Genomic DNA, 56,898 nt, shown 5'->3' with positions numbered 1-56,898 from the left:
GAATTCACCTACAGCATTCAAACGATCGACCAGTCCCGCGAGACGTATCAAAAGCTGAATAACCTGAGCGCTAATGCCACTGTCGCCATTGTCGGCGCGGGCTTGAGCGGTGTTGAGCTTGCAAGTGAATTGAGAGAAAGCCGTGATGACCTGAACATTATTCTGTTTGACCGCGGCAATCTTATTTTATCAAGCTTTCCCGAGCGTTTGAGCAAATATGTGCAAAAATGGTTCGAAGAGCACGGTGTCCGCATTATTAATAGGGCAAATATCACCAAAGTAGAAGAAGGTGTTGTGTATAACCACGAGGATCCGATTTCTGCGGACGCTATCGTATGGACCGCCGGCATTCAGCCGAACAAAGTCGTCAGGGATTTAGATGTGGAGAAAGACGCACAAGGGCGTATCGTATTAACGCCGCATCACAATCTTCCCGATGATGAGCATCTGTATGTTGTCGGCGATTGCGCCAGCCTCCCGCATGCACCAAGCGCCCAGCTGGCCGAGGCTCAAGCAGAGCAGATTGTCCAAATCTTGCAAAAACGCTGGAATGGAGAAGCCCTTCCAGAATCAATGCCGCAGTTCAAGCTGAAAGGCGTTCTTGGCTCACTCGGAAAAAAAGCCGGCTTCGGCCTTGTTGCTGACCGCCCGCTGATCGGCCGTGTTCCGCGCATGCTGAAATCCGGATTGCTGTGGATGTACAAGCACCATAACGGTTAATGATAGAGAAGAACCGCTGATCTTGTCAGCGGTTTTCTGTATACCCATACTTCTCCATTTCCTCATAAACGTCTTTTAATCTCGAATTGCCTTCACCGACAATTTTGTCTCCTACGAGCACAAGCGGATAAAAATACTCATCATTTTTGATTTTTTCAGCAAGCTCTTTCTCATGTTCATTGTCAGGCGGCTCATAAATATCAATATATTGCATCACAAAAGGCTGATTTGGATATTTTCTTTTCAGCGCAGCCTCAAGCCACTCGTATGTATCTTTGGCTGTCGGCATATTGACACAGCTTGCGCAAATGGTTTCTGCGCCGTATACGCTAAGCATGACTGGTTTTGTCACTAGTATCGCCCCCTTCTGCCTGTAAGCTCTTTCTTTTCAGTATACAGAGCGAAGAGATGTTTTGATAGAAAAAAACCGTTTTTGTGTTCAAATCTGAATGTGCTATAATAGGGAAAGCAACTTTTCAAACCAAACAATAGATTTTTATTGTTACACTGAATATAATGGTTTTATGATGACGAAAGGAGCGAATGTCATGACTGAAGTTGAAATGAAAGAACAGGTGCAGGAAGTACTGGACAAACTTCGTCCGTTTTTACTTCGTGACGGCGGTGACTGTGAGCTTGTAGACATAGATGAAGGCATCGTTAAGCTTCGCCTTCTAGGCGCATGCGGCAGCTGCCCAAGTTCAACAATTACGCTGAAAGCCGGAATTGAACGCGCTCTTCTTGAAGAAGTGCCGGGTGTCGTTGAAGTAGAACAAGTCTTTTAATAAAGCAGCCAGACTGATATTTGATCAGCCTGGCTTTTTTATTAGAGATATTGATCAAACCATGAGCTGATATAATTCAGGCGCTTGATCCGCTGTCCCGGGTGTCCGCTGCGTGACAAATTGTGCGATGCTTTCGGAAAACGGACGAGCATGGTGTCCTTGTCCATTTTTTTCAAAGCGATAAATAGCTGCTCCGCCTGCTCGATCGGACACCGGTCATCTCGCTCGCCATGCAGAATCAAAAGCGGTGTTTCCACGTTTGCTGCGTACTTTAAAGGAGACCGGTCCCAAAGCTTTTCCGTGTCTGCAAACATGTCATGCTCTAGCTGCCAGTCTGTGAAGAAATAGCCGATATCACTGACGCCGTGAAAGCTGATCCAATTTGAAATCGAGCGCTGGGTGACGGCGGCTTTAAAGCGATTCGTCTGCCCCACGATCCAGTTGGTCATAAAACCTCCATAGCTCCCGCCCGTGACACCGAGCCGTTTAGGATCAATCTGCGGATCTCTTTTGATAGCTTCATCCACAGCCTGCATCACATCCTCATAATCCTTTCCGCCATAATCTCCTCTGACGGCATTCACAAATGCCTGCCCGTAGCCGTAGCTTCCTCTCGGATTAACATAAACGACCGCGTAACCTTTCGCCGCCAGCACTTGAAATTCATGAAAATATGTATGCCCGTACATCATGTGCGGACCGCCGTGTATGTTAAGAATAAGTGGATATGATGTCTCCTCTTCCGTCTGTGCAGGCTTCATCAGCCAGCCATTCACCGTCACACCGTCCTCTGTGACATATTGAATATCTTCAGGTACCGAAATCGCATGCTCCTCGACAAACTTGTCATTCGCGCCAGTCAGCCGTGTCTCTTCCTGCCCAAGCGGGATGCTGTAAAGCTCGCTCGGTCTGTCCGGCTTCGTCACACTGGCAATGAAGTGTTGTTCGTCAGGTGAAAGGGAAATACCATTGATGTACTCTTTTTCGAGACGAACCGGATACACAAGGCCTTCAATGGAAATATAGTAGATTCCCGTGCTGCCCTGGTCTGTGCCGATGACATAAAACCCTTGGCTGTCCTTCATCCAAATGGGGCGCTGCTCGCCTCCCCCAATCAGTGAATCTCCAATGAGCGCATCCGCTAAGTGAATGTCAAGCATTTCAGTCAGGCATGTGAGGCGGTCTTGTTCTAAATCATAGAGCCACGCTTTTTCCAGCGTTGCATTCTGATATTCCTGTTCATGTCCAAGCAAAGCGAGATACCTTCCGTCCGGTGAAAATGAACTTGGCCCAAATGAGCCGCGTTGGGATGTAACCTCCTTAAGCTCTCCAGTCTCCAGCGACAACATGCAGACATCGTGCGGCTTGCTGGCATCATCCGTTTCCGTCATATCCGCTGAGAAAACAAGCCATTTGCCATCAGGAGAAAAAGCAGGATCACCATGATCAGCTTTGCGATTTGTCAGCTGCTTTACCTCGCCAGTCCTTACGTCGACAAGCACAAGCTGGGCATACGCACCTCTTGTCAGCCCTTTTCCGTCCCGTTTATATGCCAAGCCTTGCACTTCAACAGGTTCAAAGCTATCCGGCTCTTTTTTCTCTTGATCATCAATCCTTTCTCCCTCTCCCAAACTGACAGTGACAAGAACCGACTCGCCATCCGGGGACCATACTGGCTTTGACACGCCATACGGGATATCTGTCAGTTTTTTTGCTTCCCCGCCTTCAGAGCCCATGAGATACAGCTGTGCAGTTTCGTCTTTTCGATCAGATATGAAGGCAAGCGTACGCCCGTCCGGAGACCATCTTGGGTCCGTACTCCGCTTTTCTCCGTACGTCCAAGGAACAGATCGGCCGCTTTTTGTATCATAGATCCATATATTTGATGTATACGAATCTTTCTCTTGATTCACTTGCGACTGCACGTATGCGGCACGGCTGCCGTCTGGAGCATATTGCGGATCGGTCACAGAGACAATCGCTGTGATGCCTTCTGCGGTTATCGGCTTTTTCATATTTATCTCCTCCTTTGTACATCTATTTCGTTTTTCTAAATAAAAACTCCTTTATCTCCAGCAGAAAAAAGCGCCCTCCGCTGAGGCAGAGGAACGCTTGACATCATCTATACACTTTTCACTTGATATAAAGGATTTCGCTCTATGATACTTCCCTCTTTCGGTACGGTCAAAGCGTCAACTTCACAATGAGGGAAGTGAAGCGCAAGCTGCTTTTTCAGCTCTTCTCCCTTGCCTTTTTCAGTCATCACGAGAATCGTCGGGCCTGCACCGCTGAGAGCTGTTCCATATGCCCCCTTCATCTCGGCGACGTGTTCTACTTTTGACAGCTCAGGGACAAGCATTGCCCGGTACGGCTGATGGAACATATCCTTCTTCATGATTTTCCCGACAAGCGGCCAATCCTTGGACATGATCGCCGCAATAAGGATATTGCTGACTGCACTTGCTTTTACAGCGTCCGCATATGGAAACTCCTGCGGAAGCACGTCTCTTGCGTCTCTTGTCAGCACCTCGTAAAAAGGAATGACAACGACAACGTCAATGTCGGCATCCGGAACACGGATCATTTGTGTCTCATCATCTTCATGCAGGCCGATGACAAGCCCGCCAACGAGTGAAGCGCCAGCATTATCCGGGTGTCCTTCTTCAAGGCTCGCTATATGCAGCTTGTCCGCTTCAGACAGCTTTAAACCGCATAATTCATCAGCCAATTCAATGGCCGCTACAATCGCTGCGGCGCTGCTGCCAAGGCCGCGTGCGAGCGGGATGTCGCTCCACACCTTCACATGGACTGGCGGCATTTCTTTGCCGTACAAATCTGCTGTCCGTTTTGCCACTTGATAGATCAGATTATCTGTACCCGCCGGAATTCCGGCGACTGTTTCTGTTTCAGCTTCAAAAGACCATTTGCCGCTTTCAAAGACGGTAAGCTTTAAATACCTGCTGAGTGCCATCCCAACTGAATCAAAGCCGGGGCCTAGGTTAGCCGTGCTTCCGGGAACAGTGACAGTGAACAGCATGTCGGCTTCGTTCATACACGCGCCGCTCCTTTTACATATTCAAGAATGCTGTCTTCATCAGTCGGCAATGCGACCGGCTTGATGTCTGAAATATCGACCGCTGTGTTCGGATCTTTCAGTCCGTTTCCTGTTAACACAGCGACAACCTTGCTGCCTTTCGGAATCTCTCCGGACTTCACCTGTTTCAGCACTCCTGCGATCGACGCGCAAGAACCGGGTTCTGCAAACACACCTTCTTCACGGGCGATGAGCTGATACGCGTGAAGGATTTCATCATCAGTGACTTCGTCAATTTTTCCGTTGGATTCCTCAGCTGCCTTTACAGCTTTGTCCCAGCTTGCAGGGTTTCCGATACGAATGGCTGTCGCTATTGTTTCCGGATTTTTAATCACTTCATTGCGCACGATTGCCGCCGCGCCTTCCGCTTCAAATCCGCGCATTTTCGGAAGGCCAGTGCCGTTTTTCTCATGATACTCCTTGAAGCCCTTCCAGTACGCTGTAATGTTTCCAGCGTTTCCGACCGGGATCGCCAACACATCCGGTGCTTCTCCCAACTGTTCACACACTTCGAAGGCAGCTGTTTTTTGGCCTTCAATGCGGTAAGGGTTGACTGAGTTGACAAGGGCAATCGGTGATTTCTCACAGATAGAACGGACAATTTTAAGCGCATCATCAAAGTTTCCGTCAATCGCAATAATTTCGGCTCCGTACATGACAGCCTGAGCGAGTTTCCCAAACGCGATTTTGCCGTTCGGGATAATGACGATGCATTTCATGTTGGCGCGGGCTGCATATGCAGCCGCAGCAGCGGAAGTGTTTCCTGTAGACGCGCACATAATCGTGTCGTTGCCTTCCTCTTTTGCTTTCGCCACCGCCATGACCATTCCGCGGTCTTTAAATGATCCCGTAGGATTGACGCCTTCCGTTTTGACATGAAGCTCAATTCCGAGCTGCTCTGACAGCTTGGGAAGGTGAATGAGAGGCGTGTTTCCTTCATGTAAAGTAAGCGCCGGTGTTTGATCTGTTACAGGCAAAAATTCTTTATATTGATGGATAAGTCCTTTCCACATTAGCTCCAACCGTTCCCTTCTACACGATATGTGCTTTTGACTTCTTGAACGACTTCCAAATCATTTAGGTTTTGCAGGATATCACTGAAATCTGCTTCTGATGTATGGTGCGTGACAATTACGATTTCCGCCAGCTCATCATGGCCTTTAATCGGCAGCTGAAGGATCTTTTCAAAGCTCACGCCCCGCTCTGAGAATACAGACGTAATTTTTGAGAATGAGCCGACCTGATCTTTGACGTGAATTCTTAAAAATTGCTGTGCGTAAATATCAGACGGCGACTTCATGTTTTTCTCGTATTGCGGCGCAACAAAGCTGTTGCCGGTTACGCCGAGGCGCATGTTTTTCATGACAGCGACAAGGTCAGAAACAACGGATGTCGCGGTTGGCATGCTTCCGGCTCCCGGACCGTAAAACATCGTCTCACCAACAGCCTCGCCGTAAACATAAACGGCGTTATACTCATTATGCACGGCAGAAAGCGGATGATGGTCAGGAAGCAGTGTCGGCTGTACGCTGACTTCAATTTTGCTGCCGTCACGCTGTGCAATCCCGATCAGCTTCATCGTATAGCCAAGGCGTTTACTGAAGCTGATGTCCTCATCTGTAATTTGCGAGATTCCTTTTACCTTTACGTCTTCCAGATCAACATTCATCGAGAAGCCGAGGCGCGCCAATATCGCCATTTTTCGTGCAGCGTCAAGCCCTTCCACGTCTGAAGTCGGATCAGCTTCTGCAAATCCGAGATCCTGCGCTTCTTTCAGCACTTCCTCGTAAGGGCTTTTTTCTTTGATCATTTTAGTTAAGATAAAGTTCGTTGTACCGTTCACGATTCCCATCATTTTTGTAATTCGGTCTGATGAGAGTCCCTCCTCTAGCGTGCGCAAAATCGGGATTCCGCCGGCAACACTAGCTTCAAAGTAGATGTCACAGCCATTTTCCTTCGCTTCCGCAAGCAGCTCGGAGCCGTACACAGCCATTAAATCCTTGTTTGCTGTGACAACATGCTTTTTCGATCTGAGCGCGTCGACCAAATATTGTTTTGTCTGCTCTACTCCGCCAATTACCTCGATAACGACATCAACATCTGGATCATTAATGACATCATACACTTCTGTCGTGAGCACTTCCTTCGGCAAATCTACTTCTCTCTTTTTCTCTACATCTTTTACGAGCACTTTTTTTATCGTAACCGGACAGCCGACTTGATGCATCAGCTTATCCTGATGGTCTTGAATAATTTTAACAACACCGCTTCCGACGGTGCCTAAACCTAAAAGCCCTACACGAATCGCTTTCAAAACAACTCCACCTTTCATTTAATTGTCCTCTCTAAAAAGACAATTGTTAACTCAACACAGACATATAAGTTACAAACATTATATAAGCCCGCTCCTGTTTTGACAAGATAGCAATCGGCTGAATTTTACGAATGTAAACGCTTAACGTACTGATATGACAAGATTCTTTATTTTCTAATTATTTTTGTCAGATTTTCTCCTCATCTCAGGTTTCCTTTGCCGAGCCAGCTCACGCGGGGAACAAATGGCTTCTGCGCCCGCATGTTCATGAATTCCTGTGCTGTATTGAGAAATTGCTCATAACGTCCGCAATCGTTCAGAATGAAGTCAAGCTGTTCTTCATAATAATGCTTTTCTGATTCTGATGACATGTAGTAACTCTCTACGATTTCAAAATAATGAAGCGGAAAGAGCAAACGGCTGTACAGGAGACGTTTTGAAAACGAAGACAGCGGCGTGACTTTCTCATATTCCTGTAAAAAGAGAAAACCCTGCTGATGAAAATCTTGTCTGTGATGCAAAAACGTATGCCTCATATACTCAGCCAAATCGCGTGAGGCATGGTCAAATACCCAATCAGCCGGAATCCTGATTAAAGATTCGGATGACCACGTATGCCTTTCCAGCCGCTGATGGCATATCGTTCCTGAGTCAGCGGCTTGGGGTTTGTCATCCAGCTCAGTATCCACTAAATATTGGATCGCGTTTTCTGACAGCCCTAGATAATATGGAAATGATTCGATCATTTTTTTATCAAATGGCTCGTGCGGAGGGGTCTGAACCTTTCGTTGCCAAAACACTTCCAGCTGATCAATGCGTTTTCCCCACAGATCTTTCCACTGGCCGATTCTTCCGGCTGCCTTTACTTCATACGGGTACCCTCTGCCTTTTCGGTGGAATTCCGCAAGTTCCGCTCCAATGGAAAGCGCCCGATTTGAATAAGGCGGCGCCGCCTTCAGCAGAGCGTACGTTTTTCCCTCATATTCAAACGTCAGCTCACCTTCTTTTGTAAAGATAAAAATCGAAACGTATGGGTCAGTTTGTTCTTGTAAATACTGACTCATGTAATAAAGCTCCGTCAGCTCTGTCTCTGAGAATTGGGAAACGGGGACGATCAAAAAGAATGAATTCGGTGTCTGAAAGCATTGATAGGTGCGCTGGTACGTGGAAAGCTGTCTGATGTGAATACCGTATTTTTCTTTTATTGTGCCTTTCACCATGATCACCTGCCTGTTGAATTAGGGCTCATCACATCGTAGTCATACACGTCCGGAATTATGAATACATATTTTCATCCGACGAAGGCGCAAGAAAAAGTCGTAAACATCTTAACTATTTTGTATAAACTAGTAAAAAAGATTGGGTGAAGCTGATGTCAGAAAACGAACAAATCAGTCAGATGGAAGCAAAAGCAAGAGCACGGATGAAGGAGCGCGGTGTTGAGGTGTCAGACATTGCCGAGCTTGTTTTTTTCCTGCAAAAAAATATCATCCGGATTTAGACATTGACGAATGCACGTTGAACGTCAATCGCGTTCTCGCAAAACGCGAGGTGCAAAACGCCATTTTAACGGGCATTGAATTGGATGTGCTTGCTGAGCAGAAAAAACTGTCTGAACCGCTGCAAACGATGCTGGAAACAGATGAAAGCTTATATGGAGTAGATGAAATTCTGGCTTTTTCCATCGTGAATATTTACGGGTCGATCGGATTTACGAACTACGGTTACATCGATAAAGAAAAACCCGGAATCCTCAAACATTTGAATGATAAATCAACCGGCGAATGCCATACCTTTCTAGATGACATCGTCGGCGCGATTTCCGCCGCAGCCTCAAGCAGGCTCGCACACCGCGCGCGGCATACAGAATAAGGGCACCCTTTTGGGGCGCCCTTTTTTAAATGTATGGAATCCATTCAGTCAGAGAGTCGATGGCGTGAGTCGGTTTTTCCATATCATCTGTCATGTGCTCTCTTTTCGTTACGCCTGTGTGCACAAGCAGTGTATCCATACCAGCGTTCATGCCGGCCATAATATCCGTCGCGTAGTTGTCGCCGACCATGAGTGTGTCGGACACATCCGTGCCGAGAACGCGCATCGCCTGCTCCATGATGATTGATTCAGGCTTGCCGATAAATATCGGCTGTACGCCTGTGGAGACGGTTAGTACCGATGTCAGTGAACCGTTTCCAGGCAGGAGGCCTCTTTCAGTCGGAATTGCAATATCTCCGTTTGTGGAAATAAAGCGGGCGCCATTTCTGATAGCCAGGCAGCCGACAGCAAATTTTTCGTATGTAATGGAACGGTCAATCCCGACAACGACAAAATCCGCGTTTTCTTCGCCAAATGTCAGGCCGTTTTCTTCAATCGCCTGCCGGATGCCTTCTTCCCCGATCACATACACAGACGCGCCTTTTTTCTGCTGGGCGATATGCTGGGCAGTCGCCATGCTGGTTGTGAAGACCTGCTCTTCCGTTGCCGGAATATCAAAAGACACGAGCTTGTCCGCCACCTGCTTCGGTGTGCGCGAAGAATTGTTTGTCACGAAAAGATAGGGAACTCCGCGATCTTTCAACGTTCTGACAAATTCACATGCTTCCTCGATTTTTTCCGTGCCGTTGTACATCGTTCCGTCTAAATCAATTAAATATCCTTTATATGTTTTCATGTCCAACACTCCTGTGGCTTTCCAGTTGTTATTTAAACGCGGAAACAGGGCCAAGCTCTGTTTCCAAGTAGCTTCTGATCCGTTTCGGGAAGGCTTGAAGAGCTGTCTGATGAGCCCCGATCAGCCTATAAAGCTCGGCGCTGTCAGCAAGCAAGTACTGCTGAACCAGTGTTTTTCGGTAGGCGATCAATTTCTTGAGCACAGCTCCCTCTTGTTCCGAGACGACTTTTTCATCAACAAGTATATCCATAATGTCATCATAGCTGCCTGGGTCCCGCATAATAAAACCATCAATCATGTCATTGCCAGTATCCAGAATGCACTCGATTAACAGGTGGCCTATACGCTGGAGCGCCAGTCTCTCGATTTCAGACTGCCAGTCTCTTTGTGAGTTGAAAAGCGCCAGCTGGTGCTCAAAGAACCCGAGTGTTTGCTCGATCTTATTTCTGTCAACAAAATACATGACAGCATCCCCTTTGTGTATGTTTATTTTCTGATCCGTTTCAAGACAAAATACGCACAGCCGAAATTGCAGTATTCGTAAATGTATTCATCTAGTGTGCTGATTTTCGTTTCGAAGGTTGCCTTTTGATTCTGGTCGTCAAAGAAGCCCTTGAGCCTGAGCTGGCCGTATCCCCAGTCTCCCACAATATAATCGTATTTATTTAAAATATCAGAGTAGCGGGCTTTAAAAGCCTCTTCGTTGAAGCCGTCTTTGACATTATGCACCAGGTCAAATTCGGCATTTTGAATAAGAATCATGATCTCACCTCTTTTTCACTCATTCCTATCATAATTCATTGCCCCGTCCCCATCAATTGCTAAAGAATAAATCATGCGATTTGGCTACCCTACACATGAGGAGGGATTTAACAATGAAACGAACTGCAATCAGTCTGTGCCTGTTGACCGGGCTTTTATCCGGGTGCGGAGGCAAAGGGTTTGATAATGCCGGGCAAACTGCCGAAAATCAGACGCAGAACCAAACCAGGCCCATTCATGTGTCCGACCGCAACGAGGCTTTTAACCGGCATGATGAGAACGAACAATTTGGCTATGTTCGCTATCAAAAAGAACAATTCGACGGCGAGCAACAGGAGGTCCCCGTAATGAAACGGGAAGAAACCGCTCACATCATCTCAAGTTTAACGGTTCAGCTTCCCCATATTCAAGAGGCTGCAACGCTGGTGACTGATCAAGAAGCGCTTGTCGTATACAAAACCGATACAAAAAACCGGGAGCTGACGGCCGATCAGGTGAAGAAAACAGCCGCTTCAGTGATTCCTCGTTACTATCATGTGTATATTTCCGATCATCCAAACCATATGCAGTCAATCGAAAACTTCAGCAATCACGGCTCCGGTTCAAGGGGTATCAGAGAAATCATGTCGGGGACAATTGAAGAAATGAAAACCTCCCCGCAAGGAAGCCCCGTCTCAGAGAATGAAAATGCCAACGGAGAAACCCGCCAGGACATGAAAACCGATAGGAATGACAAAAACGCCAGATGACCTGGCGTTTTGGCATTACGCTTGTGCTTGGCGCTTTTTAGATGCTTCGTTCACTTGTTCATCCGCATGGTAAGAAGAACGGACAAGCGGACCGGCTTCGCAGTGGCTGAAGCCTTTTTGCATCGCGATTTCCTTTAATTCTGCAAATTCATCAGGGTGATAGTATTTTTGGACTTTCAAGTGTTTCTTCGTTGGCTGGAGGTATTGGCCAATTGCCATAATATCCACGTTGTTTGCCAAGAGGTCGTCCATCACTTCAATAATTTCTTCCTTCGTTTCGCCGAGTCCGATCATGATGCTTGATTTTGTCGGAATATCAGGCTGCATTTCCTTCGCGCGGCGCAAAAATTCCAGCGACCGGTCGTACGTTGCGCGCGCGCGGATTCTTGGCGTCAGGCGGCGAACCGTTTCGATATTGTGATTCAGGATGTCTGGGCGTGTATCCATCAAGGTTTTCAGGTTATCGTAGTTCCCTCCCATATCAGACGGGAGCACCTCAATTGTCGTGAACGGGCTTTTTCTGCGGATCGCACGAACCGTTTCCGCGAAAACGCCAGCCCCGCCGTCTTTCTGATCGTCACGCGCTACAGCGGTAATCACCGCGTGTTTCAGGTTCATAAGGGCGACAGAATCCGCTACGCGTTCCGGCTCTTGCAGATCAAGCTCAGTTGGAAGGCCCGTTTTGACCGCACAGAAACGGCATGCTCTAGTACAAACAGAACCTAAAATCATAAATGTCGCTGTACGTCTGACCGCCCAGCATTCATGAATATTCGGGCACTTAGCTTCTTCACATACGGTATGCAGATTGTTTTCCCGCATGAGTTTTTTGAGCCCTGTATAGTTTTCATTTGTATTTAATTTGATTTTGAGCCATTCGGGCTTTCTGAGGTGTTCGTCTTTCTTTGCCAATTCCCATCATCTCCAATATCCAATATACTCAAATTTCTGGCACGAAACATTCTGAAAACGAGAAAGGTGCAGGTTTCATTTCCGCAACATAAATCATAGTTATCTAACTAAAGAAAGTCTTTTCTTTAGACACTTTACCATAGGAAAAATTTCTCGACAAGGGAAGATGATTACTGACATTTTTAAGCCGGCTTGCCGCAAACTATGTGTATTCAATGTGAAAGGAGATTATGTTGTGAAAGTTTTCTTATCCGCTCTTCTTCTCCTTTTGTTTGCGTTTGATCCTACTGCATCTGGAAAAGAGCTTTCAGATCGAGCACTGTCGAAACGGATGGAATTATATCATAAAATCGAGGCTGTAACGCAGATTCCTTGGTATGCGCTCGCCGCAGTAGATCAATACGAGGAAAATGTGCGGAGCAACCGAAAAGACCTGCCTGACAAAGCGGGCATCATCAGCATCTATATACCCGATGAAATCTGGAGCGGCCCTGAAAACCCGAATCCAAAAGATGACGCGCCGTTAAGCATAAAGGTGTTTGACGGGATCGGAATGGATGGTGACGGTGACGGAAAAGCCGAGGTCAGCAATGATGATGATATTTTGTATACATTCAGCCAATACTTGCTGTCGTATGGCACAGATGAGGACAACATCCGCATCGGGCTTTGGAATTATTACCGGCGTGATCAAACAGTCGGGATCATATCTGAATTCATGAAGTTATTTAAAGCTTACGGACATATTGATCTGGCTGAGCATGCGTTTCCACTTCCAATCAGAACCGATTACAGCTATCGGAGCACGTGGGGAGATGCCCGCGGCTTCGGAGGGAGACGGATTCATGAAGGCACGGATATCTTTGCCCGTTACGGACTTCCTGTCAGATCCACCTGTTACGGCGTAGTTGAAATGAAGGGCTGGAACCGCTTCGGAGGATGGAGAATCGGCATCAGAGACATTAAAAATAACTATCATTATTTTGCCCATCTTAATGGGTTTGCCAAAGGGATAAAAACAGGACAAATCGTTGAGCCCGGCCAAGTGATCGGGTCAGTCGGCAGCTCAGGATATGGTCCGCCGGGAACCGCCGGAAAATTCCCGCCGCATCTTCACTACGGCATGTACAAAGATAATGGAAAAACCGAATGGTCGTTTGATCCATACCCGCATTTGAGAGCGTGGGAGCGTTATGAATACAAAAAAAAGAAATAATGAAAAAGCCGCCTCTTGGACAGGCGGCTTATTTGTTGCTTTTTTCACTTTTCACATCGGCACTGTCCTCTTCTTTGCTGCTTGGAAGCTGGACAGAAGGGGTGACACCTGAGCCGCCGCTTCCGTTGTAAAACTGCGGCACTTCGCCCTGCACTGCTTTAATCGACACAGGCACGTTATTTGTGATGACAGCGGTTTTGCTTGCGAACGGAATGATGACCTTCACTTTAATTTCGACAAAGATGCTGATATCAATAAGTGCATTATTAATGCCATACGGCTTGATTTTGGTTTTGACATCTGTAAACGCGTCACCGATTAAATTGAACCGGACCGGGATTTTCGGCCCGAGGTTTCCGAGCAGACTGTTGCCGGTTACCTGTCCGAGCGGAATGTTAATCATAATATTTTCACTGGCGCCGCTGTGCCCAGTGTGGGTTTCCATCTCTTTCAGATGCGCCTGAAGCTGCTTTGTCACTTTTGTTTTCACACTGTTTACAACCTGTGTATTAAAATCAATTGTCGTTAATTTTCCGTTTTCATCAGAATTCATTTGAAACATATCTTTCATATTTTCACTGTCAGACATATAATCCTCAATTGAATCCTGGATTACCTCTGTTGCCACACGCTTCGTTTCCATCTCGCCGATGCTCATTAAAACAGGTTTAATTGAGCTATTGATCATCCAAAGGCTGACTGTTGTCGAAAGGATAAAAAAGGCAACTGACAAGAGCAGCACGTACCGGAAAGGCAAAGGTCCTCTCTTGCGAAAAGGGCCGCGGTATCTTGGCAAGAAAATCCCCCCTTACATATCACAATGTATGCTTGTAAGAGGGGACATAGTAATAGCTGGGCCAAATTTTATTTCACCATTTTCAAAAGCGCTTCTCTGCCGCTCATGCCGGCATGGATGCCGAGATCTTCCGCGGCATATGTGACGGATTCTAAAGGTGCGTCTAACAGCTGGTCAATGGTGCGCACCCCAACTGCGCGCCCCGCCACTATGCCCCGCTCCTTTAATTTTTCATTCAGCAGCGCCACATCAAGCGCCCCGCACATAATGTATCCGTGATCATTAGTGACGGCCATAAAATTTGTTTTTGGAAGCTTCACTGTCACAGCTGTAAAAGGCTGTCCTTCTATCATGATTGGTGTCAGATTTACCACGTCAACCTCTCCCTTCATTCATCACTTTATGATGAAGGGCAGAGCTTGTTGTGGGCTGACCGCCTTATTGCGCGAGCTTCCAAGCGAGCAGATCCCGCAAAAATTCCGGCATGAAATATTCTTTGTCTACGGCGTCGCGGATGATCGGGAACAGTCTGCCGAGCGTAAACATGTCAAGCACGGCAACAGAGTATTGTTTATGTTTATCAATCTCTTCACCGTTCAGTGTGACGCGTGTGACATGCGTCATCCCGTCATCCAGCCGTATTGTTTCTACATCAACACCCGCGTACACCATTTTCCCCATTACTTCTCCGCGGAAGCCGAGCCCTTTAATCCGGAGCTGCTCCATTTGTTCGGAAGCGGCGTGGACAATGGTCTCTTTCAGTTCTTCTCCCGTCAGGCGGACAGCCACCGGGTTGATCGGATGAGGACAGATGCGGTGCAGATCCAGCTTTGTCACAGGACCCGCTTTCAGCGGACCGAGAATGACACCGGAATTCACCATGCTGATGTCCGTCCCGCACCATTCCTTTAGCGCGAATGCCAACAGCAAAGGCAGCTCTGATTCTTCAAACCACTTCACCTCAGCGTCTTGCGCAAGCTCCGCAACAGCTTCGGACAGCTTATCTTCGGCTTCACGTTCTTTTTCATGAAGAAACACTTTTGTTTCTGCGGATTCTCCCGTCCATTCCGCCATGTTCTGCACAGACGCTGTTTTGCTGATAATGCTTCGCTCTACGCTGTCGATTGTCATTTCCACACAGCCGACATAATGCCCGTATTTCTCTGCGCTGGCCAGCAAAACACCGTTAACCACTTGTCCATCTTCAAGCAAATGATGTGTGTGTGATTCAAGGATCACGTCAATCTCCGGCACCGCCTCAGCCACTTCCTGATCATCAAGAATGCCTAAATGCGACAGGAGCACGATGATATCAGCCTGGCCTTTCACTTCCTGAATGGTTCCCTTTACGCTTTCAAGTGCATCGGTTACTGTCCATCCCAGCTTGTCATAGACGGGATAATACGGCACTGTTACGCCTAAAAAGGCGATGGACATGCCGTTTCTCAATGATTTGATATGGTAAGGAACCGCCCAGGATGGCCGGTTCCCGTTTTTGTCATATAGATTGGAGACGATAATCGGAAATTCAGCATGATCATATAAGGCAGCGAGCTCTTCATGCGGAAGCGTGATCCCTTCATTGTTGCCTATTGCCGCTCCATCAATGTGAAGACGGTTTAACAGATCGACATTCGCTTTTCCGAAAGTCGCCTCTGTTACGAAATGAAAACGATCGAGATGATCGCCAATATCAAAAACGAGCGTCTCTTCGCTGTCTGATTGATGCTCTTTTCTTTTCTGCTCGATATAATCTACAATTTTCGGCCAGTTTTCAAAATGGCTGTGCAAATCATTTGTATGATATAAGCGGAGCTTCTCCTTCATATTATCTCTCCCTAATCGTTCAGCTGAAAATGCCTTCATAAATGAGCTGGCAGCCGATCAAAATCAATACGATCCGCATGATCATGACAATCGTTTTCGTCTGCATTTTTCTGTTGATGGCGGCGCCAAGCTTTCCGCCGAACCAAGCGCCTGGCACAAGCGCGAGGGCGTACAGCCAATTGACGTGCCCGGACATCATATGTGAAACAGACCCTGTCATTGAAGACAGGAAGATAATAAACATGGACGTTGCCACCGCAACCTTCGGCGGGAACAGAAATAACAGCATCATCGCCGGAACCATCAGCGATCCGCCGCCTATTCCGAACAGCCCGCCTAAAAAGCCGACAACAAAGGCGATCGCAATGCCGACAGGGGCCTGATAGGAGTACGTATACGGCTCACCGTCCTCATCCTGGAATGTCCGAATGATTCCTTTATGGGCTTTGTTGATCGGCCGGGCTTTCGCTTTCAGCATTAAGCTCAATGAAATCAAAATCATAAAAATGCCAAACCAAATGGAAAACGAGTTTGAATTAAACAGCTTTGACACATAAGCCCCGATCAAGCTCCCGGGACCTGAACCAATAAAGAATATGAGTCCGCTTTTATAATCAACGGTTTTATATTTAATATAAGCCAAAGTTGAAGAAAGACCCGTAAAAATAATGACCAAAAGCGAAGTCCCAATCGCGATCTGCGGTGTCACATCTTGAAACAGCGGCGTCACTGTGCTCAAAAACATCAGAGACGGCACGATGACAATTCCGCCGCCAAGTCCAATCAGGCTTCCTACCGTACCTGCAACTAACCCCAATACGGCCAAAATCACAAACGACATCAGTAAAAACCTCTTTTCTAAAATAAATCGAGCTGTCTCGGCGCAAGTCCGCCATACTCGATCTCAAGCAGTTCAAGCATCTGCTTGCCGTTATCCGCGGCGTCTCCGCCGGAATTGTTGTTGAATAGGACAAAAACATCCTTACATTGCCGCTGCAATTCATTCAGGTGCTGCTTCCAATCCGTCAGTTCCTGTTGGTTGTAGCGGTATAAGTACCTGACCTCCCGCCAGTTTTTCCCGCCATCGGGCTTCATCCACCCCTGCTTGTTGCGCCCGTGAAACCTGACGAGCGTTTTGTTTTCATCGGTCGCGCGCAGCACAGTCGGCACACTGCCTTCTCCGATTTGCGGTTCATCACAGACACTGTGAATCCAGCCTTCCTCTTTCATAAATGAAAGCGTCTGCTCATAAAATGGCGGCGAAAACCAGGAGCGGTTCCTGAATTCAAGCGCACATGGGATATCGCCCATTTGGCGCTTGCACCATCTCAAATAAGCGACATTCTCCTTCTTGCAGTCAAACCACGGCGGAAATTGAAACAGCACCATGGCGAGTTTATTGCTATGTACATATGGCGTTAACGACACCTTAAACGCGTCAAACATCTCCTCTTTTGAGTCAAAGGGAATGTCGCCGCGCTGATGCCCCGTCATGCCCTGATACGCTTTCACGATAAATTGGAAGGTTTCCGGCGTTTCCTTCACCCATTTTTCATTATTTCGCGCTGGTTGAATGGCATAAAAGCTCGCGTCTAATTCAACGATCGGAAAATGGGAGGAATAGGCCTGCAATTTTTTTTGGCTGGGCGTTTTCGGCGGATAGATGCTGTCATGATCCCCCCATCCCGTCAGTCCGATATAAATCACATTCATTCACCTCTCTCCCAGTTTATCACACGTGTTTTCAGGTTTCCTCGGAAATGCTGTTCATATGGAGAGAAAACGCTGAACGAAGATACAGGTATTGTTCCTCATTCGTATCTAAAAACGCTTCTTCTCTTGAGGAAGGGATATGCTGATAGTCAATCGGCGCTTGAAACTGTTCACCCGTAAAGTCATACACCACGCCGTTGATGCAGTTATAAAAATGCCAGCTCTCACCGACTTTAGTTTTGAAAATGCCGCCGCCGAATTGATCCTGAATCACCAACGCCGTCACACCGCATTGGCCGCATGCCGGGCATTCTTCGGTCCATTTGGAGCTCGTATGGCGCGACCAAGATTGTTTGAGTATGTATGTGACATGTTCCAATTCCTTCGCCTCCTTTAAAAAAAGATACCACGTTGATTCCGTTTTAAAAACTGATAGGTGCTTATGTGTGATAAATTAGTGGTAATGAATGACATTCTGGAGGCGAATGATGAAAATTAACCTGCTGACGATCGGTACGAGAGGCGATGTACAGCCTTTTATTGCATTAGGAAAAGAATTATCCAGACGCGGACATCATGTGACGATTTGCACTGAAGGCTCGTTCAAAGATCTAGCCGAGAAAAACAGGCTCTCCTTTTCAGCCATCAGAGCCGATTACGCAGATTTGACGCAATCAGAAGAAGGAAAAAACATCCTGAAAGGAAATCCGCTATCCATTGTCAGCCAGATGAAAACCGTTATTTATCCGATGATGGAACAAATGTTAGACGATATATGGACCGCCTCTATAGATGCAGCGGCAATCATTTATCATCCAAAAGTATTTGGCGGATATGATCTCGCCGAAGCCTTGCACATTCCTGCCTTTATCGCTCATCCGGTTCCTGTTATAGCTCCCACCCGCCAGTTTACTAATCCTGTCTTGCCATTCGCCATGCGAAGCGGAACGCTTAACAGGGCCAGTTTTCAAATCAATCGATTAATGACCGCAGCGTTTTTTTCGCTGATTAACAAGTGGAGACATGAGACGCTCGGCCTGCCCGATAAACGTTCTGTTTTTCAAGATGATTCCGTACTGAATGGAAAGCACATCCCTATTCTGTACGGGTGCAGTCCTTCCATCATTCCCTTTGACCAACAATGGAAAGGCCGTGTTTCGATGCAAGGATTCTGGTTTTTAGCTGAAGATGACTGGACCCCTCCACCTGAGCTCTCGCGCTTTTTAGAAGCGGGACCGCCTCCTTTTACCGTTAGCTTTAGCAGTATGCCATTACGAAACCCTGATCACATTGTCAACATGCTTCAGCTAGCATTCAAAGAAACCGGGCAGCGTGCCATTTTGCTGACGGGGTGGAGCGGGATTAAACAGATGACAGCTTCGCCCCATATTTTTACATCCAACTCCATTCCTCACAGTTGGATTTTTCCTCGATCACGAGCTGTGATTCATCACGGAGGGGCTGGGACTACGGCCGCGGCATTGAAGGCCGGCAAACCTATGGTGATCTGCCCATTCTCTGGTGATCAGCCTTTTTGGGCTAGAAAGATGCGAGACATTGGAGCAGCTGCCGCCCCTCTGAAAGAAAAAGAGATGTCAGTTGAAGCCTTCATTTCCAGAATCAACGAACTGGTCTCCAACCATACGTATTCTCAACGTGCATCTGAAGCTGCAGCTCTTATTGAAAAAGAAGATGGAATCAGACTTACTGTGGACTTTATCGAAGAAAAACTAGAGGAAAACACCCCGGCAACATAAATCTGCCGGGTTTATTTACAATGGGACGACCAGCGCTCCGTCAATTCCGCTGACTATCTCCCCATCACTGTAGACACACCGGCCTTTACTGTATGTGGCCGAAATGCGGCAGGGAAATGTATGTCCTTCGTAAAGGCTTAGCTTATGCTTTGCAAACATCGATTCTCTTGTGACAGTGTACGGCTCCATAGTGACGAGCACAAAATCCGCATCACACCCCGCTTCAAGCCGCCCTTTTTGCTGAAGGCCGAAACGTTTCGCAGGTGCCGCCGCTGTCCATTCAGCGATGGTTTCAAACGATATCTGATGCTCAAGCGCGAGTTCCAGCATCCCTAACAAAGTGAACTGCCCGCCGCTGATTCCGCCCCATGATAAAAACAAATTATCCTCCCGCTTTAAGGACGGACGGCAAGGAGAGTGGTCTGAGGAGACCATGTCAATATGCCCCGCAATGAGCGCCTCGATCAGCGCCTCCTTTGATTGCTGTGAACGGAGCGGCGGCGCGCATTTCGCGACAGAGCCCTTTTCCCGTAAAGCGTCATGGCTGAACAAGACATAATGCGGGCATGTTTCGAGCGAAACATCAAGCCCTTCCTGTTTCGCCTCCCTGATCAGCCGAACCGCTTTCGCCGTGCTGATATGGACGAAATGAACCGGACAGCCTGTCACCTTCGCATACTGAATCGTGCGATACACCGCTTCAGCTTCAGCTTCCTCCGGGCGGGAGGCAACATACGCATCCGCATCCACCTTTCCTTGATTAGCCAAAACCATCTGCAAATAGCTTGTGATTGCGTCGCTCTCCGCGTGAAGAGCGAGGATTTTTCCTGCAGCCGCGATTTCTGTCATGCCTTTGAGCAAGGTTCGTTCATCAACAGAGCGGAACTCGTCTGTGCCTGATCTTGATAAAAACGCTTTAAATCCGATCGCACCTGCTTCAGCCATTGGGCGGATGTCATCAATATGGCCGGGCACGAGGCCTCCCCATAGCGCAAAATCCACGGCTGATTTTCGCCTGCCCAGTTCAGCTTTTGCGAGAAGATGTTCTGCCGTCACGGTTGATGGGATGCAATTGAGCGGCATATCAAAATAAGTGGTGCAGCCGCCTGCTGCCATCATTCTCGAACCTGTTTCAAACCCCTCCCAGTCCTCTCTGCCCGGTTCATTGAAATGAACATGGCAGTCTATCGCACCCGGAAACACATATTGTCCATTTGCCTGGATCGTTTCTGCCCCGTTTGCTTCAATGGCAATTCCAATCTCGGCAATGACACCATTTTGAACCGCAATATCAGCTTCTTTCACGCCGTCTGGCGTAACTGCCTTCGCACCTTTTATCACCATATCGTAAGCCATTATCATACCCCCATGTCAGGTTGACGATTTTTCATGTCAGTTTATGTAACACAATCCATTCTATTTTCAACAGTTTACTGCTACTATGATCGTATTACATCAGCAGAACCGCTAGAATTCCTCTTGAAAATTATTCATCTTAACCAATGTTTTGATAGAAAAGGAGAATGCCAAATGAATATTTTTGATGTGATGAAAATACCGGCTTATGAAAACGCCCATTTAATCGCTGGAAAAGCAGGAGGAGAAAGAGAGGTTCAGCATGTCAATATGATGGACGCTCCGGATATCGCAGACTTTCTGCATAAGAATGAATTGCTCGTCACCACCGCATATCACTTGAAGGATCATCCGCACCAGTTATCTGAACTGATTCAGCAAATGGCAAAACGCGGCTGCGCGGGCCTCGGCATTAAAACAAAACGCTACCTGGAGGATATCCCAAAAGAAATTATCGAGCTGGCCGATTCATACGCGTTTCCGATCATTGAGCTACCAGAACACATCCGCCTCGGCGATATTGTGAATGCAACACTCAGCCACATCCTTGATATGCGTTCTAACGAGCTGCAGCAAGCCATTTACGCGCACAAAAAATTCACAAACCACATTATGAGCGGCAAGGGGCTGCAATCTCTCCTCAAAAAGGTATCAGACCTCCTTCAGCTTCCCGTGCTGCTGCTTGACCAGCATGCCAACATGCTGTCCGCGTCCCATCAGATTTCATTTGAAACTGAAAAGCTGAAAGGAACCCTACATACGATATCAGGACCGTTCTTTACTTGTTTCTCTATGCTCTCGAATCAAAAAACCTATTCTGTTCTTCCTATTTATAATCACGAAAAAAACTGCGGCTACCTGCTGATACCGGATATGGTGCAGGCTGGCGACAAAGGGTTGATTCTCACCATTGAACAAGCGGCCAACGTGATTTCATTTGAACTGCTGAAGGAAAATGCGCTGAAGCAATACGGCCGGCGGGCACGCAATGAGTTTTTCAGCAATTTTATTGAGCGGTCATTTTCTTCAGACGATGAAATCAAAAGCCGTGCGAAGGAATTTAGGCTGCGCTGGGATCAAAAATACATGTGCATTGCGGGAAAACTTGACCGGAATGATGAATCAATCAGCTTTACAGAAAATCAGCTCGCCTCCGATGGCATATTCGAGTTTCTTGAAGGCGAATTATCAGCTTTCCCGTTTCCGCCCCACTTTTTTATGAAAGGAAATGTCGGCATTATTCTGATTGAGGCGACAGACAGCTGGAGTGAAATGCACGCTTCGGTGATCAGCTTTTTAGAGCAGTTCCAAACACAAGTCAAAGCTCAATGTAAACGGACTGTGTCCTTTGGCATCAGCAATATATGCCAAAGGCTCATTGATGTTCCCGACGCGTTCACCGAAGCTTCAGACGCTCTGCAATCAGGGCATTTGTCAAGAAGCACGTCGTTTATTCAGGTGTATCACGCAAAAGATGTGCCTGAGCTTCTCCGCCTGCTCCCGGTTGAGGATTTGAAGAAATTTTACAACTCTACGCTTCAAAGCCTCGCTGAAAAACAGCAGGAGGATCAAAGCCTGCTTCATACGCTGTCTGTCTATCTAGAGACACACTGCCAAATTTCCGAGACGGCAAAACGCCTTTACGTCCATCGCAATACAGTCATCTACCGCCTTGAAAAATGCGAGGAGCTTCTGGGCAAAAGCTTAAAAGATCCCGAGACGACGATGCGACTGCGGCTTGCCTTACGGATGCAGCGGCTGATCAGCTAATGTTTGTCATATTCCAAAGAGACATTCACCACCGATGGCGGCAGAGTCGATGTTCCGCTCTTGGCAGGGGCAGGGCTGGTGTCTGGAGATTATGTGATGGGAGTTCCATACAGGGGACTATTTTGCGAGTCAAGAAGTACGTACGCCAGACCAGCCGTTTTTCCCCATTATCACCGTCTATTTTGAGCTTGCAGATGTGCTGTCGCCGTTTGGCGTTCAGGTGTAAAGGGCGGTGTTAAAGAAAAGGAGCCCGCCTCACCCGCAGGCTTCCTTTTTTCAAGTTGGATTACAATCAGACGATAAGTACACCTCTTCTAACATTCATACAGGCATTCTCTCGCACAGCTAAATCGAAAGAGATGTACGCGCTGCGCTATGAGCATGGATGAAAGCCGTATCAAATAATGGCACTTCTGAATCCTCTGCTTTTACCAGTAAACCAATTTCAGTGCATCCGAGAATCATCCCTTCTGCCCCTCTATCCACCAAATGATTGATAATCTTCTTATACGTGTTTTTGGACGACTGTTTGATTTCACCCAAACATAGTTCCTGATAAATAATAGTATTGATTATTTCTCTTTCCTCATCAGTAGGCACAATGACATTGATATTGTGAGACTCAATACGTGATTTATAAAAATCTTGTTCCATCGTATATTTAGTACCAAGTAATCCTACTGAACGAATCCCTTGCCTAGTGATTTGATCGGCAGTTGCATCTGCAATATGTAAAATAGGGATAGTGATCATTTCTTGGATATATCCAATTACTTTATGCATCGTATTTGTACAGATTACTATAAAATCTGCACCGGCTTTTTCTAATGATCTCGCTGCTTCCCCTAAGGCTGCACCGGCTTTATCCCAAGCCCCTTCGGACTGATAGTGTTCAATCTCCTTAAAATCAACACTGTATAAAATGCACTTTGCCGAATGCAGCCCCCCTAATTTCTTTTTTATCTCTTCATTGATCATTCGATAATACTCAGCTGATGATTCCCAACTCATTCCGCCAATAAGACCGATCGTTTTCATAAGTCCACCCCCTGAGAATTTTCAGAATATAGTTAGTCATTCTAAAGTATAGGGTCATCCAATACAATCATTAATTTTTCAAGGGAATAACCTGTAAGAGGCATCTTGACGTTTTTTCACTTGGAAATCCTGCTTTCACAGCCGGGCTTTCCTTTTCCCGCCGCGTTTTCTCATCTGCAAAATCCCGCCATTCCAGCATATACTCCCTATCATTTTTCTTCTATGTCTACGTCAGACCGAGTGCAGCCAGCTCAGCCTCATCCGGGTCTTCCAGAAGCACATCTACCATCATGTGCAAGTTTCCCAATGCGGCATCCCCCTCTCAAAAACCGCTATAAGAAACAACATGGAGAAAGAGGATTTGTAAAAAGAGTCCAACGAAAAAAATCAGACGGAGAAAAAGCGAAATCGTATCGCTAAAAAAGCTTGCGGCGTTCCCGCAAGCTTTTCTTTATACCGCTGCCTGACAGCCGGCGTTTTCATACACATCAAGCGCCGCTTGGAGCGCTTTTCCTGCTTCGATCTCTGCGCCATGTCTCAGCAGCATAGCCTCTAACCCGGCAAGCACGAACAGCACGTTTTCTTTTCTGCAGCTGTAGCCCATCGTTCCGATTCTCCAGATTTTCCCCGCCAGCGGGCCGAATGAGCTGGCGATTTCGATGCCGAATTGCGCCAACAGCATGTGGCGGACAGACTCGCCGTCAATGCCGCGGGGGATTTCTACACAGGTGACAACAGGCATTTTACAGCTGTCATCTCCAAATAGCTTCAGTCCCATTGCCTTAATCCCTGCTGCTAATGCGGCCTCATGGCGGCGATGCCGCTCAAAACGGGCTTCAAGACCTTCTTCAAGCGTAAGCCTGACACCCTCACGCAAGGCGTACAGCATCGTCGTTGCTTCAGTATGATGATTGAGCCGTCTTTCGCTCCAATAATCCTCAAGCTGGCTTAAATCAAAATAATTGCTTGTGATCGGCCGGTTTCCTGAAAGCGTCGCCTTGTCCGCTTGTGTCGCAATCCCGCGCTCCACCTTTTTACGCGCCGCTATCACATCCGCCACCCGCTCATTATATGTAATCGGCGCCATTCCCGATGGGACAGACAAACATTTTTGCGTGCCGCCGATAGCCGCGTCAATGTTCCAATCATCGACTTTGACCTCGCAGCCGCCAATCGTCGCAACCGCATCGACAATAAACAATGCATCCTGGGCTCGGCAGGCTTCGCCGATTGCTTTCAGCGGGTGAATCCGCCCTGTCGATGTTTCCCCATGCACCATTGCCACAATTTTCGGCTTTACTTTTTTCATTTCCCGTATGATATCATCCGGATCAAAAACCGTTCCCCATTCACACTCAAGCGTGTGAACATTTGCCCCATACCGCTCAGCAATTTCAGTCAGCAAATAACCGAAGCGCCCATAAATGGGAATGAGCACGTCATCTTCCGGCTCGATCACACTCGCAAGAACCGCTTCGATTCCCGCCCGTGAAGTGCCGTCAATTGGGTATGCCCAGCGGTTTTTCGTTTGAAACAGCTCCCGGAGCATTTCCATTGTTTCATTCATGATACCCGTAAACGCCGGATCAAATTGGCCGACAACCGGGGTGCTCATCACTCTTAAGACACGCGGATCTACCTCCACAGGTCCCGGCGTCATAATCGTTCTTAACGGGGTACATAGTTCTTTTCTGCCTGACACAGCCATTCCTCCCTTTATCAGTAAGCCAGTTTGTATAATAAATCAGCCAATGCGCGGACACCGATCTCAAGCTGTCTGGCTGAGGTGTACTCCTTCGGTGAGTGGCTGATGCCGCCGCGGCTTGGCACGAACAGCATACAAGCCGGATAGCGTCTTCCGATCATTTGCGCGTCATGCCCTGCTCCGCTCACCATTTCCTCGCAGCTGATGCCGTTTTCTGCCGCTGTTTCAAGAGCCGCAGCCTTCAGCCTTTCGTCCATCGGCACAGGCTCTATCTGCATATATTCATCAATATCGGCGCGAATCCCTTTTTGATGACAAATGCTGTTGATCACAGCAGCCATGTTGTCATGAAATTGCTCGAGCACGTGCTGATGCTGATGGCGAATATCGATTGAAAACTGTACGCGGCCCGGTATAACATTGGCCACATTGGGCTCTGCCGTTATCTTTCCGCATGTCAGGCGGAGCTCATCCGGCTGCTCCTCCGAACGCAGCAGCAGCTCATGAATGATGCGGCTGCTGGCTGCAAGCGGGTCCTTGCGCCATTTCATGGAAGTGGTTCCCGCGTGGTTGCATTCCCCTTCAAGCGTGACGAGATATCGCCTCTGCCCCGCAATACTTGTTACGATGCCAAGATCCCGGACTGACATTTCCAACGTCTGCCCCTGTTCAATATGAAGCTCGACAAAGGCGCTGATATCTGTTCTGCGGGGAGCCTGATACACCCCTTTACCAAAACCGCACTCATACATCGCTGTTTGCAGAGAAACACCTGATTCGTCTCTCGGCTCTTCTGCATCCTGTCCAGAAAAAACACCCGTCATATTCCCCGATCCCCAATAGGTCATTGGAAAACGGCTGCCCTCCTCCTCGCATAAGGAGACCGCTTCGAGTGTTTTTCTCGGTGCTCCGTACGTTTCTTTGAGCTGCTTGATCGCCAGCATGGCCGCAAGAACGCCGTAAGCGCCGTCATACTTTCCGCCATTGATGACGGTATCGATATGTGACCCGGTTAAAATGACCTCATCCGGGGACTCGGTGCCTGAAAGCCTTCCAAACACATTGCCGACATCATCGAATCTTGTTTCAAACCCGAATGAAGACATTTCCGTTTTGACTGCGAGCTGCGCGTCCATCCACTCTTTTGTGTACAAAAGCCTCGTTACGCCGCCGTCCGCAGATGCGCCGTATTGGGCGAGCCATACAATATAATCTGTGATGCTGTTTTTGACTGAAAGCTTCTGCTTTTCCATGTACTCCCCCCTCTGGCCGTTATGGTGACTTCATTATAGAAGGAGGAACTCGATAGTTCATTGGCATATTAACCAAAAAAACGTTTATTTTTTAGGCACAGTATCTATCCCCAAATCATCATTGCAGAATTGAAGAAACAGACACCCTGCCAAATCCCAGCTAAAGCAAAAACTAGGCCTTAAGATATTGGCACAGTGGATATCCGCCTCCTCCAAAGGGACTCATTTACAATGTTAATAAAAAATATACAAAATAACACTTCTATCCTTTATTTGAATTTTAGATAATAGACATGATCTCATGATCTGATAAAAGGAGGGCAAGTGATGACAAAAATGGCAAGGTTTCTGCCGCTCGTCTTGGTGTTACTGATTTCCGGATGGTTTGCTCCCGCCGCTTCAGCAAACACGCAAACCGTATTAAGCCTGAAGGACCGATTGGCTGCTTCCCCATCAGGAAACGGGGACCTGCTCTCGTTAGCCGCTCCCGCTGCACCCTATGCTGACACAGATACCTATTATAAAGGGACAGAAGGAAAGACAGGTGAATCGCTAAAAAGCGCTCTGCATCATATCATCAGCGGACACAAGACGCTGTCCTACAGCGAAGTATGGAACGCGCTGAAAGAAACTGATGAAGACCCGAGAAACCCAAATCACGTCATCTTGCTCTACACGAATGAATCGCGGTCAAAAAACTTGAATGGCGGCAATGTCGGCGATTGGAACCGCGAGCACGTTTGGGCGAAATCCCATGGCAATTTTGGCACAAGCAAGGGGCCTGGCACAGATATTCATCATTTGCGCCCGGCTGATGTCCAAGTCAACAGTGCCAGAGGAAATAAGGATTTTGACAACGGCGGCACAGAACATGCGAAAGCGCCTGGGAATTATGATGATGGAGATTCATGGGAGCCCCGCGATGATGTGAAAGGCGATGTCGCCCGCATGCTGTTTTACATGGCTGTCCGTTACGAAGGTGATGACGGATACCCTAATCTTGAACTGAATGATAAAACGGGCAACGGCTCAGCTCCTTATCACGGAAAGAAATCTGTCCTCCTCGAATGGAATAGGCAGGACCCCGTTGACGACCGCGAGCGGAAAAGAAATGAAATCATTTATGAGACATATCAGCACAACCGCAATCCATTTATCGACCACCCTGAATGGGCAGACGACATTTGGCCGTAAGAAAAAGGTGCTCCTGCTAGAGAGCACCTTTCCTAATACACAGCCTCTTCCGTCTCCGCATCGAAAAAAACGACGTGATTCATTTTCACTGTCAGCTGGATCGAATCGCCTGCGGCGATTCGCGTGTTTCCATCAAGACGGACCGTAAGCCGCTCATCTCCTGCCGTGACATGCACAATCAGCTCTGATCCCAAATTCTCATTCACTTCCACCTTCGCTTTCAGCACTGCATCAAACAGCTGATCATGTCCTGTCAATTGTGTGATATGCTCCGGCCTAACGCCGGCAATCATCTGTTCTCCGGCATATCCCTTTTCCTTCAGCCGCTTCGCTTTTTCTTCAGGAATATGAAGCCGGATCGACGGGTTTGTGAAAAACAGCTCGCCATGCTGCTCTTCTATCACGCCTTTCAAAACATTCATTCCCGGGGAGCCGATAAAACCCGCAACAAACAGATTTGCCGGGTAATGGTAGATGTCATGCGGTTTCGCCACTTGCTGGATTTCCCCTTCGTTCATCACGACAATCCGATCGCCCATTGTCATCGCTTCGGTCTGGTCATGCGTGACATATATGATAGTTGCCTCTAAACGCTGGTGCAGCTTGCTGATTTCTGTCCGCATCGTCACTCTCAGCTTCGCGTCCAGATTGGAAAGCGGCTCGTCCATTAAAAAGACCTTCGGCTCCCTCACAATCGATCTGCCAAGCGCCACCCTTTGCCGCTGTCCGCCGGAGAGCGCCTTCGGTTTTCTCTTCAGCAAATGCTCAATCTCTAAAACTCTCGCTGCCGCATGAACCCGCTCGGCGATTTCCTGTTTCGGCATCTTTCTAAGCTTTAATCCAAACGCCATATTATCAAAAACCGTCATATGCGGATAAAGCGCGTAGTTTTGGAATACCATCGCAATATCACGTTCTTTCGGCGGAAGATCATTGACCCGTTCCCCATCAATGAGGAGGCTGCCTTCAGAGATGCTTTCCAGCCCCGCCACCATTCGCAGCGTGGTCGATTTTCCGCATCCTGACGGCCCCACCAGCACCAAAAGCTCCTTATCCTTTACATCTAAATCAAAGTCCTTCACCGTGAATTGGGAATGGTATGATTTTTTGACATGCTCAAATGTTAATGAAGCCATCAGACATTTCCCCCTATCTTTTCGTCTGTTATTTCGTCACTGGAAACAACCAGGCCTTTCTGTTATTTTTAGAGTAATCGATTCCCAGTTTTGCTATATTTATAAAACAAAAAATGTAAATTTGTATTATAACGTCATAATACATTATAATATGAATAATTGGTTAAAAGGAGGCTACCTTTTGTTAAACAACGGAAGTTCTACACCTTTATACATTCAGCTAAAACAAATCATCACCGATGACATCAAAAAGGGCGTATATTCCCCCACCGCCAAGCTGCCTACCGAAAGCGAACTTTGCAGCAAGTATAATGTCAGCCGCATTACCGTCAGGAAAGCCATTCTCGATTTGGTCGAAGAAGGTTACTTAATCAGGCAGCAAGGAAAGGGAACGTTCGTGAAAAGCCCTAAATTAAAACGGGAGCTGATCGCAGTAAACGGCTACTCGGAATTTATGGAATCAGCCGGCAAAAAACCGAAGCATCAAGTGCTGTCCCATGCGATCATTTCAGCGGCGAAACCCATTGCCGAAAAGCTGCAAATCAATCCTGAAAGCCCTGTCGTTGAATTGAAACGGATTTTATATAACGATGACCAGCCGCTCACCTTTGAAGTGACACATTATCCGCTGGATTTGTTTCCCGGCATTGATGCCTTTATTGCGGACGGCGTGTCCATGCATGATATTTTGAAACAGCAATACAAAGTTGTACCCACGCACAATACGAAGCTATTAAACGTTGTATATGCCCAGCAGGAGGAAAGCAAATACCTGGATTGCGATATCGGGGATGCGCTGTTTGAAATCGATAAAACAGCTTTTACATTAAACGACCAGCCAATCTATTGTTCACTGTTTTTGATGCACACAAACCGTGTCACTTTTACGATCAACAGCCCCTACACGTAACAGGCATAAAAAACGAGACACTGCTTATAGTATTCTCGTTTTTTCACTGCTTCCCCCGTCCTCCAAGCGAAAAGGATGGCCATAGCCGAATGCCCCGTACACACCGCATGTTCTCGCAGCCGTTTCCGCCGCTTGGCGCAAAGCGTGCCTGATGTCCTGCTTCTCGCAAAAAGCAGTCAAGAAACCAGCTATAAAAGAATCTCCCGCTCCAAGTGTATCTATTATATCAGTTTCTACAATCGGCTGATGATAGATTCGGCCTCCCTCAGACAGGACCGCTCCTTGGCCCCCGCGGGTCATACAAACAATTTTCGCTCCGTAGTCATGTGCCTGTTTGGCAAGCTCGCCGCATTCCGACTCACTCAGGTCACTTCCTGAAAAAAACGCATATGTCACATATGGACAGACCTTCCTCAATTCATCATCCTCCCGATTGGTTGAAAAGTCAAAGGAAATGGGGATCAGCCCGCACAGCTGCGGAAGATCGTTCTCAAGCCGGCTGTACACACTCGTATGCAGCAAATCATGCCCGCTGATAAAGGTTATATCTTTCTCCTGAAACATAAGACGGAGCCGGGACTGAATGCCACCTTTATTTGATCTGACAAAAATACGGTCCCCCTGTTCATCAAGGGTGACAATGGCCATTCCATTTTCACCGTGCGCCTGGCGGATATAATCCGCGTTAACCTGCTCCAATTTCAATACGTTCAACAAATGTGCCGCTGCTTCGTCATTGCCGACGATCCCCATATAGGAAGCCTCATGCCCGAGCCGTTTGGCAAGCACAGCGACGTTTAAGGCATTTCCTCCCGGGTAGAACGTTTCTTGATCCTGATAGTAATCAACAACGTTATCTCCAACCGCAATCAATTTCATATGGTGCATCCCCCTTTATCCTTTTACACTTCCGCTTGCAATCCCGCGGACAAAATATTTCTGCATCAATAAAAATAGAATGATAATCGGCGCGGCTGAAATCGTTAATCCCGCCAGCAACACGCCCCAATCTGTCTGCAGCGCGTCTCTGAACTGCATCAGCCCGGCTGGAATGGTCCGCAAATTCTCATCATCTATGAAAATAATCGCAAACATAAATTCATTCCACGTATGGTAAGCCGTCAAAATACCGGATGTCACCAAAATCGGCACACTCATCGGTAAGAAAATTCTGAAAAATACTCCGAAACTCGTACACCCATCTAAATAAGCCGCCTCCTCCAATTCTTTGGAAATAGAAAGAAAATAAGAGCGGATCAAAATGATGGTGAACGGGATCCGGTAAGCCGCATACGGCAGGATTAACGCCCAATACGTATTGTAAAGGCCCAGCGATTGAATCATAGAATAAAGCGGCACGAGACTGACCTGCGGCGTCAGCATCAAACCGCCAAGACAAAGCACCAAAAAGAACCTTTTTCCTTTAAACTCAAACCGAGAAAGGCCGTACGCCGCCCATGCACTGATAAAAACAGTGATCACACACGTCAGCGCCGTCACGATGACACTGTTCATAAAATAAGAAGAAATGCCTTGATTCCAAGCGGACACAAAATTTTCCGGATGCCACGAAGACGGCAGCGACCAGCTGTGCTCAAAAATATCGTCCGAGCTTTTAAAGGCGCTCATGACCATCCATAGCAGCGGATAGGCAATCACAATCAGATAAAGAAACAGAAAAACCCATACAGATGTTTCTCCGATGTACCATTTTCGTCTAGGCTTTCTTTTCACCTCCATGTGCCGGTCAGGCACAGGCTCCAATCTGAACGAATCTGTCTTCTTCTGAGGCAGCATCTGTTAGTCCTCCTTTCCGGTTTTAAAGAACTTCATTTGCATGAGCGACAATGCGAGCGTAATGAGTAACACAACGGTGGCAATCGCTGAAGCATAGCCCATCATATCCTTTGTAAAGGCGCTTTTATATAAAAACGTGCTCAAGACTTCTGAAGCGTTGCCCGGCCCTCCGCCTGTCAATATGTACGGTTCATTAAATACCGTAAAGGCGCCGGTCAGCGTCATCACTACCGCGACAAAAGACATCTCTTTCGTCTGGGGAACGGTAATATGAAAAAACTGCTGAATTTTCCCCGCACCGTCAAGACGGGCCGCTTCATACAGTTCATCCGGAATCTTTTGGATCGACACAATGTACAGCATCGCGATATAACCGACAGATTGCCATTGAGACACAAAAATAACCGAAAGCATAGCCGTGCTGTCCTCCCCAAGCCAAGCTCTCGTCAGCTGATCAAGACCAACCGCCTGAAGCAGCTGATTCAAAATCCCCGTCTCAGGGTTATAAATAAAATCAAACAAAAGCGCGATCACCGTCATGGAGATGACAACTGGCAAAAAGAAAACGGTGCGAAAAAACGGCGACCATTTTCTGACCAGCTTATCCTCAAGCACGGCCGCCAAAATCAACCCGCCAAATACCTGGCATACAATTGAGATCACTGCGTAAAGCACATTATTGGCAAGTGCCTGATAAAAGACAGGATCATGAAATAAGTCAACATAGTGTTTCAAGCCGATAAACGTTTTTTCCGGAGAAAAAGAGCTCCACTGAAACAGACTGAGGAAGACATTCTCAACAATCGGGATATAAACGAAAAGTAAAAAAACGAGAGCGGGCACCAAAAACAAATAGGGAATTGTTTTATTCTGATTGACCAAGGATATCTCATCTCCTTTATAAAAAGAAAAGGTGCGAAGCTTCACCTTTTCTTTGATTTATTCAGCTGACGCCCTCACTTGCTTCGCTGCTTTTTGAACAGCTTTCATGACCTGCTCCGGTGTCATGTCGCCGCCAAGCATTTGCTGGACGTTTGTTAAGTACGCATCGGCGATTTCAACATCGACATCCATATCAAACCACGGAACCATAGATTCGGCATCAACAATTTGCTGAATGGCTTCACGCTGAATGGCTGTAGAATTTTCTTCAGTAGCCGCTCCTTGCACAGCACTGTATTTTCCGACATCTTTGACGAGCTTTTCCCCCATTTTTTTCGACGTCAGAAACTGCAAAAATGCCATCGCTTCCTTCGGATGTTTTGTTTTTGAGGCAATCATGAACCCTTCCGGCGCTCCCGTTAGCGCTTCTGAAGATCCTTTTTGCCCGCTGATTTCAGGGAATGGGAACATCCCCAGATCCACCGGTTCAACCAGCTTGATTTCCGCTGTTTCCGCATATATCATCGCCGACTTTCCGCTCTTAAACTGCTGTCTCACATATTCGTGATCGACGGAGTTTACATGTTTATTGAAGTAAGGCATCAGCTCCTGAAGCTTTTCAAGTGCTTTCACGTAGCCTTCATCAGTAAATTCACCCGTTTTGGCGTTATAGTCCTTTTCCCGCGTTTTTTCATCGACCATCCGTTGATTGAGCGTGCCGATATAGTGTGAGATGGTCCAAGTCGCCTTTGTTCCAAAGCTGATCGGCGTATAGCCGTTTTCTTTCAGCTTCTTTGACACATCGATGAATTCATCCCATGTCTTCGGGGGATCAAGATTCAGTTTTTGGAACATGTCTTTATGATAGAAGAATGATTTAGCGTCCATTTGCCACGGCACGCCATATGGCTTGTTTTCATAAGTAAATGGTGTGACTTGCGATTGAACGAGCTGTGATGACCAATCTGTATCATTTTTGTAGTAGGACGAGAGATCAAGCGCCTTATGGCCTCTGATAAATTTAAAAGCAAACTCGTCACTCCATGAGAAGTAAATGTCAGGAGGGCTGGTGGTTCCCAGCATGACCTTGATTTTGTCTTTATAGGAATCATTCAAAACCGCTTCAATTTGAATGTCGATATCCGGATGCTCTTTTTCAAATGCCTTCACAACCTCTTCAAAATAACTTTTTTCCGGCTCCTTCGGCCATCTGTGGAAAAATTTCAATGTCACCTTTCCGTCCGCTGAACTGCTCTGGCTCGAACAGCCCGCAATGGTGAACATACTGACAGCGGCAATGATCAAAAACAACAACATTTTCTTCAAAGGGTTGGCCTCCTCTGGACATTAGACTATAATGTTATATAACATTATAGTCTAATGCATAATGATTCCTCAGTTTCAGATCAATACTCAACTTTCCACATGTATCTTCTATGAGATAAAGGATGATGTCTCGCCTCTGCCAGCGCGTCCGCATAGCTTCTCAGCACACGGTTGAGAACGAGCGGCGCTAGATAGCCTTTAACTGAATCGTCTATTGCAGTGAAGTCGTAAGATGCAGCATCAAGCACAGTGAGCTTTTTGCCATATTTTTTCGAGAAGGTAAGCGACCGCTCTTCAAGAGGCCTTGTTTCATCTAAACCGAGCAGGATGATAAACGGCACGGATTCATCAATAATTTCAAACGGTCCGTGAAAATATTCTCCGGCATGAATGGCGTGGGAATGAATCCATTGCATTTCCATGAGAATGCAGATGCTGTAGGAGTAAGCGACACCGTAGTTCGCACCGCTTGCCATGGTATAAATAATACTTTCTTTTTCATGGGCTTTTGCGAATTGCTGTGCGTTGTCAGCTTCCTTCTTAAGGGCATCTTCATACACAGCCTGCAATTGATCTAATCCTTCAATTGCTTGTTCAAATGTCGTATTGTTTTCTAATACTTGCAGAGTGCCGAAAACGATTTGATACAGAACGCCATAGTTCGTATTGATCGCAAGCGCCTCATCGCCCCAATCGTACTGGGCAACATATTGCGCTTTTTGCGCTAAAGGAGACTCCGGCTCATGCGTCATCGCAATCGTAAGTGCGCCCTTGCCCCTCGCAAACGAAGCGGCTTTGACCGTTTCCGGGGTATTTCCCGAATGCGAGCACAAAATGACAAGAGACGTTTCACCAAGCTGGACAGGGTTGCGCTGGATAAATTCGTTCGAGCTGTAAAGGTCGGAGTTGATTGATTTTGACTCTCTGTCAAACACATATTTACTCGGATACATGATGGCCGAAGACCCTCCGCATGCGACAAAGAATACATGGTCAATGGTTTTCCCTTTCAAATCCTGCAAGAAAGCTTGAACCTCACGATTTACTTTTGCTGTGGATGGACTCAAATCCTTCACTCCTTCTTTTTATTATATAACGTTATATAACATTATATATCGTTATATTAAAGTCCGCTGGGGAAATTGTCAATATTATTTTCTGAAATTTCTCAATAATCTAATCGGATGACAATACAGAAAAAGGCGCAACAAAAAGCCAGAACTTCACATGAGCTCTGGCTTCGCTGTGCCTCCGCAGACTGCGCCTTACTTAAAAAATACCTTGTCTACATTGTACTTCGAGTGCTGTGTATTGATGATATACGTTTCGTAAATGTCTCTTTCCATTGGGTCATCGACGACACATACTTCAATTTTATAGACTTCGTCTCTGTGATGTTTGATCGGTGAGACATTGTCTTCAAAATGCTTCTTAATTCTCTGTCTTAACTTTCTGGCTTTACCGACAAACAGCAGCTCGTCATGAATGTTGTAAAACATGAAGATGCCCCCTTTGTCTCTTGGGATCTGGTGAAAGTCGATGAAGCCGTAAATCGCCTTTATTTTCGGTTCGTTTTCATTCGCTGCCTGTTGCCGTTCGGTGATGGTGACATTCGGTGCGGGTATATCAATTTTTATCAAATCAGTCACGTCCTCTTTTTCATTAAAGATAAATGCTAACATAGACAGAAAAGAAAAGCCAGAACAGCTTTATATTATTTGTTTGTTAAGCTTTTACTTATTATGCAAGCGCTCCGGCTGGATCATACGGACTAAGGTCTATTTCCGTCTGCTTTCCGAGAACGAGTTTTGCGAGCTCTGAACCTAAGAACGGTCCCATCGTTAATCCCGAGGCGCCTAAACCGTTAGCGGCGTAAAGCCCTTGAACATCCGGCACAGCGCCGACAACCGGGAGAAATCCTGGCGTAAACGGCCTGAAGCCCACTCTAGTTTCCATCACAGTGCCGTCAGCAAGACCCGGCGCTGCAGCTAATGCTTTGCTCAATACTTCGTGCTGCCCTCCGGCTGTCACACGAAGATCATCTAGGCCGGCATCGTTTTCATGCGTGGCGCCTGCTACAATTCTGCCGTTATCAAACGAAAGAATATACTGGTCGTTCGGCGGCATCACAACCGGCCACGATCCTGTATTCGCGTCCGTCATTTCAAAATGCATAATTTGCGCTTTCTGAAAGGACACTTGAAAATGAATGCCAAGAGGCTTCATGACCTCGTTGGCCCATGCACCTGCTGTCACAATTACTGCATCAGCCGTAATCTGCTGTGCGTCTGTTTGCACGCCGGTGACCGTTCCGTTTTCAACAAGCAAGGACGCATTTCCTTTGATGATCTCTGCGCCGCGTTTCTTAGCAGCGTTTAAAAGCGACCGGCACAGCGCCCTCCCATTCACACGGGCGGCCCCGCTGATATGAACCGATTCATAGCCATCAGCTAAAATCGGAAACAGCTTTTTCGTTTCACTTGCGGACAAGCGGGTAATGTCGCCGATTTCCGGCGCATCCTCCCGTCTCTTATACGCCCGCTCCTCCATCTTATCAAGCTTGGACGCATCAGTATGAATACTGATGGCACCGACACGCTTATATCCTGTGTCCGTTTCTCCGTCTTCCTCCAATTGATGGATTAAATCCGTATAGCAGCGTGCTCCGCCCTTCGCGAGCTGATACCACTTCTGATTGCGGCGCTGCGATAGCCAGGGACAGACGATCCCGGCCGCCGCATCAGTCGCTTGTCCTGGTTCCTTCCGGTCAACCACCGTAACCCTGGCACCCCATTTGACAAGATGGTAAGCAGCCGAAGCGCCAAGTATCCCTGCGCCGACGATGATGTACGATTTCATATGAAAACACCTTTTCTATTATAATGTCTATTCATTTTACCAAATCGAGTGCTTTCCTTCGACCTTTTGACCCAATGTGGAAAAACCGCGAAGTTCGTCCAATCTCTTCACTCTTCTATCGAATATCCTGTCACTATCAATAGAGAAAGGATGATACGATGAGCGAAAATCGCCATGAAAATGAAGAAAACACAGACCGTAATGCGGCAGTCGCAAGAGTTCAAAACAGCGGCAATTCGAATGTGGTAGTCAACGTGAACACGGATCAGGATCAGGAACAGGCGCAGGCGCAAGACGGGGATGAGTAATGAACGAAAACATCATTCCTATCAACAGACATACTCAAGAGATACCTGCTACCGAATCCGTGATCAAAAACAGCGGCAACTCTGAGGTTCATATCGACATTCACATTGATACAATGCCAATCGCCTTTGCCATTTTATGCTCTGCATTAGCCGCTAAGCAGATGTCAAAAGAGGAATTTGACACGGCTTATAGACAATTGTTAGAAATGAAAAACATTCATAGCCCCCAAGCGGCATCTGTTATCAATATTCAACCCAATGAGATACCTGACAATTAGAAAAGCAGCCGCAGGTTTACATCATGCCTGCGGTTTCCCTTATTTCCCTCATTTCAATCATGTACAGCTTGATTAATACCCATTTATTAACAATTTATACATATTTAGTTACAGGAAGCAGGGTTTCTTTATCAAAATTGTATAGTGTAAGAAAAAATAAAAAAGGAGTGTTACAAATGGAAATGTAAAAAAGCTATTATTTCTGCACTGTCAGTTTCTGCTTTGGCTCTCAGCTTAAGTGGTGTGGCATCCGCTGAAGAAATGTCAGCTGCTCCGGCATCTTCCATTCAAAATGCCTCACACAGCCCGATAAAAGTCATGGATGCCTTTTATCAGATGAAGGTAAACAGTTACTTAAATATTGCGAGAGCAGGAGCTACAAGCTACGTAGTAACCTCCGGCCGCGAACATATCTCTGTCAGTCAAAGCGGAATGGTATACAGCAAGTCAAAAGCTGGATCAGCGGAAGTTACGATCTACAAAGGATCGAGCGTACTAGGCGTTGTAACGATCAGCGTACGCGAGAAATAGACAAAACCCGGCGGAATCATCCGCCGGGTTTCATTTATATTAACCGATTGAACCTTCCATTTCAAACTTAATCAAACGGTTCATTTCAACTGCGTATTCCATCGGAAGCTCTTTTGTGAATGGCTCGATGAAGCCCATTACGATCATTTCAGTCGCTTCTTCTTCGGAAATGCCGCGGCTCATCAAGTAGAAGAGCTGCTCTTCAGATACTTTAGACACTTTCGCTTCGTGCTCCAATGAAATGTTATCATTTAAGATTTCATTGTAAGGAATGGTGTCAGAAGTTGATTTGTTATCCATAATGAGCGTATCGCACTCGATGTTAGAGCGGGCGCCTTCCGCTTTGCGTCCGAAGTGGACGATTCCGCGGTATGTTACTTTTCCGCCTTGTTTTGAAATCGATTTTGATACGATTGTGGATGATGTGTTTGGTGCAAGGTGAATCATTTTCGCACCCGCATCCTGATGCTGGCCTTTACCCGCAAGAGCGATAGAAAGCGTCATACCGCGCGCGCCTTCGCCTTTTAGGATACAAGCCGGATATTTCATTGTCAGTTTAGAACCGATGTTGCCGTCGATCCATTCCATCGTTGCGTTTTCTTCACAGATCGTACGCTTCGTTACAAGGTTGTAAACGTTATTCGCCCAGTTTTGGATCGTTGTATAACGGCAGTAGCCGCCTTTTTTCACGATGATCTCAACAACCGCACTGTGTAGTGAGTTTGTTGTGTAAACAGGCGCCGTACAGCCTTCAACATAATGAACACTTGCTTCTTCGTCAACGATGATCAGCGTACGTTCGAACTGACCCATGTTTTCGGAGTTGATGCGGAAGTAAGCTTGAAGCGGTGTTTCAACCTTCACGCCTTTAGGCACGTAGATGAAAGATCCGCCGGACCAAACAGCTGAGTTAAGCGCCGCAAACTTGTTATCAGTCGGCGGGATCACTTTTGCCCAGTGCTCACGGAAAATATCTTCATTCTCTTTCAACGCGCTGTCAGTGTCTTTAAAGACGATGCCTTGCGCTTCAAGATCTTCTTTCATGTTGTGGTACACAACCTCAGATTCGTACTGAGCAGAAACACCCGCAAGGTATTTTTGTTCAGCTTCAGGGATACCGAGCTTGTCGAATGTTTGCTTAATTTCGTCAGGAACTTCATCCCAAGAACGCTCTGAACGCTCAGACGGTTTTACGTAATACGTAATTTCGTCAAAGTTCAGTGAGTTTAAATCTCCGCCCCATTGAGGCATCGGCATGTTGTAGAAATGCTCAAGTGATTTCAAGCGGAAATCAAGCATCCATTGAGGCTCTTCTTTCATGCGAGAAATTTCTTCTACGATTTCTTTTGTCAATCCGCGCTCTGAACGGAAAATGGAAACGTCCTTGTCGTGAAAACCATACTTGTATTCACCAATATCAGGCATTTTTTTAGCCATCCATTTTCACTCCAATCCTTTTAATTGCCGCTTTCTTCTTTCGCGACTCCTTTTTCAAGTGCTTTCCATGACAGGGTGGCACATTTGATACGAGCGGGGAATTTTGAAACGCCTTGAAGGGCTTCAATATCCCCAAGATCTATAGAATCATCATATTCATTCCCTTGCATCATATCCGAGAAAATCTTAGACATGGAAAGGGCTGTTTCGATATCTTTCCCTTTAATCGCCTGCGTCATCATCGAAGCGGATGCCATTGAAATGGAACAGCCTTCCCCTTCAAATTTCGCATCTTCCACGGTGTCTCCGTCAAGCTTCATTGTCAGTCTGATTCGGTCGCCGCATGTCGGATTGTTCATGTCCACGACGATACTGTCATTCAAAACCCCTTTGTTGCGCGGGTTTTTGTAATGATCCATAATCACCTGTCTGTACAATGTATCTAAGTTTGCATTAAAAGACATTTGTAAAATACTCCTTTGTCTTTTGAAGAGCTTCCGCAAGCTTATCAATCTCTTCCTCTGTATTATACAGATAAAAGCTTGCTCTTGCAGTAGCAGTTACATCCAGCCATTTCATCAGCGGCTGCGCGCAATGATGGCCGGCTCTGACTGCGATTCCCTCCGCATCAAGCACAGTCGCCACATCGTGAGGATGAACGTCATCAAGATTAAAAGTGACAAGCCCGGCACGCTCTTCCGGCCCATAAACCGTTACGCCGTCAAGCTGGCGGAAGCGTTCAAGCGCATAAGCCGCAAGCTTGTGCTCGTGGCGGGAGATTTCATCAAGACCGATTTCTTCGAGAAAATCAATGGCGGCCCCGAGACCGATTGCTCCCGCAATAATCGGCGTACCCGCTTCGAATTTCCATGGAAGCTCTTTCCAAGTTGATTCATAAAGCCCGACAAAGTCGATCATTTCACCGCCAAATTCGGCAGGCTCCATGTTTTCCAGCAGGGCTTTCTTCCCGTACAGTACACCAATACCGGTAGGGCCGCACATTTTATGGGAAGAAATCGCAAAGAAGTCGCAATCGAGATCCTGCACGTCAATTTTCATGTGAGGCGTGCTTTGTGCACCGTCCACCACAATAACAGCCCCATTGTCATGGGCGATTTTCGCCATGTCTTTAATCGGGTTGATCGTGCCGAGGACGTTAGATACATGAGACACTGCAACAATTTTCGTGTTGCTTGTGACCGTTTCTCTTACGTCTTCTAAAGAAATCGTTCCGTCTTCCTGCAACGGAATATATTTTAATGTGGCGCCAGTCGCTTTGACAGCCTGCTGCCACGGAATGATATTCGCATGATGCTCCATATAGGTGATGACCACTTCATCACCGGGTTTCAGGTTGGCGCGTGCATAGCTTAACGCCACCATATTCAGTGATGTGGTCGTGCCTTTTGTGAAAATAATCTCAGCCATTGACTTCGCGTTAATAAACTTGCGGACTTTTTCACGCGCTCCTTCATAACCGTCTGTCGCTCTGGTTCCAAGTGTATGGACGCCCCGGTGAACATTGGAATTGTAGTGGTTATAATACTTATCCAATGTTTCAATGACAGCACGCGGCTTCTGGGAAGTCGCCGCGCTGTCGAGATAAACGAGATCATGTCCGTTCACTTGCTGATGAAGGATCGGGAACTGTTCACGAATATCTGTGATATTCATTACTTCACTTTCCTTTCGATAACAGAAACCAATTGTTTCTTGACGCCTTCAATCGGAAGTTCGTTTACTACCGGCGCAAGGAATCCGTAGATGACTAAGCGTTCTGCTTCTTCTTTCGCAATTCCGCGGCTCATCAGGTAGTAAAGCTGAATAGGGTCAACACGGCCGACAGATGCCGCATGTCCTGCAGTTACATCGTCTTCGTCAATTAAAAGAATAGGGTTTGCGTCTCCGCGTGCTTTTTCGCTTAGCATCAGCACACGTGATTCTTGTTCCGCATTCGCTTTTGAAGCGCCATGTTCAATTTTTCCGACTCCGTTAAAGATAGAAGAAGCGGCATCCTTCATCACACCGTGCTTCAAGATATATCCTTCTGAAGCTTTACCGAAATGGATGATTTGTGTTGTAAAGTTCTCTGTTTGCTCTCCTCTTCCAACTACAACCGTTTTCGTATCGCCGTATGTGCCGTCACCGTAAAGGTTTGTTGTGTTTTCGGAGATCGTGTCGCCGTCATTCATCAGGCCGAGAGCCCACTCGATTTTGCTGTCGCGTCCGCGCGCGGCACCGCGGCGGTTCACATATGTGGTCACACCGCTGGACAGCGTATCAACCGCACCGTATGTCACGCTGGCATTATCACCTGTGATGACCTCACTGATAATGTTGAACACGGCATCTTTCGGATTTACAGTGCTGATGTAGTTTTCTACATATGTGACAGAGCTGTGGTCTTCAGCCACGATGAGCACGTGGTTGAACAGAGCCGTATCGTTGCTTTCGTGGACATAAACAGCCTGAACCGGCGTCTCCACCTGAACGTTTTTCGGAACATAAAGGAATGCTCCTCCGTTAACAAGAGCCGCGTGAAGCGCAGTTAATTTGTGCTCATCAACCTTCACGCCGTCTTTCATAAAGTATTTCTCCACTAAGTCACTGTGCTCGCGTGCAGCCGTCAGAATATCAGTGAAGATGACGCCTTTATCCTTCAATTCCTGAGAAAGAGAAAGGTATGCCGGCGTCTGATCACGCTGCACGTATAATGTTTTATCTTCGTTATCAATATCGATCAGCGCTTTTGCTTCATCAGTCAAGTCTTCTAATGAAGAAAGCGGTTCGTTATCAACTGTATGCTTCGCGAAGTTTGTGAAGTTCCAGTTTGTGATTTTTGTTTTATCAGGCTTCGGCATCGGCAGATCCTCAGCTTGTTCAAGAGCCTGTAAGCGCAGGTTTTTCAGCCAGGCAGGTTCTTGATGCTTTTCGGAAAAGCTTTTGAGATACTCCTGATCTACGGATAGTTTTGTATCTAGTGTCATGTTAATCCCCCTAACGCTTACGCTTCTTGGCCTACAGTTTCGTCTTCAATACCAAGTTCTTGTTTAATCCAGTCATAACCTTCTGCTTCGAGACGCTGTGCAAGCTCTGCACCGCCGGATTTCACCACGCGGCCTTGCATCATAACGTGAACAACATCCGGAGTGATGTAGTTTAACAGGCGCTGATAGTGAGTGATCATCAGGCAGCCGAAGTTTTCGCTGCGCATTCTGTTGATCCCTTTAGATACGACTTTCAGAGCATCAATATCAAGGCCTGAGTCGATTTCATCAAGGATGGCGATTTTCGGTTCAATCATCATTAATTGAAGGATTTCGTTGCGTTTTTTCTCCCCGCCTGAGAATCCTTCATTAAGGTAACGCTGCGCCATTTCAGGGTCCATTTCAAGGAACTCCATGTTTTCGTCCATTTTGCGGATGAATTTCATGAGAGAAATTTCATCGCCTTCTTCTCTGCGCGCATTGATTGCTGAACGAAGGAAGTCGGCATTTGTTACACCGCTGATTTCACTAGGATACTGCATGGCAAGGAATAAACCCGCCTGCGCGCGCTCGTCCACTTCCATTTCCAGTACATCTTTGCCGTCAAGCGTGATGCTGCCTTTTGTTACTTCATATTTAGGGTGCCCCATAATAGCAGCTGAAAGAGTGGATTTACCAGTTCCGTTTGGTCCCATTACCGCGTGGAACTCTCCACCTTTTATTTCAAGGTTTACACCCTTTAAGATCTCTTTCCCTTCGATTTCAACGTGAAGATCTCTGATCGTTAATGTTGAAGCAGCCATATCTATACCTCCAAAATATATAATCATTATTCTTATTTTATTCTCATTCTAATTTTATAACAAATGAAAAGTAAATACAACTTTTTATCGTGCCCTCGCACATTTCTCAAGTTTAACAAAGATCAGCACTTTATTAAAGCGATTGAAAAAGAAAAAGAGTGGATTCCCACCCTTTTTCAGAAGATTGATTTTCTCAATAAGCTCCTGCAGAAATCCGCTTGCTCTTTTTATAATCAAGCTCTCTCTGCCGCTCTACTCTCAGTCTTGTTTCCAGCCGGCGTCCGTATTCCTCGTATCCAATTCCGTGAGACAGCTGCATCGCTTTTTCCATTTCTGACGTATAATCGAGGTTCAGTCTATCCTGGCTGTTACAAATAATAAATCAATCCCTTCATTTATTTGCTTCTATTGTAACAACGCTGCGATGGAAGCCGCAAAAAGGAAACGGCTCGAAATAACGGCAGATGAGACGAAAGCATCCTTTCAGCTCAAATGAGAATGGTTTTTCGGAACATTCCTTCTCTTAATGCGTGGTGCTTCCAAATTCCTCTATGCACTGTTGGACGACTGTTACGCCTTGGCTAAGAGCCGCGCCGCCTCCGAATGCGGCTGCCACACTGACGGCTTCGAGAATATTCTCTTCTGTCGCTCCCTCATCAAGACAGCCTTTTGTATGATAGATCATGCAATATTCATCTTGGGCATTGATTGCGATTCCGAGGGCGATCAGCTGTTTTTCTCTCTCAGTCAGTGAATTCCCGGCAAAGCATTGTTCGGTAAACTCATTAAACTTTCTTCCCATCAGCGGCATCTTTTGTTCAAATGTGCCTAAACCTAATTTATATTCTTTTAACGCGTCCTCCATGCTTCCTCTGTCTTGATTCAAAGAAAATCCCTCCATCTGTTTAACATTCCTTTTTATTATGAACAGCTTTTAGGAAATTACCCGAAAAAAACCCCGGATTTCTCATCCGGGGTTTCAGTCTTATTCAGAGACAGGAAGCACAGCTCCGTCGTATTTTTTCTCGATGAAGTCTTTGATCTCTTTAGAGTGGAGAACTTCCATCAGCGCTTTAATCTTCTCAGAATCTTCTTCGCCTTTTCTTACTGCGACGATGTTAGCGTATGGGTTGTTTTTCGTTGCTTCCACTTCAATCGCGTCTTTTTTAGGGTTTAATTTATTTTGGATCGCATAGTTTACATTGATGAAGACCGCGTCTCCTTCTTTGTTTTCATATGCTTTTGCCGTTACTTCAGGCGCTACTTTTTTGAATTCAAGGTTTTTCGGGTTTTTCTTAATGTCTTTCAAAGTTGCGTCAACTGTTTCCACTTTAGAATCAAGTGTGATTAGCCCCGCATTTTCAAGCATTGCAAGCATACGGCCTTGTTCAGCCACGTTGTTTGTCAGAATAATTGTCGCACCCTTTGGAAGGTCTTTCAGTGATTTGTATGTTTTAGAGTAAATACCGAATGGCTCTAAGTGAACAGCGCCGGCATTCACAAGTTTGTAATCTGTGTTTTCCTTCATTTCTTGCTCAAGGTAAGGAATGTGCTGGAAGTAGTTCGCATCCACTTCTTTATCAGCTAAAGCTTTGTTGTACATCTTGTAATCACTAAGCACTTTCACTTCCAGCGTATAGCCTTTTTCTTTCAACAGTGGTTCAGCTTCTTTTAAAATTTCCGCATGCGGTGTTTTTGTCGCAGCAACGACCATTTCTTTCTTACCGGACTCTGCGCCTTTATTCGAACCGCAGGCAGCCAAAACTCCTGCAAATACAAGCAGTAATGCACCTAAAAATAACTTTTTCAATGTAAATCCTCCCTTATCGTTTATCTATAATATTTGTTATGACATCACCGATGATTTGAATAATAAATACGATGATTAAAATAAACACAGTAGCAATGAAGGTAACATCAGCATTATTTGACTGATAGCCTTCTACGTACGCAAGGTTTCCAAGGCCGCCTGAACCGATGGCCCCGGCGATTGCCGTTGATCCGATCAAAGCGATCGCCGTCACCGTGATGCCAGAAATGAGAGCCGGCATAGATTCAGGAAGCAGCACTTTGAAAATAATCGTAGACGTCTTGGCTCCCATTGATTTGGCAGCTTCGATAACACCTTTGTCTACCTCGCGCAGCGCGATTTCAGCGAGGCGCGCGTAAAACGGTGCCGAGCCGATCACCAGCGCCGGCAATGCGGCGTTTGGCCCTAAGATCGTGCCGACTAAAAACTTCGTAAAACCAAGCAATAAAATAATGAGAATGAGGAACGGAATCGATCTGAATATGTTGACAACAGCCGCAATCACAGAGTTGACCGTTTTATTCTGCCAGAGGCTCCCTTTGCTTGTCAGAAAGAGCAGCAAGCCGAGAATCACCCCGATAACAAAAGCAAACAGCAGAGAGATCAGCGTCATATAAAGGGTTTCATATGTCGCGTTCCACAATTCAGTTAAATCAACATTCGGAAAATATGTTTCAAACATTCGTGATCACCTCTGCTTTTACCTGTTTGTCATTAATGAACCGGATCACGTTTTGCACTTCTTCCTCGTCACCGTCAATGTGGATGAACAGTGAACCGTAAGCTCCATCCTTCGTTTGCGAAATTTTCCCTTGCAAAATATTGACGCTGACATTAAAGTTTCTGATCATCTCTGTAATCAGAGGCTGTTCAGCCGAATCACCGACAAATGTGAGCTGAACCGTTTTTCCTGATGCTGTTTCATCAAGAAGGTGCTGAAGCGTTTCTTTCGTTTCTTCCGGCTCTGTCACCTGCTGAACAAACCGTTTTGTCATGTCTTCCTTCGGGTTTTTGAAGACATCAAGAACTTCACCTTCTTCCACAACCTTTCCGTTTTCCATGACAGCGACTCTGTTGCAGATTTTGCGGATCACATGCATTTCATGCGTGATCAGCACAATTGTCAAACCGAGTCTATCATTAATATCGGACAATAGATCCAAAATTGAATCTGTCGTTTGCGGATCTAATGCTGATGTCGCTTCATCACAAAGGAGAACCTTTGGATTGTTTGCGAGTGCTCTGGCGATCCCGACACGCTGCTTTTGTCCGCCGCTCAGCTGAGAAGGATAAGATTTTTCTTTCCCTTCTAAGCCTACCAGTTTAATCAGTTCATTGGCGCGCTTGATACGCTCGTTCTTTTTCACCCCGGCAATTTCCAGAGGAAACATGATATTATCTCTGACCGTCCGCGACCACAGCAAATTGAAGTGCTGGAAAATCATGCTGATGTTATGGCGTGCCTTTCTTAACCCGCGGCCGTTTACTTCATTAATCTTGGTTCCCGCTACTTCCACGGTTCCTGAGGTTGGTTTCTCAAGGCCGTTCAGCAGACGGATTAAGGAACTTTTGCCAGCTCCGCTATATCCTATAATTCCAAAAATCTCACCTTTTTTGATGGAAAGCGAGACATTTTGGACAGCATTGACATCTCCATGTTTCGACTTATAGACTTTTGAAACATCTTGAAGATTGATCAAAGCAATCACCTGCCTTAACACTATTCTAAGAAATCTTCCGGGATTTTCTGCAAAAGAAAAACCTTTCTGCACATGTGAGCAGAAAGGCTTATATAAAACGCCTTTCTCTCATCTTTCAAAGCTGAACGCTTCGTGTGAATTGGCACCATTTCAACAGCGTTGATGGTTGCCGGGCTTCATAGGGCACTTCCCTCCACCTCTCTTGATAAGAGAAATATATAGTCTTTTTCGTCCGGAAATTCTTAATGTAGAATAGCATGGCGGATGTTTGCATGTCAATAAAATAAATGATGTCAACTTTTACTATTATAATAATTTGCTATATTTAATTCTTCACTATCCTCTGAAAAAAACCATTCGTCAGCCAGAGAATCGCTTCTAGCTTTAACAGGGCTCTGAAGGACCCCTTAACTTTCAGGCTTCCGCTCTGAATCAGATGCTGAAGGGAAATATCTCCGTGCAATAAATGAATGATTTCGGATTGGTTTCCGTAAAAGGTCAGGTTGGACGTTTGGCGCTGAGAAATTTCTTTCATTTCTCCCTGTTCGTTTATTGAGACGGTTAAGGCTTCTGTTTCTCCTTGGAAGGTAATGAGCAATGTTGAAGCGCTCAAAAGGGGTCTTAAAAACAGATGCTGATACTCATCTTCTAAAACTTCCGCTTTCTCCATATGTACAACCTCCTATTTGTTGGTCATACATAGACATTTCTCTCTTAAGCATATGAACCCCTTTATAAAACGAACGACAATTTCATTGGAATGTGCTGAGAAATATGTCATAAATGGGATGCGGAAGATGATTTTTGTTTGATCAGCTCATATAAATAAGAAACGGAATGAAACGCATATCCTCTTTCGACCACTTTTCCGTCTTTAAACAGCAAAAAACAAGGAACGCTCTCAATTTGATACGCTTTTGCGAATGTCGGAGAATAATTGACATTGTTTTGATAGAAGGCGACATCAGGCAGCATTTCTTTCACGACTGTCAGCATTTTGCTTGCAAGCTGGCAAGTGCCGCAAAATGGAGTATATAAATATAGAAGATACACATCATCAGAAATGTGCTCAAGTTCATGTTCCTGGAGTTCTTTCATGCTATACACCTCGGGGCTTTCTTTCAAGAAAAATAGTATGGACATTCAGATTCGCACGCAGCAATACAGAGGCGACATGGTGTCTGGGCGCAGCCTCGACTTCTTTATAGGCTCTGTCGATATGCAGATGGCAGGCTTCGTTAAACTCTCTTTTCAGCTGTTTTCTCAATTTCTCGCCTGATTCATCAGCATCAACCAATATATAGACGTCTTTATCGTAGAGCTCGTCAGCCAATTCTTCAAGCTTCAGCTGGCTGATTGTTCCGTTTGTGCAGATAATGCGCACCGGTTCATTCAAGACGCTTTCGATTTTCTCTTTATCTGATTTCCCTTCGACAATCAAAACCTTTTCCAGCTCATCCATTTTCTTCACCTGCCGCGTCAAATTTGAAACGTTCAGATTGTAAAAGAAGGCAGTGAAATTCACCGCCAACATTAACACCAGCCATTTTCGTAGTCACAGTCCACATATTTTGCGTCATTTCCTGAGACCACGTCAGCTGTCTTATAAAACTTCTCATTTTCAAAGGAATAACCGGATTTAAGCTCATATTCATTCATGCTTGTCATTTGTCCGATCCTCTCATTTTCATGATATAACGAGAGCCGGCCATTTTGAAAGCGGCCTGTCACATCATTGGTGACATCGAGCTTTTGTTTGCTGAAAGCCATATTGGACACCTCCCATAACGTTAGCGTGTCCAATTGCCTTTACAGCTATCCTGTTTTAGTCTTCCTGTGTCATCTCTTCGTATTGTTCTGCTGTCATCAGTTTTTCAATTTCAGAAGCGTCAGACGGCTCAACGACGATCATCCATGCTTTTTCGTACGGAGATTCATTGACGAATTCCGGACTGTCATCAAGATCTTCGTTTATTTCCACAACAGTTCCGTTAATCGGCGCATAAAGCTCAGATACCGTTTTAACGGATTCAACGCTGCCGAATGGCTCGTCCGCTTTGATTTCAGCACCCACTTCAGGAAGTTCGACAAACACGATATCACCTAGCTCGGACTGGGCAAAATGTGTAATCCCGATTCTGGCTTTTTCTCCTTCAACTTTTACCCACTCGTGTTCTCCTGAGTAACGCAAATCTTTAGGTATGCTCAATTGAATCCCTCCATTTTTTACAGCACTATAATAAGAAGATACCATACTTTTCAAAAAAAATTGACCTTAAGCCCAGTTTTCTTCAAATTGGTCTTCTTTAAAACCGACTGTCACTTTTTCGCCGTCTGTTGTAAGCGGGCGTTTGATCAGCATTCCGTCTGAAGCAAGCAGTTCAAGCTGTTCGTCCTCTGACATGTGATACAGCTTTTCCTTGAGATTCAGCTCGCGGTATTTCATGCCGCTCGTGTTGAAAAATTTCTTGAGCTCCAGCCCGCTTTTTTCATAAAGCGCTTTTAGTTCTTCTTTGCTTGGAGGCTGCTCTGCAATATGTATTTCGTTTATTTCTTTTCCATGATCTTCAAGCCATTTCTTTGCTTTGCGGCACGTTCCGCACTTAGGGTACCAGTAAAAAGTTAACGACATCTCTTCTTCCCCCTCGATAAAATAATCGAGGTTATTTTAACACAGTTTGTTTTAAAAACCTAAAACAGTGCTTCTTAAAAAGAGCTCCGCGCACGCGGAGCTCTTCGCCAATCAAACAATATATTTTTCAGCCTCGAAAACGCCCGCTGCCGCTTCGCGTTTTTTCTGAATCACGTTTTTAGGTGTGACGCGCGTCAGCTTGCGCAGAGCGGAAAGCATCATGCGGAGTGAATCTCCTTCTTCCATTGCGATGAGGGATTCCTTCGCGTGTGCTTCAATTTCGTTAAAGGCCTCCTGAACGAAAATTTCAGTATACAGCACCTTTTGCGCCGCTTTTTCTCCGCCTTGCGCGGCAATGGCCTTTTCCGTTCTCAGCACGGCTGACTCCATTGCGTACACATTGCTGACGATATCCGCGACGTTGACAAGAATTTCTTGTTCGCGGTCGATGGCTTTTCCGTACTTCTGCGCGGCGAGACCGGCGGCGAACAGCGCGATTTTTTTGGCTTGCTTCACTATATATTTCTCCTGCTCTAAAACGCCGCTGCCAGGCTCTTCAGGCATAAGCATCATGAGTTCTTCTTGGAGCGACTGCGCTTTTTCAAATAGAGGCATTTCACCTTTAAGCGCTTTTTTCAGGAAGGTGCTTGGCACGATTAAACGGTTGATTTCGTTTGTGCCTTCAAAAATCCGATTGATCCTTGAATCCCTATAAGCTCTTTCCACTTCGTACTCCTGCATAAAACCGTAGCCTCCATGAATCTGCACGCCTTCATCAACGATATAATCAAGCGTTTCGGAGCCGAATACCTTATTTAGGGAGCATTCAATGGCGTATTCAGCAATTGACTTGGCGATTTGCCGGCCGTCCTTGAGGTCTTCGGCCGTAAACTGGCTCATATTGTCTTCAAACAGTCCGACGGTTCTGTACACAGAGCTTTCCATCGCGTACAGCCTTGATGCCATTGTCGCGATTTTTTCCTGTGTCAGCGAAAAGCCCGCAATCGGCGTTTTGAATTGACGGCGCTGATTTGCGTATGCCGCGGACAGCTCGATCACCCGCTTAGACGCGCCGATTGTGCCGACCGCCAGCTTATAACGGCCGATATTTAAAATATTAAAAGCGATCACATGCCCTTTGCCAATTTCGCCAAGCAGGTTTTCTTTTGGCACTTCAGCTTGATCTAAAATGAGGGTTCTTGTCGATGATCCTTTGATTCCCATTTTCTTTTCTTCCGGACCCGTAGATACACCCGGGTAATCTTTTTCTACAATAAAGGCTGAAAACTTGTCACCGTCTACCTTAGCGTACACAACAAACACATCAGCAAAGGCTGAGTTGGTAATCCACTGTTTTTCCCCGGTTAACACGTAATGCGTTCCCGCTTCATTCAGCACGGCAGTTGTTTTTGCCCCTAGCGCATCAGACCCAGAGCCTGGCTCAGTCAGTGCATATGCCGCGATCTTTTCGCCTGAAGCGAGCCCGGGCAGATATGTTTTCTTTTGTTCTTCTGTTCCAAAAAACACGATCGGCAAGGACCCAATGCCGACATGCGCGCCATAAGAAAGCGAAAAGCTACCCGCACGCGAAAATTTTTCAGTGATGAGCGCGGAGCTGATTTTATCAAGGCCGAGCCCTCCGTATTCCTCAGGTACATCGGCGCCAAGCAGCCCAAGTTCGCCCGCTTTCTTTAACAGCCTGATAGAATGTTCAAATTGATGGTTTTCGATATCATCTATATGAGGGAGAACATCTTGCTCGATATAGTCCTCTGTTGTTTTCGCGATCATTTTATGTTCGTCAGTGAAATCCTCTGGTGTATACATTTGCTCGTATGAGACATCCTCGATTAAGAAACCGCCGCCTTTTTGTACTTCAGCCGTTTTTTTGGCCATTTGTTTTTCCCCCTTTAGCATAATTCAAATACACCGGCCGCTCCCATCCCGCCGCCGATACACATTGTGACGACACCGAATTGCTCGTTTCTCCGTTTCATTTCATGAATCAGTGAGAGTGTAAGCTTTGTGCCCGTACAGCCAAGCGGGTGCCCAAGCGCGATTGCGCCCCCGTTGACATTCACTTTTTCTTCATCAATTCCGAGTACCCTGATCACTTGAATAGCCTGTGAAGCAAAAGCTTCGTTCAGTTCAAACAAGCCGATGTCCTGCAGCTGAAGCCCGGCAAGCTTTAAAGCACGCGGGATGGCTTCCACAGGCCCAATGCCCATCACTTCCGGCGGCACGCCTCCTACTGCAAAGGAGCGGAATTTCACAAGCGGGGCCAAGCCCAGCGCATCAGCTTTTTCCCGGTCCATCAGCATAACTGCCGCCGCTCCGTCACTCGTCTGCGAGGAATTGCCCGCAGTAACCGTTCCATCAACGGAAAAAGCCGGGCGCAATGTCGCTAAGATGTCTGTCGTCGTCTGCGGTCGAACGCCTTCATCCTGAGAAAACACAAACTGTTTTTCCCGCGGCTTATGGTTTTCTCCGATTTCTGTCACCGTCACTTCGACGGGAACAGTTTCATCTTTAAATTTCCCCTCTGCAAGGGCTTTCGCCGCATTTTGGTGGCTGCGAACGGCAAACGCATCCTGATCCTCGCGGGAGACGCCGTATTTTTTCGCGACCTGCTCGGCTGTGTGTCCCATGCTCATGTAATACTCCGGCGCCTTTTCTGCCAATGCGAGGTTCGGACGGGTCACATGCCCCATCATCGGTACCTGCGACATCGATTCTGCTCCGCCGGCGATCGCTGTATCGTAGGCGCCGAGCATAATTTTTTCTGCCGCATATGCGATGGTCTGAAGGCCCGAAGAGCAGTAGCGATTGACTGTGACCGCCGGGACCGTGTACGGCAGCCCCGCGAGCGCGCCGATATTTCTCGCCATATTTAATCCTTGTTCCGCTTCAGGTGTCGCACAGCCGATAATCAAGTCGTCAATATTGCCTTCATAGCCGCCTGCCCGTTTCAGTGTTTCTTTGACGCAAATCGCTCCCAAATCATCCGGGCGAACGGTGGCCAGCGATCCTTTTTTTGCTTTCCCAACCGGTGTTCTTGCACCTGACACTATGACTGCCTCTTTCATAAGCTCCCTCCTAATTCCGTAAAGGTTTACCTTTCACAAGCATATGCTGCATTCTCGCTTGAGACTTCGCCTCTCCTGCCAAACTCAAAAACGCTTCTCTCTCGATCTCTAATAAATATTCTTCATCGACCTCTGTACCAAACGGCACTTTTCCGCCGGCAATGACATAAGCGAGCTTTTTCGCGATGTTGACATCATGCTCAGATATATAGCCGGACAGCTTCATTTGCTCGGCGCCAAGCAAGAGTGCCGCATAACCGGTTTCTCCCGCCACCTTAACCTTTTCTTTTACAGGCGGCCGCCAGCCTGTGTCGTATAAAGATGCGGCCAGCCGTTTTGCATCGTACAGCAGGTGGTCCTGATTCACGCTGATGTGATCCGTTTCTTTTAAGATGTTCATCTCACGAGCCTCTTGGGCGGAAGCGGACACTTTCGCCATCGCAATCGTTTCGAATGTTTTCATCGCGGCATTCATCGGATCAAGACCGCGGCGGAGATGGTTGATGTACAGCTCTTTGTTTCCTCCTCCGCCAGGAATGAGGCCGACGCCGGATTCCACAAGCCCCATATAGGCTTCACTTGCTGCCTGAATGCGCGCTGCCGGCAGGCACACTTCCGTTCCGCCGCCGAGCGTCATTCCGAATGGAGCGGCGACAACCGGTTTCGCACTGTATTTGATGTTCATCATCGTCTCCTGGAAACGGCGTATCACGAAGTCAACTTCCAGAAAATTGTCATCTTGAACTTCCATTAAGATCATGGCGAGATTTGCGCCGACGCAGAAATTTTTCCCTTGGTTGCCAATCACAAGTCCTTTGTAGTTCCGTTCTGTTTCCTCTAATGCTTTGTTAATCATTTGGATGATATCGAGGCCGATCGCATTGCTTTTCGAATGAAATTCAAGAAGGGCCACATCATCTCCAAGGTCGATCAGGCTTGCTCCGCTGTTTTTCGTAATCACGCCGTTCGTTTCCTTGAGCGTTTGTAAATGAATTCGTTTCTTGTTTTCTTTCACGGCTCTGTATTCACCGCGGTCATAATAAAATACCGTTCCGTTTTCTCTGATGTAGAAGGTTTCATTTCCTTTGGCCAGCATGTCTTTGATCCAACCGGGCATTTCTGCTCCAAGCTGCTCAAGCTTTTCCGCCGACTGTTTGAGGCCGATAGCGTCCCACATTTCAAATGGACCCAGCTCCCAGCCGAATCCCCACTTCATGGCTTGGTCAATCGAATGAATATCATCGGCAATCTCCCCAAGCAGTTCGGCTGAGTACAGCAGCGTTTGAGTTGTGATATTCCACAGCAATCTGCCGGCTCTGTCATCCGAATAAATAAGCGCTTTCATTTTGGCTTTTGTCCCTTTTGCCTGTTTTGCCGCTTCAAGTGCCGGTGATTTCATTTTTGTCCGCTCGCCGTAAGTAAGCGTCACGGGGTCAAGCTCAGAAATCGTTTTTCCTTCTTTTTTATAAAAGCCTTGGCCCGCCTTGCTTCCGATCCACCCTTTTTCAAGCATATCGTTCATGAAAACTGGCAGGCGGAACACTTCTTTCTCTTCTCCATCCGCTTTGTCATACACATTTCGGGCGACATGGGCGAATGTATCGAGCCCGACAACATCAAGCGTTCTAAAGGTCGCGCTTTTCGGCCTGCCGATCAGCGGGCCTGTGATCGAATCGACCTCCCCGACCTGATAACCGCCATTGAGCATTTCTTGGACTGTGACGAGAAGCCCGTACGTTCCGATGCGGTTTGCGATAAAGTTCGGTGTGTCTTTTGCTGTGACGACGCCTTTGCCGAGGACATTTTCGCCAAAAGCTGTCATAAACTTTACAATGTCAGGGTCCGTTTCCATAATCGGAATGACCTCCAACAGCTTCAAATAGCGGGCGGGATTAAAAAAATGCGTTCCGAGAAAATGGGCTTTAAAATCTGCCGATCGCCCTTCAGCCATCTCCTGCACGGATATGCCGGAGGTGTTGCTTGAGACAATGCTTCCAGGCTTTCGATGTTCATCCACAAGTGCGAAAATCTGCTTTTTGACTTCTAGATTTTCGACAACGACCTCAATGATCCAATCCGCTTCGTTCAGCTTCGCTGCATCATCCTCCAGATTGCCTGGTGTGATATAGGATGTATTTTTCGCTGATGTGAGGGGAGCGGGCCTTTGTTTCAGCAGTTTTTTCACCGCCTGCCGGCTCAGCCTGCTGCGCACCTCCGGACTGTCCATAGCCAGCCCCTTTTTTTCCTCTTCCTTTGTCAAATCGTTCGGCACAATATCAAGCAGCAGGACAGGAATGCCGATATTAGCCAAATGCGCCGCAATCCCGGAACCCATTACCCCCGATCCTAAAACGGCTGCCTTCCGAATATGTTTGTGCATGAGATATCCCCCTTGAACATTGAATGAATAGTCATTCATTTTTTGGCCAAAAAAAATGAAACCCGTTTCTTCTTTCATCTTAAAAGATTTCCGCTTCGACTTCAATAGCTATTTTGTATTTTTTGTATGAAGCTTATAAAAGACGGGCAACTTAAACCTGGAGGTGAAGGGAATGGTGCGAGAGAAAAAAAATCCGTCTTCAGCGGCAGTCAGCGCGGCGAGCGTAAAGGGCGATGCCGGTCCGACGCAGCATTACGGCGGCGGAAAACGGACAAGTCAAAATCAGCAGTATAAAAAACAAAACATGGATCAATCATGACGCAGCTGCTACCCGCGGCTGCTTTCACTTTTTCAAGATCCCTTTCATCACAAACGCCGCATTGGCCGGCCGTTCGGCAATTCTTCTCATAAAGTAGCTGAACCAGTCCGTTCCATACGGGACATACACACGCATTCTGTACCCTTCCTTAGCCAGTTCCTTCTGCCGCTCCGACCTGATGCCGTACAGCATTTGAAACTCAAATTGTGACGCTGGGATATGATGTTCAGCAACGAGTTGTTTCGTATACGCAATGATATCATCGTCATGTGTGGCGACAGCCGTGTAGTTTTCGCTTAACAGCTGCAGCTTTATTAAACTCTGAAAATGAAGGTCTGTTCCTTTTTTGTCAGGGAACGCGACCGCCGCAGATTCTTTATAAGCGCCTTTCACAAGTCTGAGATTTGGCTTTAAGCCGCGCATCAGCCTGATATCTTCTGCCGCCCGGTACAGATATGCCTGAATGACCGTGCCGAGCATCTCAAATTCTGGTTTGCATTGCCTGTAGATGGCGAGTGTCTGTTCATAATGAGAATAGTCTTCCATATCAATCGTCACAGCAACACCATATTGCTTCGCAGCAGATAGAATCGCTCGCAAATGAGAAAGGGCAATTTCTTCTGAAAGATCGAGCCCGATTGAGGTCAGCTTGAGTGAGAGCTCTGAGTCCAATTGATGCTCGGCAATGGCTTGAATGGCTTTCTTGCATTCCTCTGCGACTTGCTTCGCTTCTTTATCCGAAGATGCATACTCGCCTAAATAATCAATTGTAGCGCACAAACCAGATCTATTTAGCCTTTTGACCGCCTTAACCGCCGATTGAATTGTATCCCCTGCGACAAATCTTCGTGCTCCAAGCCGCGCCCCGTATGCTTTTGCGAACTTGGTAAGTGCTTTATTTTGAGATAAAAATAAAAACACACGTCTCAACATCCGACTCCCTCCTGCCTTCATCTTCAAAACATCTGTATATAACTCCCAGACTGAAGGAAACTATACATGAACAAAAAACCAAAGGAGGATTACAATGGACAATCAGCAGCAATCCAATATGCCGCCTTCCGTCATTTCCACAAAAGATCATTTGTATCTGAAAGACATGTTGAACTGGAATTTGCTCGCAATGAAAAAAGCGCATTTCATGGCGCAGCAGTGCCAGGATCAATCGTTAAAACAAGAACTAGACCGCGTCGGACATATGCATCATGACCACTATCAAAGAATCATAAAGCACCTGCAGCCAGGCCAGCAGCAGTCCGGCTATATCCAATAAGGAGGCGCCAGAATGAATCAGCAAAATCAAAAAATCAGCAACCCGCAAACACCAGTACCGACAACTCCGGAGATGAATGACAGAGATTTCATCAACGAGCTGCTGACAACAGAAAAATATATGACAACAGCTTATTGCACAGCCTTGAACGAATTCAGCCACGAGTCTCTCTATCAGGATATTCAGGCCATTTTTGATGAGTCACAAAAAACACAAAGAAAACTGTATGACCTTATGTTCCAATATGGATGGTATTCTGTTGAAGCGGAGGATGCCCAAAAGCTGCAGAAGTCTTATCAAAAATTCGACAAGACCATTCAGCAGCAGTCTCCTTATCAGCAATAAACATCGAGAAAAAGGATAGGATGTTCTTAAAGGGCATCTATCCTTTTTTTGTGTGAAATTGGTTGACTTTTTATTTATATTTATTTATATTTAATTCACCTTAACTATTTTACTATCTTAAATATAAATGCAGTTTATGCAACAGAGGAGAAATGAATATGAAAAGTGCGGATCAGCTAATGTCCGATATTCAATTATCGCTTCAGGCGCTCTTTCAAAGGATACAGCCTGAAATGCTGGAAAGCATGGAGAAACAAGGAGTTACCCCAGCGCAGCTGTTTGTGCTGGCCAGCTTAAAAAAACACGGCAGCCTCAAAATTTCTGAAATCGCCGAGCGGATGGAGGTCAAGCCTAGCGCTGTGACGTTAATGGCAGATCGACTTGAACAAAAAAATCTTATCGCCAGAACACACAATACAAAAGACAGGCGAGTGATTGATATCAGTCTTACTGATGAAGGAGACAGAAAG

Annotated in this window: 63 protein-coding genes, 2 pseudogenes and 1 riboswitch (2 of these 66 running past the window's edge); of the genes and pseudogenes, 17 read left to right on the top strand and 48 right to left on the bottom strand. The window is 46.5% G+C overall.

The features are described from left to right. On the top strand, positions 1–720 hold the 3' portion of the coding sequence (locus tag SC79_RS14215; RefSeq protein ID WP_010329958.1) for an NAD(P)/FAD-dependent oxidoreductase. 348 nt of this gene lie to the left of the window's left edge; 720 of the gene's 1,068 nt are visible here — the last part of the coding sequence; the start codon falls outside the window, past its left edge; the stop codon is at positions 718–720. A gap of 25 nt (positions 721–745) precedes the next feature. Here SC79_RS14215 and SC79_RS14210 read toward each other — a convergent pair whose 3' ends face one another. Then, on the bottom strand, positions 746–1,072 hold the full coding sequence (locus SC79_RS14210; protein WP_039075602.1) for a YuzD family protein: 327 nt from the start codon (positions 1,070–1,072) through the stop codon (positions 746–748). A gap of 97 nt (positions 1,073–1,169) precedes the next feature. On the opposite strand from SC79_RS14210, the gene SC79_RS14205 reads away from it, so the two are divergent. Continuing rightward, the gene (locus tag SC79_RS14205; protein ID WP_180298684.1) at positions 1,170–1,505 is read left to right on the top strand and encodes a NifU family protein; all 336 of its coding nucleotides are present in this window, start codon (positions 1,170–1,172) and stop codon (positions 1,503–1,505) included. 41 nt (positions 1,506–1,546) lie between these two features. Here the strand turns inward: SC79_RS14205 and SC79_RS14200 are convergent, their stop codons facing one another. From SC79_RS14200 to cotNH, 5 genes are all read right to left on the bottom strand, one after another. Then, positions 1,547–3,520 (bottom strand): S9 family peptidase, encoded by a 1,974-nt coding sequence (locus tag SC79_RS14200; protein WP_039075601.1) that lies wholly within the window; start codon positions 3,518–3,520, stop codon positions 1,547–1,549. Between the two features lie 107 nt (positions 3,521–3,627). Next, the gene (gene thrB, locus SC79_RS14195; RefSeq protein ID WP_039075600.1) at positions 3,628–4,557 is read right to left on the bottom strand and encodes a homoserine kinase; all 930 of its coding nucleotides are present in this window, start codon (positions 4,555–4,557) and stop codon (positions 3,628–3,630) included. Next, complete coding sequence (thrC, locus tag SC79_RS14190; RefSeq protein ID WP_039075705.1) at positions 4,554–5,612, bottom strand: threonine synthase; 1,059 nt, start codon at positions 5,610–5,612, stop codon at positions 4,554–4,556. The genes thrB and thrC overlap by 4 nt, the downstream gene beginning before the upstream one ends. Then, the gene (locus tag SC79_RS14185; RefSeq protein WP_039075704.1) at positions 5,612–6,913 is read right to left on the bottom strand and encodes a homoserine dehydrogenase; all 1,302 of its coding nucleotides are present in this window, start codon (positions 6,911–6,913) and stop codon (positions 5,612–5,614) included. Before SC79_RS14185 ends, thrC begins: the two co-directional genes overlap by 1 nt. Positions 6,914–7,113: 200 nt before the next feature. Then, on the bottom strand, positions 7,114–8,133 hold the full coding sequence (gene cotNH / locus SC79_RS14180) for a spore coat-associated protein CotNH (protein ID WP_039075599.1): 1,020 nt from the start codon (positions 8,131–8,133) through the stop codon (positions 7,114–7,116). 152 nt (positions 8,134–8,285) lie between these two features. On the opposite strand from cotNH, the pseudogene SC79_RS14175 reads away from it, so the two are divergent. Then, positions 8,286–8,785, top strand: a pseudogene (locus SC79_RS14175) (phosphatidylglycerophosphatase A family protein). A 25-nt stretch (positions 8,786–8,810) separates the two neighbouring features. Here the strand turns inward: SC79_RS14175 and nucF are convergent. The 3 genes from nucF to SC79_RS14160 are packed head-to-tail and all read right to left on the bottom strand — an operon-like array spanning position 8,811 to position 10,343. Next, on the bottom strand, positions 8,811–9,581 hold the full coding sequence (gene nucF, locus SC79_RS14170; protein ID WP_039075598.1) for a 5' nucleotidase NucF: 771 nt from the start codon (positions 9,579–9,581) through the stop codon (positions 8,811–8,813). Positions 9,582–9,609: 28 nt separating this feature from the next. Further along, a complete protein-coding gene (locus SC79_RS14165; RefSeq protein ID WP_039075597.1) occupies positions 9,610–10,044 on the bottom strand; it encodes a DUF86 domain-containing protein in 435 nt (144 codons plus the stop codon). A gap of 23 nt (positions 10,045–10,067) precedes the next feature. Beyond that, positions 10,068–10,343: a YutD family protein gene (locus SC79_RS14160; protein ID WP_010329969.1), complete on the bottom strand. Its 276-nt coding sequence runs from the start codon at positions 10,341–10,343 to the stop codon at positions 10,068–10,070. A 113-nt stretch (positions 10,344–10,456) separates the two neighbouring features. On the opposite strand from SC79_RS14160, the gene SC79_RS14155 reads away from it, so the two are divergent. Then, positions 10,457–11,092, top strand: a complete 636-nt coding sequence (locus SC79_RS14155) for a YhcN/YlaJ family sporulation lipoprotein (protein ID WP_039075596.1) — start codon at positions 10,457–10,459, stop codon at positions 11,090–11,092. Positions 11,093–11,107: 15 nt separating this feature from the next. Here SC79_RS14155 and lipA read toward each other — a convergent pair whose 3' ends face one another. Further along, entirely contained in the window at positions 11,108–12,004 is an 897-nt protein-coding gene (gene lipA / locus SC79_RS14150; protein ID WP_010329971.1) for a lipoyl synthase, read from the bottom strand. A gap of 235 nt (positions 12,005–12,239) precedes the next feature. On the opposite strand from lipA, the gene lytH reads away from it, so the two are divergent. Continuing rightward, the gene (lytH, locus tag SC79_RS14145; RefSeq protein WP_039075595.1) at positions 12,240–13,220 is read left to right on the top strand and encodes an L-Ala--D-Glu endopeptidase; all 981 of its coding nucleotides are present in this window, start codon (positions 12,240–12,242) and stop codon (positions 13,218–13,220) included. Between the two features lie 28 nt (positions 13,221–13,248). Here lytH and yunB read toward each other — a convergent pair whose 3' ends face one another. The 6 genes from yunB to SC79_RS14115 form a co-directional block, all read right to left on the bottom strand. Further along, complete coding sequence (gene yunB, locus SC79_RS14140; protein ID WP_039075594.1) at positions 13,249–14,016, bottom strand: sporulation protein YunB; 768 nt, start codon at positions 14,014–14,016, stop codon at positions 13,249–13,251. Between the two features lie 68 nt (positions 14,017–14,084). Beyond that, positions 14,085–14,390, bottom strand: a complete 306-nt coding sequence (locus SC79_RS14135; protein WP_003240935.1) for a YunC family protein — start codon at positions 14,388–14,390, stop codon at positions 14,085–14,087. A 64-nt stretch (positions 14,391–14,454) separates the two neighbouring features. Beyond that, positions 14,455–15,843 (bottom strand): bifunctional metallophosphatase/5'-nucleotidase, encoded by a 1,389-nt coding sequence (locus tag SC79_RS14130; RefSeq protein WP_039075593.1) that lies wholly within the window; start codon positions 15,841–15,843, stop codon positions 14,455–14,457. 19 nt (positions 15,844–15,862) lie between these two features. Beyond that, positions 15,863–16,684: a sulfite exporter TauE/SafE family protein gene (locus SC79_RS14125; RefSeq protein WP_039075592.1), complete on the bottom strand. Its 822-nt coding sequence runs from the start codon at positions 16,682–16,684 to the stop codon at positions 15,863–15,865. A 17-nt stretch (positions 16,685–16,701) separates the two neighbouring features. Then, the gene (locus tag SC79_RS14120) at positions 16,702–17,550 is read right to left on the bottom strand and encodes a DUF72 domain-containing protein (protein ID WP_010329977.1); all 849 of its coding nucleotides are present in this window, start codon (positions 17,548–17,550) and stop codon (positions 16,702–16,704) included. A gap of 37 nt (positions 17,551–17,587) precedes the next feature. Next, complete coding sequence (locus tag SC79_RS14115; RefSeq protein ID WP_039075591.1) at positions 17,588–17,935, bottom strand: YunG family protein; 348 nt, start codon at positions 17,933–17,935, stop codon at positions 17,588–17,590. A gap of 109 nt (positions 17,936–18,044) precedes the next feature. Here SC79_RS14115 and SC79_RS14110 point away from each other — a divergent pair, with 109 nt between their 5' ends. Further along, positions 18,045–19,313: a glycosyltransferase gene (locus SC79_RS14110; RefSeq protein WP_039075590.1), complete on the top strand. Its 1,269-nt coding sequence runs from the start codon at positions 18,045–18,047 to the stop codon at positions 19,311–19,313. Positions 19,314–19,328: 15 nt separating this feature from the next. Here SC79_RS14110 and SC79_RS14105 read toward each other — a convergent pair whose 3' ends face one another. Beyond that, the gene (locus SC79_RS14105; protein ID WP_039075589.1) at positions 19,329–20,669 is read right to left on the bottom strand and encodes an allantoinase; all 1,341 of its coding nucleotides are present in this window, start codon (positions 20,667–20,669) and stop codon (positions 19,329–19,331) included. A gap of 174 nt (positions 20,670–20,843) precedes the next feature. On the opposite strand from SC79_RS14105, the gene pucR reads away from it, so the two are divergent. Both pucR and SC79_RS21335 read left to right on the top strand, forming a co-directional pair. Beyond that, positions 20,844–22,439 carry a purine catabolism transcriptional regulator PucR gene (gene pucR / locus SC79_RS14100; RefSeq protein WP_039075588.1) on the top strand — a complete coding sequence of 532 codons (1,596 nt, stop codon included), beginning with the start codon at positions 20,844–20,846 and terminating at the stop codon, positions 22,437–22,439. Between the two features lie 6 nt (positions 22,440–22,445). Further along, positions 22,446–22,665, top strand: a pseudogene (locus SC79_RS21335) (hydroxyisourate hydrolase); the annotation flags it as partial. A gap of 119 nt (positions 22,666–22,784) precedes the next feature. On the opposite strand, the gene SC79_RS14095 reads toward SC79_RS21335, so the two are convergent. The 3 genes from SC79_RS14095 to allC all read right to left on the bottom strand — a co-directional run bounded on the left by SC79_RS14095 (position 22,785) and on the right by allC (position 26,435). Then, the gene (locus SC79_RS14095; protein ID WP_039075587.1) at positions 22,785–23,477 is read right to left on the bottom strand and encodes an aspartate/glutamate racemase family protein; all 693 of its coding nucleotides are present in this window, start codon (positions 23,475–23,477) and stop codon (positions 22,785–22,787) included. A 451-nt stretch (positions 23,478–23,928) separates the two neighbouring features. Further along, positions 23,929–25,179 (bottom strand): (S)-ureidoglycine--glyoxylate transaminase, encoded by a 1,251-nt coding sequence (gene pucG / locus SC79_RS14090; RefSeq protein WP_082022719.1) that lies wholly within the window; start codon positions 25,177–25,179, stop codon positions 23,929–23,931. A gap of 17 nt (positions 25,180–25,196) precedes the next feature. Beyond that, the gene (gene allC, locus SC79_RS14085; protein WP_039075585.1) at positions 25,197–26,435 is read right to left on the bottom strand and encodes an allantoate deiminase; all 1,239 of its coding nucleotides are present in this window, start codon (positions 26,433–26,435) and stop codon (positions 25,197–25,199) included. Positions 26,436–26,762: 327 nt separating this feature from the next. Between allC and SC79_RS14080 the strand changes: the two genes are divergently transcribed. Continuing rightward, entirely contained in the window at positions 26,763–27,629 is an 867-nt protein-coding gene (locus SC79_RS14080; protein ID WP_039075584.1) for an endonuclease I family protein, read from the top strand. Between the two features lie 32 nt (positions 27,630–27,661). Here SC79_RS14080 and SC79_RS14075 read toward each other — a convergent pair whose 3' ends face one another. Continuing rightward, positions 27,662–28,765, bottom strand: a complete 1,104-nt coding sequence (locus SC79_RS14075; protein WP_039075583.1) for an ABC transporter ATP-binding protein — start codon at positions 28,763–28,765, stop codon at positions 27,662–27,664. Positions 28,766–28,946: 181 nt separating this feature from the next. On the opposite strand from SC79_RS14075, the gene frlR reads away from it, so the two are divergent. Next, on the top strand, positions 28,947–29,675 hold the full coding sequence (gene frlR / locus SC79_RS14070) for a transcriptional regulator FrlR (RefSeq protein ID WP_039075582.1): 729 nt from the start codon (positions 28,947–28,949) through the stop codon (positions 29,673–29,675). Positions 29,676–29,699: 24 nt separating this feature from the next. Here frlR and SC79_RS14065 read toward each other — a convergent pair whose 3' ends face one another. The 7 genes from SC79_RS14065 to SC79_RS14035 form a co-directional block, all read right to left on the bottom strand. After that, positions 29,700–30,554, bottom strand: a complete 855-nt coding sequence (locus SC79_RS14065; RefSeq protein WP_039075581.1) for a fructoselysine 6-kinase — start codon at positions 30,552–30,554, stop codon at positions 29,700–29,702. Between the two features lie 15 nt (positions 30,555–30,569). After that, positions 30,570–31,472 carry a carbohydrate ABC transporter permease gene (locus tag SC79_RS14060; protein WP_039075580.1) on the bottom strand — a complete coding sequence of 301 codons (903 nt, stop codon included), beginning with the start codon at positions 31,470–31,472 and terminating at the stop codon, positions 30,570–30,572. A gap of 3 nt (positions 31,473–31,475) precedes the next feature. Beyond that, the gene (locus SC79_RS14055; protein WP_039075579.1) at positions 31,476–32,354 is read right to left on the bottom strand and encodes a carbohydrate ABC transporter permease; all 879 of its coding nucleotides are present in this window, start codon (positions 32,352–32,354) and stop codon (positions 31,476–31,478) included. A gap of 57 nt (positions 32,355–32,411) precedes the next feature. Continuing rightward, positions 32,412–33,680 (bottom strand): ABC transporter substrate-binding protein, encoded by a 1,269-nt coding sequence (locus tag SC79_RS14050; protein WP_039075578.1) that lies wholly within the window; start codon positions 33,678–33,680, stop codon positions 32,412–32,414. Positions 33,681–33,760: 80 nt separating this feature from the next. After that, on the bottom strand, positions 33,761–34,747 hold the full coding sequence (gene frlB / locus SC79_RS14045) for a fructosamine deglycase FrlB (protein ID WP_039075577.1): 987 nt from the start codon (positions 34,745–34,747) through the stop codon (positions 33,761–33,763). Positions 34,748–34,945: 198 nt separating this feature from the next. Beyond that, on the bottom strand, positions 34,946–35,320 hold the full coding sequence (locus SC79_RS14040; RefSeq protein WP_010329993.1) for a nucleotide excision repair endonuclease: 375 nt from the start codon (positions 35,318–35,320) through the stop codon (positions 34,946–34,948). Positions 35,321–35,420: 100 nt separating this feature from the next. Then, positions 35,421–36,539, bottom strand: a complete 1,119-nt coding sequence (locus SC79_RS14035) for an NAD(P)/FAD-dependent oxidoreductase (RefSeq protein ID WP_039075576.1) — start codon at positions 36,537–36,539, stop codon at positions 35,421–35,423. Between the two features lie 158 nt (positions 36,540–36,697). On the opposite strand from SC79_RS14035, the gene SC79_RS14030 reads away from it, so the two are divergent. The 3 genes from SC79_RS14030 to SC79_RS14020 all read left to right on the top strand — a co-directional run bounded on the left by SC79_RS14030 (position 36,698) and on the right by SC79_RS14020 (position 37,656). Continuing rightward, positions 36,698–36,847, top strand: a complete 150-nt coding sequence (locus SC79_RS14030; protein WP_039075575.1) for a hypothetical protein — start codon at positions 36,698–36,700, stop codon at positions 36,845–36,847. Beyond that, the gene (locus tag SC79_RS14025) at positions 36,847–37,125 is read left to right on the top strand and encodes a hypothetical protein (RefSeq protein ID WP_039075574.1); all 279 of its coding nucleotides are present in this window, start codon (positions 36,847–36,849) and stop codon (positions 37,123–37,125) included. Before SC79_RS14030 ends, SC79_RS14025 begins: the two co-directional genes overlap by 1 nt. A gap of 222 nt (positions 37,126–37,347) precedes the next feature. Continuing rightward, positions 37,348–37,656 carry a hypothetical protein gene (locus tag SC79_RS14020; protein ID WP_156122675.1) on the top strand — a complete coding sequence of 103 codons (309 nt, stop codon included), beginning with the start codon at positions 37,348–37,350 and terminating at the stop codon, positions 37,654–37,656. A gap of 39 nt (positions 37,657–37,695) precedes the next feature. Here SC79_RS14020 and sufB read toward each other — a convergent pair whose 3' ends face one another. The 19 genes from sufB to SC79_RS13930 all read right to left on the bottom strand — a co-directional run bounded on the left by sufB (position 37,696) and on the right by SC79_RS13930 (position 54,491). Beyond that, entirely contained in the window at positions 37,696–39,093 is a 1,398-nt protein-coding gene (gene sufB / locus SC79_RS14015; protein ID WP_003240854.1) for a Fe-S cluster assembly protein SufB, read from the bottom strand. 20 nt (positions 39,094–39,113) lie between these two features. After that, on the bottom strand, positions 39,114–39,557 hold the full coding sequence (gene sufU / locus SC79_RS14010) for a Fe-S cluster assembly sulfur transfer protein SufU (RefSeq protein ID WP_039075572.1): 444 nt from the start codon (positions 39,555–39,557) through the stop codon (positions 39,114–39,116). Next, a complete protein-coding gene (sufS, locus tag SC79_RS14005) occupies positions 39,547–40,767 on the bottom strand; it encodes a cysteine desulfurase SufS (RefSeq protein ID WP_039075571.1) in 1,221 nt (406 codons plus the stop codon). Before sufS ends, sufU begins: the two co-directional genes overlap by 11 nt. After that, positions 40,767–42,080 carry a Fe-S cluster assembly protein SufD gene (sufD, locus tag SC79_RS14000; RefSeq protein WP_039075570.1) on the bottom strand — a complete coding sequence of 438 codons (1,314 nt, stop codon included), beginning with the start codon at positions 42,078–42,080 and terminating at the stop codon, positions 40,767–40,769. Before sufD ends, sufS begins: the two co-directional genes overlap by 1 nt. Before the next feature lie 17 nt (positions 42,081–42,097). Beyond that, positions 42,098–42,883, bottom strand: a complete 786-nt coding sequence (gene sufC / locus SC79_RS13995) for a Fe-S cluster assembly ATPase SufC (protein WP_039075569.1) — start codon at positions 42,881–42,883, stop codon at positions 42,098–42,100. Between the two features lie 193 nt (positions 42,884–43,076). After that, entirely contained in the window at positions 43,077–43,214 is a 138-nt protein-coding gene (locus SC79_RS20140) for a hypothetical protein (RefSeq protein ID WP_052245606.1), read from the bottom strand. Positions 43,215–43,406: 192 nt separating this feature from the next. After that, positions 43,407–43,784 carry a carboxymuconolactone decarboxylase family protein gene (locus tag SC79_RS13990; protein ID WP_039075568.1) on the bottom strand — a complete coding sequence of 126 codons (378 nt, stop codon included), beginning with the start codon at positions 43,782–43,784 and terminating at the stop codon, positions 43,407–43,409. A gap of 84 nt (positions 43,785–43,868) precedes the next feature. Next, positions 43,869–44,693: a methionine ABC transporter substrate-binding lipoprotein MetQ gene (metQ, locus tag SC79_RS13985; RefSeq protein WP_039075567.1), complete on the bottom strand. Its 825-nt coding sequence runs from the start codon at positions 44,691–44,693 to the stop codon at positions 43,869–43,871. 13 nt (positions 44,694–44,706) lie between these two features. Beyond that, positions 44,707–45,375 (bottom strand): methionine ABC transporter permease MetP, encoded by a 669-nt coding sequence (metP, locus tag SC79_RS13980; RefSeq protein WP_010330004.1) that lies wholly within the window; start codon positions 45,373–45,375, stop codon positions 44,707–44,709. Next, the gene (metN, locus tag SC79_RS13975; protein WP_010330005.1) at positions 45,368–46,393 is read right to left on the bottom strand and encodes a methionine ABC transporter ATP-binding protein MetN; all 1,026 of its coding nucleotides are present in this window, start codon (positions 46,391–46,393) and stop codon (positions 45,368–45,370) included. The genes metP and metN overlap by 8 nt, the downstream gene beginning before the upstream one ends. A gap of 105 nt (positions 46,394–46,498) precedes the next feature. Beyond that, a riboswitch (SAM riboswitch) is annotated at positions 46,499–46,605 on the bottom strand. A gap of 113 nt (positions 46,606–46,718) precedes the next feature. Then, positions 46,719–47,063 carry an SCP2 sterol-binding domain-containing protein gene (locus SC79_RS13970; RefSeq protein ID WP_039075566.1) on the bottom strand — a complete coding sequence of 115 codons (345 nt, stop codon included), beginning with the start codon at positions 47,061–47,063 and terminating at the stop codon, positions 46,719–46,721. A gap of 107 nt (positions 47,064–47,170) precedes the next feature. Further along, positions 47,171–47,491, bottom strand: coding sequence for a thioredoxin family protein (locus SC79_RS13965; RefSeq protein WP_039075565.1), 321 nt, complete (start codon positions 47,489–47,491; stop codon positions 47,171–47,173). Between the two features lies 1 nt (position 47,492). Continuing rightward, entirely contained in the window at positions 47,493–47,855 is a 363-nt protein-coding gene (locus tag SC79_RS13960) for a toprim domain-containing protein (protein ID WP_026014508.1), read from the bottom strand. Positions 47,856–47,926: 71 nt separating this feature from the next. After that, positions 47,927–48,163, bottom strand: a complete 237-nt coding sequence (locus SC79_RS13955; RefSeq protein WP_010330010.1) for a YusG family protein — start codon at positions 48,161–48,163, stop codon at positions 47,927–47,929. Between the two features lie 55 nt (positions 48,164–48,218). Beyond that, positions 48,219–48,602 carry a glycine cleavage system protein GcvH gene (gene gcvH / locus SC79_RS13950; protein ID WP_010330011.1) on the bottom strand — a complete coding sequence of 128 codons (384 nt, stop codon included), beginning with the start codon at positions 48,600–48,602 and terminating at the stop codon, positions 48,219–48,221. Positions 48,603–48,668: 66 nt separating this feature from the next. Beyond that, positions 48,669–49,025 carry an arsenate reductase family protein gene (locus SC79_RS13945; protein ID WP_010330012.1) on the bottom strand — a complete coding sequence of 119 codons (357 nt, stop codon included), beginning with the start codon at positions 49,023–49,025 and terminating at the stop codon, positions 48,669–48,671. 111 nt (positions 49,026–49,136) lie between these two features. Further along, a complete protein-coding gene (gene fadE, locus SC79_RS13940) occupies positions 49,137–50,921 on the bottom strand; it encodes an acyl-CoA dehydrogenase FadE (protein ID WP_039075564.1) in 1,785 nt (594 codons plus the stop codon). Between the two features lie 14 nt (positions 50,922–50,935). After that, positions 50,936–52,111: an acetyl-CoA C-acetyltransferase gene (locus tag SC79_RS13935; RefSeq protein ID WP_039075563.1), complete on the bottom strand. Its 1,176-nt coding sequence runs from the start codon at positions 52,109–52,111 to the stop codon at positions 50,936–50,938. Positions 52,112–52,121: 10 nt separating this feature from the next. Then, entirely contained in the window at positions 52,122–54,491 is a 2,370-nt protein-coding gene (locus SC79_RS13930) for a 3-hydroxyacyl-CoA dehydrogenase/enoyl-CoA hydratase family protein (protein ID WP_039075703.1), read from the bottom strand. Positions 54,492–54,663: 172 nt separating this feature from the next. Between SC79_RS13930 and SC79_RS20135 the strand changes: the two genes are divergently transcribed. Further along, entirely contained in the window at positions 54,664–54,810 is a 147-nt protein-coding gene (locus SC79_RS20135; RefSeq protein ID WP_010330015.1) for a YuzL family protein, read from the top strand. A 24-nt stretch (positions 54,811–54,834) separates the two neighbouring features. On the opposite strand, the gene SC79_RS13925 is transcribed toward SC79_RS20135, so the two are convergent. Further along, positions 54,835–55,743 carry a proline dehydrogenase family protein gene (locus SC79_RS13925; protein ID WP_039075562.1) on the bottom strand — a complete coding sequence of 303 codons (909 nt, stop codon included), beginning with the start codon at positions 55,741–55,743 and terminating at the stop codon, positions 54,835–54,837. A gap of 94 nt (positions 55,744–55,837) precedes the next feature. Here SC79_RS13925 and SC79_RS13920 point away from each other — a divergent pair, with 94 nt between their 5' ends. The 3 genes from SC79_RS13920 to mdtR all read left to right on the top strand — a co-directional run. After that, a complete protein-coding gene (locus SC79_RS13920) occupies positions 55,838–56,083 on the top strand; it encodes a hypothetical protein (RefSeq protein ID WP_039075561.1) in 246 nt (81 codons plus the stop codon). A 12-nt stretch (positions 56,084–56,095) separates the two neighbouring features. Beyond that, positions 56,096–56,428: a spore coat protein gene (locus SC79_RS13915; protein ID WP_039075560.1), complete on the top strand. Its 333-nt coding sequence runs from the start codon at positions 56,096–56,098 to the stop codon at positions 56,426–56,428. A gap of 158 nt (positions 56,429–56,586) precedes the next feature. Further along, positions 56,587–56,898, top strand: partial view of a MarR family transcriptional regulator MdtR gene (mdtR, locus tag SC79_RS13910; protein WP_010330019.1) — the 5' portion only. The gene runs 159 nt beyond the window's last position; 312 of the gene's 471 nt are visible here — the first part of the coding sequence; the start codon lies at positions 56,587–56,589; its stop codon lies beyond the right edge, outside the window.

The sequence above is a fragment of the Bacillus sp. MSP13 genome, assembly GCF_000815295.1.
In the GTDB taxonomy this organism is placed as follows: domain Bacteria; phylum Bacillota; class Bacilli; order Bacillales; family Bacillaceae; genus Bacillus; species Bacillus vallismortis.
This window is presented reverse-complemented; position numbering and strand designations above follow the sequence as displayed.

Excerpts from the sequence above, each read along its gene's own strand:
- SC79_RS14205 (WP_180298684.1), top strand. The coding sequence starts at position 1,170 with ATGTGCTATAATAGGGAAAGCAACTTTTCAAACCAAACAATAGATTTT.
- SC79_RS14200 (WP_039075601.1), bottom strand. The coding sequence starts at position 3,520 with ATGAAAAAGCCGATAACCGCAGAAGGCATCACAGCGATTGTCTCTGTG.
- thrB (WP_039075600.1), bottom strand. The coding sequence starts at position 4,557 with ATGAACGAAGCCGACATGCTGTTCACTGTCACTGTTCCCGGAAGCACG.
- thrC (WP_039075705.1), bottom strand. The coding sequence starts at position 5,612 with ATGTGGAAAGGACTTATCCATCAATATAAAGAATTTTTGCCTGTAACA.
- cotNH (WP_039075599.1), bottom strand. The coding sequence starts at position 8,133 with ATGGTGAAAGGCACAATAAAAGAAAAATACGGTATTCACATCAGACAG.
- nucF (WP_039075598.1), bottom strand. The coding sequence starts at position 9,581 with ATGAAAACATATAAAGGATATTTAATTGATTTAGACGGAACGATGTAC.
- SC79_RS14165 (WP_039075597.1), bottom strand. The coding sequence starts at position 10,044 with ATGTATTTTGTTGACAGAAATAAGATCGAGCAAACACTCGGGTTCTTT.
- SC79_RS14160 (WP_010329969.1), bottom strand. The coding sequence starts at position 10,343 with ATGATTCTTATTCAAAATGCCGAATTTGACCTGGTGCATAATGTCAAA.
- SC79_RS14155 (WP_039075596.1), top strand. The coding sequence starts at position 10,457 with ATGAAACGAACTGCAATCAGTCTGTGCCTGTTGACCGGGCTTTTATCC.
- SC79_RS14130 (WP_039075593.1), bottom strand. The coding sequence starts at position 15,843 with ATGAAGGAGAAGCTCCGCTTATATCATACAAATGATTTGCACAGCCAT.
- SC79_RS14125 (WP_039075592.1), bottom strand. The coding sequence starts at position 16,684 with ATGTCGTTTGTGATTTTGGCCGTATTGGGGTTAGTTGCAGGTACGGTA.
- SC79_RS14110 (WP_039075590.1), top strand. The coding sequence starts at position 18,045 with ATGAAAATTAACCTGCTGACGATCGGTACGAGAGGCGATGTACAGCCT.
- SC79_RS14105 (WP_039075589.1), bottom strand. The coding sequence starts at position 20,669 with ATGGCTTACGATATGGTGATAAAAGGTGCGAAGGCAGTTACGCCAGAC.
- pucR (WP_039075588.1), top strand. The coding sequence starts at position 20,844 with ATGAATATTTTTGATGTGATGAAAATACCGGCTTATGAAAACGCCCAT.
- SC79_RS14095 (WP_039075587.1), bottom strand. The coding sequence starts at position 23,477 with ATGAAAACGATCGGTCTTATTGGCGGAATGAGTTGGGAATCATCAGCT.
- allC (WP_039075585.1), bottom strand. The coding sequence starts at position 26,435 with ATGGAAAAGCAGAAGCTTTCAGTCAAAAACAGCATCACAGATTATATT.
- SC79_RS14080 (WP_039075584.1), top strand. The coding sequence starts at position 26,763 with ATGACAAAAATGGCAAGGTTTCTGCCGCTCGTCTTGGTGTTACTGATT.
- SC79_RS14075 (WP_039075583.1), bottom strand. The coding sequence starts at position 28,765 with ATGGCTTCATTAACATTTGAGCATGTCAAAAAATCATACCATTCCCAA.
- SC79_RS14065 (WP_039075581.1), bottom strand. The coding sequence starts at position 30,554 with ATGAAATTGATTGCGGTTGGAGATAACGTTGTTGATTACTATCAGGAT.
- SC79_RS14060 (WP_039075580.1), bottom strand. The coding sequence starts at position 31,472 with ATGCTGCCTCAGAAGAAGACAGATTCGTTCAGATTGGAGCCTGTGCCT.
- SC79_RS14035 (WP_039075576.1), bottom strand. The coding sequence starts at position 36,539 with ATGAAATCGTACATCATCGTCGGCGCAGGGATACTTGGCGCTTCGGCT.
- SC79_RS14030 (WP_039075575.1), top strand. The coding sequence starts at position 36,698 with ATGAGCGAAAATCGCCATGAAAATGAAGAAAACACAGACCGTAATGCG.
- SC79_RS14025 (WP_039075574.1), top strand. The coding sequence starts at position 36,847 with ATGAACGAAAACATCATTCCTATCAACAGACATACTCAAGAGATACCT.
- sufB (WP_003240854.1), bottom strand. The coding sequence starts at position 39,093 with ATGGCTAAAAAAATGCCTGATATTGGTGAATACAAGTATGGTTTTCAC.
- sufU (WP_039075572.1), bottom strand. The coding sequence starts at position 39,557 with ATGTCTTTTAATGCAAACTTAGATACATTGTACAGACAGGTGATTATG.
- sufS (WP_039075571.1), bottom strand. The coding sequence starts at position 40,767 with ATGAATATCACAGATATTCGTGAACAGTTCCCGATCCTTCATCAGCAA.
- sufD (WP_039075570.1), bottom strand. The coding sequence starts at position 42,080 with ATGACACTAGATACAAAACTATCCGTAGATCAGGAGTATCTCAAAAGC.
- sufC (WP_039075569.1), bottom strand. The coding sequence starts at position 42,883 with ATGGCTGCTTCAACATTAACGATCAGAGATCTTCACGTTGAAATCGAA.
- SC79_RS20140 (WP_052245606.1), bottom strand. The coding sequence starts at position 43,214 with ATGGAAAAAGCGATGCAGCTGTCTCACGGAATTGGATACGAGGAATAC.
- SC79_RS13990 (WP_039075568.1), bottom strand. The coding sequence starts at position 43,784 with ATGGAGGGATTTTCTTTGAATCAAGACAGAGGAAGCATGGAGGACGCG.
- metP (WP_010330004.1), bottom strand. The coding sequence starts at position 45,375 with ATGTTTGAAACATATTTTCCGAATGTTGATTTAACTGAATTGTGGAAC.
- SC79_RS13970 (WP_039075566.1), bottom strand. The coding sequence starts at position 47,063 with ATGGAGAAAGCGGAAGTTTTAGAAGATGAGTATCAGCATCTGTTTTTA.
- SC79_RS13965 (WP_039075565.1), bottom strand. The coding sequence starts at position 47,491 with ATGAAAGAACTCCAGGAACATGAACTTGAGCACATTTCTGATGATGTG.
- SC79_RS13960 (WP_026014508.1), bottom strand. The coding sequence starts at position 47,855 with ATGGATGAGCTGGAAAAGGTTTTGATTGTCGAAGGGAAATCAGATAAA.
- SC79_RS13955 (WP_010330010.1), bottom strand. The coding sequence starts at position 48,163 with ATGGCTTTCAGCAAACAAAAGCTCGATGTCACCAATGATGTGACAGGC.
- SC79_RS13945 (WP_010330012.1), bottom strand. The coding sequence starts at position 49,025 with ATGTCGTTAACTTTTTACTGGTACCCTAAGTGCGGAACGTGCCGCAAA.
- fadE (WP_039075564.1), bottom strand. The coding sequence starts at position 50,921 with ATGGCCAAAAAAACGGCTGAAGTACAAAAAGGCGGCGGTTTCTTAATC.
- SC79_RS13935 (WP_039075563.1), bottom strand. The coding sequence starts at position 52,111 with ATGAAAGAGGCAGTCATAGTGTCAGGTGCAAGAACACCGGTTGGGAAA.
- SC79_RS13930 (WP_039075703.1), bottom strand. The coding sequence starts at position 54,491 with ATGCACAAACATATTCGGAAGGCAGCCGTTTTAGGATCGGGGGTAATG.
- SC79_RS20135 (WP_010330015.1), top strand. The coding sequence starts at position 54,664 with ATGGTGCGAGAGAAAAAAAATCCGTCTTCAGCGGCAGTCAGCGCGGCG.
- SC79_RS13925 (WP_039075562.1), bottom strand. The coding sequence starts at position 55,743 with ATGTTGAGACGTGTGTTTTTATTTTTATCTCAAAATAAAGCACTTACC.
- SC79_RS13920 (WP_039075561.1), top strand. The coding sequence starts at position 55,838 with ATGGACAATCAGCAGCAATCCAATATGCCGCCTTCCGTCATTTCCACA.
- SC79_RS13915 (WP_039075560.1), top strand. The coding sequence starts at position 56,096 with ATGAATCAGCAAAATCAAAAAATCAGCAACCCGCAAACACCAGTACCG.